Genomic DNA, 57671 nt, shown 5'->3' on the forward strand with positions numbered 1-57671 from the left:
GTCGATAGACACCATATCGCCGGTAAACAACTCCCTCAACTACTCGTTGGCCGTCATGAAGGTGAACAGGGCTGATGAAAGCTCGTCGGACAATGCCAGGGCCTGTTCCAGCTGCAACCCATGATGGTCACCCTATTTGCCCTCGGGGCCTATCACAGGAACTAACTCGTACACCACGCTAAGGGACGCAACCTTTCTAACGGCTGGTTAGGCGGACTGCCCCTCGACTAGAGCAGCCGGGTCAACAATGTCACCGAAGCGCTGAATGAGGACATTCACTTTGTCGACAACCTCCGCCTTGGAGACAGTCGGACCGGTGGCCCTGCCAAACCGGCGCATCGGCGGCAGAATACTGGCAGCGCCCATACCTGCCGACGACACATGACCGACGGCCAGTCCGCGGGCGACAAACCTGTAGGTTTCAGCCGTCTTCAATCGGTAGGCGGCAATTAACTCGTCGACTTCGGTTACAAAGCGCTGGCGCGCTATCTCGAAGAATTCTTCTGCAGTGGAGTGGCCCTGCAGTTGCTCAATGAACTGCTCAATCAGGTCAGACTTAAGGCGCAGGCGAGGCGAGGAGTCCATTTCGCGACGAACACGCTCATGGTCGTCGTCAGATAGTTGACCGCGGGCATCTTTCAGCTCCAGCACCAAGGAGACGATGTAGTCAACATCGACAGCAAACTTACCGACGAGCTGAATATCGAACTCTAAGTCTTCGACAACATCGACCGGCTCTCCACCGATAGATCTCGTCATCTGCTCATGAATGTGCAGGTAAACCGATTGGTAGTCCTGCATATCACGACGTGACAAAGAAGTGTCGTCACCGAACTCTTCGAACATGTCGAGGACATTGATAAGCCGCATGATCTCGGTGAACTGCGTGACGAACTCACGCTGCGCTTTATTCCCAGCAGGGATTTCACCCGGCACAAACCGTTGCTTCATCTCATCAACAGCGGTGCGGTATTTATCCAGGTAGTGGTCATAGGACTTAAGGACAACCACGTTGTAGGCCTCGGAGTCACCAAAACGCTGAACTGCGTCATGAATTTCATCGTCCAAATTGCGGTAGCAAACAATGTTGCCTGCGACTTTCCGCGAGCTGAAAATACGGTTGGTTCGCGAAAACGCCTGAATAAGACCATGCTGACGCAGATTCTTGTCCACGTACAAGGTGTTGAGCGTAACCGCATCGAAGCCGGTGAGGAACATATTGACCACGATGACCAGGTCGACCTCACGGTTTTTAACCCGTTGGGACAAATCACGGTAGTAGTTCTGGAATCCTTGCTGATCCGCAATCGAAAAATTGACCCCAAACTGAGCGTTGTAGTCCTCCACAGCACCAGCCAGGAAATCTTTATCATCACCCACCAACGTCTCAGACGAGAGATCTTCGTCCATAAGGAAGCCCTCAGCGTCGGTAACGTCCGCCTCACCGGAGGGAGTGGAGAAAATGGTCGCGATTTTCAGTCGCTTACCCTCCGGCAGCTCGGCCATCTGTTTAGCAAACTCGTTGTAGTACAGCTTCGCAGCAGTAATCGAACTCGTGGCCAACATAGCGTTAAAGCCTCGGACAGAAGCCACCCGCGTTTCCGTCTCACGCCCCTGCTTATAAGCAGCAGGATCGTAGTCCTGGACCTTGTGGGAAAACACCGATGACCGACTGGTATGCGCCGAATAGTTATCGAGGATATGGGTGACAACCTTGGAGATGCGCTCCTCGGCCAGCAGCGCTTTCTCCCGATCAATAGCCGAGATTTCCTCGTCATTAGCCACGGCGGCCTGCATCGTGTCATAGGTCTGGATGTTAAACGGCAGCACGTTCCCATCACGGATAGCATCAGTGATGATGTACGTATGCAGCTTCGGACCAAACACGTGCTCCGTCGTTTCAACCACGGGAGTGTTTGACCGGCGTTTAGCCTCATCTTCCGGGGTATGGAAAATAGGCGTGCCCGTAAAGCCAAACATCGACGTTTTCTTAAACCGCTTGGCAATGCGCTTGTGCATCGAACCAAACTGCGAGCGGTGGCATTCGTCAAAAATGAACACGACATGCTGGTTATACACGTCCAGCGACTCACTTCCACCAGCGAGGTGATTGAGCTTTTGCAGAGTAGTAACGATAATTTTCACATCATCATCGGCAAGCTGCTGACGCAGAACCTTAGTAGAGTTATTGCCATTGGCCGCGCCTTTGGCAAACTTGTCGTACTCTTTCATCGTCTGATAGTCCAAGTCCTGCCTGTCAACGACGAAAACAACCTTGGCTACCTCGCTAAACTGCGTGGCCAGCTGAGCCGTTTTAAACGAAGTCAGTGTCTTTCCTGACCCGGTGGTATGCCAAATGTAGCCGCCCGCGTCGCGGGTGCCGAGCACTTTGGGATTGTTGATGTTGGACTTGATTTTGTTCAAAATCCGCTCAGTGGCCACCACCTGGTAGGGGCGCATAATCAACAGCGTATCGGTGGTGTCGAGGACACAGAATTTAGTGACGATATTGAACAGGCTGCGCTGGGCGAGGAATGTGCGCGCAAAGTCGATCAGTTCAGTAATCTGCTTGTTTTTCGCATCACTCCACCACATGGTGAATTTAAACGAGTTCGACTTTTTGACCGTGCGCCCCCGCTCCCCCGAAGCCGTCTTCACCTGGAGCATGCGGGTTGTATTGGAGTAATACTTCGTCAACGTACCGTTGGAAATAACGAAGACGTGGACATAGTCGAATAAGCGATAGCCAGACGAAAAGCTATCACGGGTATAACGGTTGATTTGATTGAACGCCTGCTCCAGGCTAACCCCACGCTTCTTCAGCTCAATATGTGCCATCGGCAGGCCGTTGAGCAGGATTGTCACGTCGTAGCGGTTGTTGCGCTTAGCACCCCGCGAAGTGTCAACGGCGTACTGGTTGAGCACTTCGAAAACATTGTGATGCGGGTTGTCAAAATCAATAAGACGAATGTTGTCCAGGCGCCCGTCATCGAACGTGAACGTGTAGACAGTCTTTTCATGTTGGATGCGCCGTGTTTTGTCCAGAACGGAATCTTCCGACTTGGCGATAAACTCCGCAAGCAGACGCTTCCACTCATGGTCTGTAAACTCGCAATCGTTCAACCGCTCCACATGGGCGCGCAGGTTGGCTACCAGACCATCTTCGTCGTTGATGTGGACACGGCGATAGCCTTGGCTGACCAGCGTGGAGATGAGGTGTTCCTCCAGCGCATGCTCCGACTGATAGTCCTTGTCGTCGCGGGGGCCTGGCGTGTATTCAGTCACAACCGTCGCATCATCGGTCGATGCGAGTCGGTAAGAATCGGAAGCAGACGACGTGTAGGGGTTAGTCATTGTCCTCAGACTCCTTAGCGGTGAAATCCAGCAAGCGACTGCGGTAGTACTCAAACTGCCTTCCACGCAGGTCACGCTCGTGTTTAAGGTTGTCAATCAGGGCTTGCATGGTGTCGAGCTTGTCCGCAATATCCTGCTGGACGGACAACGGAGGGAGAGGGATTTCAAAACTCTTAATGATCTTCATGTTGAGATCTCCACGTGCACCACGTCCGAGAGATTTCAGCTCGGAGTAGTTCATTGCCGTCCAATGAAAAACATAACGATAGTCACCAACCGACTCGTCGATGTGCATGCAGCAACAGTGCTGATTCGTTGTAGCTGGAATATCCAGAATTGCGGATTTCCCAGCAGTTGCCCCTGAAATAGCCACAACCACGCTTGGAGCTTTGACCCACTTGATTGCAGTTTCAGCAAGGGCTTTGTCCGTCACGCACAATTCGGTCGCGGCAATCCTATTGAAGTTAATCTCGCTCGTACGCAGCCAGGGAATGGTCCCGTATTCGTAATAGTCTCCGTTACCGGCCTTAGGCGTTGCTCCTGTTTTTATTTCATCTGAAATTCCAGCGAGAGTCGATGCAGGAGAGGTACTGCAAATCTCAGAGAAAATTTGCTCGCGGTAAACGTGAAACTGCTTCTCGCGCTGCTCGACCTCCAGGCCTAGGTTGTCGCCCACAGAGGCGAACACATCCAGAAAATTGACGATCTTGTCCTGAACTTCACGTGGTGGGAGGGGGATCAAATAACTATCCGTGTCCGAAACTTTAAGCTGTGGCAGCTTCACCCCGTTAAGTCGCGCGATCTCCTGAAAATGACCACTGTTCTCCTGCAATACGTAGCAGCCAAACCTAATGTTGAGCTCCTCCCCGCCTGCGCGATAGGACCAAAGCTCGGACTTTGTTGTGAAGGGTTCGTCGTAATAGACAAAATCAACGTAGCCGCGTGCTTTCACCACGATGCTTGGGTCTCGATGGATTGCCTTTTCGGGCAGATTATTGGACATGACCGTAGCCTTAGTGCTGCCTGCTGCAAACACAGTCACGTCGCCCTCAGCACAATCTAATTCCTGCATTTTTCCAGCCGTGATAGCGGTTCCCCTCTGGCGTACCGCGACATCTTTCAACCGAACGTAGTCCACGCCGTCGGGGCAATACTGGTCTAGTAATTGCTTGAGTGTGCTCATGGTTAGGCCACCTCGTCAGCCCTGAGTTCGGCGATAATTTCGTCCACCCGCTGCCGCAGTGCTTCCTGGGCGGTGATCGTCTCGGCAATCTCGGCATTAAGTAGCTCGATATCGATTTCTTCGCGGGTGTCTTCTCTTTCCACGTAGGTGTTTACCGACAAGTTGTAGTCTCTGCTTGCAATATCCTCTGGAGACACCAGCGCAGCCTTGTAGTCCACCTCGGCGTGGTTGAAGTAAAGGTCGATAATGTTCTGCCGGTTTTGCTTGGACAGAGTGTTTTGCCCCCCGTTCTTAACGAACTCGGCAGACGCGTCCACGAACAAAACATCGGTGGTGTCGCGATTCTTTTTGAGCACCAAGATCACGGTGCTAATCGGGGTGCCAAAGAAGAGGTTGGGGGGAAGCTGGATTACCGCGTCAACAAAGTTATTGTCGACAAGATATTTACGGATTTTCATCTCGTCGCTGCCACGGTAAAGGATGCCGGGGAACTCGACAATAGCTGCGACGCCGTCTTCTTCTAGGTGGTGGAGCATGTGCATGGTAAAAGCGAGGTCAGAGTAGCCTTTAGGGGCAACGGCTCCTGCGGGTGCAAAACGCTCGTCGTTGATGTTGGTTACATCGTCCTTACCCGACCAGTCTTGAGAGTATGGCGGGTTGGAGACGATGGCATCAAACGGCTGTACGTCCAGGTGCTTCGGGTTTTCCAGGGTGTCCCCCAGGCGAATGTCGAATTTTTCGAATGGAACCCCGTGGAGCAGCATGTTCATGCGCGACAAGGAATGGTTGGTGGGGTTGATTTCCTGGCCGTAGAGGCCCTCGGTGATGTTGTCGAGGCCCATGACGCGGACAAAGCGGAACAGGAGTGAGCCGGAGCCGGCGCACGGGTCATAGGCGCGGCGGATGGTGGTTCGCTTGTTGGCAGCGATGGTGGCCAGGATGTAGGAAACTTCCTGCGGGGTGAAGTGTTCACCGCCGCTGCGCCCGGCGTTGGAGGCATACATGCGCAGCAGGTACTCGTATGCGTCGCCAAACACGTCAATGTCGGTGTCTCCGAACTCACCAAGGTCGAGTTTGGCGATGGCTTGCATGATAGTGGCCAGCCGTTTGGAGCGTTCGACTGCGGTGCCGCCGAGTTTGTTGGAATCGACAGCGAAGTCTTGGAAGAGTCCTTCGAAATCATCTGCAGATTCGGCTTCGGCGGTGGATTCTTCGACTGCGTTAAATGCGTTTTTCAGGTCGACGTTGAGGTTATCGTTGTCGGCCGCGCCGGTGGCTAGAACGGCAAAAAGCTGGGAGGGAAGGATGTAATAGCCGAGCATTTCAGTGAAGGTGCCGCGCTCGGATTCGGCTTCCTCGTCAGTAAGGGTTGCGTAATCGAAGTCGGGATCTCCAGCTTCCCATTGTTCGGTGTTGATGATGTGGACGAGGTGGTCACACAGGTACCGGTAGAACAGGGTACCTAAGACATAAGTTTTGAAGTCCCAGCCGTCGACTTTGCCTCGGAGTTCGTTGGCAATGTTGCCGAGGGTTTTATGCAGGTTGTCGCGCTGAGACTTTTTTGTTGACGGGGACATTGGTCTCCTAACTGTAGGAAGAACGGGCTATAGAATTGAACGTTTACAGCTTAGTGGCCGGTCCGACACCAAGGACTGACTTGTGGCAGGTTGGTCGTTGTCCCTGATGGCACCGATGGTGTCTTTGGTTTTGAAATAGATTTCGGCGACCGCATCTATGTCGGCCTCGGTGTAGATGCCAGCTGCGTCGAGGTCGTTGGCGACCTCAAACAGGATGGATGGGTCAACGTTGTCCGGCAGGGAGGCTGACTTGTAGTAGAGCTGGAAATCCTCAAGCACTTTGGCGGGGTCGTTGACGAAGTCAAGGAACAAAACCCAGGGCACTTCAAACCCTATCGTTGGCATCAATCTTCACCACCAACGACTCACAACAGGTTGACAAATACCGAAATCGTGAATTCTTGCCCTTCCGTTCATACCCTAGAGCGCCGCCCCCGGGATCGGATCCACATGCTCGTTAGTGAATGCGTGTTAGTCGAGAAGAGCCGCACCACTCCTCGGCAGTTAATCGACTGACTAGCATTTACTAACGAGCATTTGTTATATCGCGCCGAAGGCTTCGCCCAGCTCAGCCGACGCGCCGGCCGAGCGCCCGCTCCGCCCGCCAGTGCAGGAGAACCGCCAGCACTCCCCCAAGAGCCAGCGCCGTGCCCAGGCGCCCCGCCCCCTCCGCCGTCTCGGGCCAGGAGGGCAGCGCGACGATCCACAGTGGAGTCTGCGCCAGGACATCCCCGCCGAGGGTGACAGAGAAGATTGCCAGGACCACCACCGTTGCGACGGCGGCCGCGGCCCCGGTGCGCAGCAGCACCAGAAACGACAGGAGGAGGACCACGTAGCCCACGAGGGCGGCGACGAGGAACCGGCGCGCTTCGTCGACAAGCGTGCCTCCCGCGGCGAGTCCGAACAAGCTGGCGGCGAAGCACACGGCGAGGGCACACAGCAAGCACCACAGCAGCAAGACCCGCGCGCTGCGCGCATACTCCACGCGCATCACGGCCCACGCCCCCTCCACCTGAGGCCACACCAGCACCGGCAGCAGCCCCGCGCCAAGCGGCAGGACCACGAAGGAAAACAAGCCGTGCACGTACGAGGCCGGGTAGATCAGACAGGTCAGGCCCATCGCCATCACCGACAACGCCACGCATCCTGCCAGGGCCGGGGTGAGCCCCGCGCTGGTCATCGCCCGCAACGGGCGCGGCCGCCCCGACCCGCGGCGGGCGACGGCGGGCGCGGGGACAGCGGCGGAAACGGCGCTTTTCGCTTCTCGACGCCCCCGCCCCCGCCCCGTCCATCCGGGGGTGAACACCGCGGCCGCCGCACCGACCGCCGCCAGCGCAATACACAGCCCGAGCGCCAGCCAGGGCTTTTCGGCGGCCAGAGGCGACCCCGGCTCGAGGGGCACCGCGTTCTGGTGCACCCCCAGCACCGGCAGCACCAGCCGGACGGGCCAGGACATGGGCCACACCCACCAGTGCTCGCCCTCCGCGAAGGGTTTCAGCGTCCCCACGATCTGCCACACGAAGAACACCGCGACGGCCACGATGAGGTTGCTCACCCGCGCCAGCGCGGCCCCCAGTCCGGCGAGGCCGATCGCCCCGGCGAAGGCCAGCGCCCCGAGCAGCAGGATTGTCCCGCTCCCGGGTCGGGACACGGTAAGCAGCCACGTGCCGCCGAAGTTGAGCACATGGAACACGGCCAGGCTGAGCAGCACGACCGCCAGGCGCGCGGCACGCTGGCGACGCATACTCACCGGCTGCCACTGCGTCCCCCCGCAGCGGGCCTTCTTTTCCCGCGCCTCGGCCACAGCTCCGAAAAGCGCGGCCAGCGGCGCAGCCATCCCTGTGAGGTAGATGGCCTGCCACATCAGCACGCCCACGGCATCTTCGCGCGGGTCGGTCACGCTGGCGAGGGCGTAGGTGACCAGAACGAGGGGCACCGCCAGCAGCGGCAGCCACTGCAACGCCGACCCGCGCGCCCGGAGCAGCTCCGCAGAAAGGTACCGGCTCATGCTTCCTCCCCCGCGGCAGTGAGGCGGAAGAACTCGGTCTCCAGGTCGCCGGTAGGGGCCAGCTCACCCAGCGGCCCGGAGTAGCGCACGTCGCCTCCCGCCAGGATGGTGGCGTCGTCGGTGAGGTGCACCACCTCGCCGAGCTGGTGCGAGCTGACAAGCACGGTGCTTCCCCGGCGTGCCCAGTCCCGCAGCAGGCCGCGCAGCTCGGTGATGCCCTGGGGGTCGAGCCCGTTCTGCGGTTCGTCCAGCACCAGGATCTCCGGGTCTCCCAGGATGGCTTGAGCGAGGGCCAGGCGCGCTTTCATTCCCGTCGAGAAGCTGCGGGTCTTCTTCGTGCCGGCGTCCGTCAGCCCGACCACGGCGAGTGCGCGGTCCGCTTCGGCGTCCGGCAGTCCAAGCAGGCGCGTGTGCACCAGCAGGTTCCGACGCGCCGAAAGGTGGGCGTAGTAGGCCGGGCCGTTGACGGAGGCGCCGATGTGGCGCAGCGATGCCCGGGTGCGGGGTTTGTCTCTGACGAGCACCTGGCCCGCGTCCTCGGGGATGAGGCCGAGGAGGATCGAGATGAGAGTGGATTTGCCCGCGCCGTTGCGGCCGAGCAGGGCGTGGACGCGGCCCTGCGCCACATCGAAGCTGACCGAGTCGAGAACGCGCTGGGCGCCAAAGCTCTTGGATACTCCGTGGAAGGAAATGCTGTTCATACCTGGGAGTCTTCCACGCGACGGACGCCGGCGGATCCGCCCCGGAGACGAAATCCCACGCCGCGGACTCCTCCCCTAGGAGGAGGCGCCTGCTCGCTGCGCGATGAGCACGAGCGCGACCCGGTCCCGGGCATGCAGCTTGGCCAAAAGCGAGGAGATGTGCGTCTTCACCGTCGTCTCCGCGACGCACAGCTGCTGCGCGATCTCGGCGTTCGTGGCGCCTTCGGCAACGAGCAGCAGCACGTCCATCTCGCGCGGGGTGACCAGGCTCAGCCCCTGGCGTTGCTGCGGGGACAGCTCCCCACCCGAGCTCAGCGCCGCCCGGTAGGCGGCGAGGACGTGCCCGGTGACCCGGCTGGCCAGCACCGACTCTCCCCTGGCGACACTGCGCACGGCGGAGACGAGCACCTCAGGGTCGGCGTCCTTGAGCAGGAACCCGTGCACCCCGGCCGCGAGCGCAGCCTCGACGAGCTCGGGGTCGTCGAAGGTGGTCAGCATGATGACCCGCACATCGGGGTGCGCCGCCATAATCGCCTTCGCCGCGGCGATCCCGTCGATGACGGGCATGCGGATGTCCAGCACGGCTACGTCGACAATGTGGCGCCCGGCTGCCGCGATCGCCTCGGCGCCGTCGGCGGCCCGGGAGACAACCTTGATGCCGGGCGCCGCGTTGAGGATGGTGGAGAGGGCCTCGGCGAGCATGACCTGGTCGTCGGCAAGCAGGACGCGGGTGTTCATCTGTCACTCCTCAAGGGTAGTTCGGCGTGAACGCGGAATAACTCGGGCGTGCCCCCGGCGCTCAGCGTGCCGCCGAGGGAGCGGGCCCGCTCCTCCAGGCCGATCAGCCCGGCTCCCCCGCCCCGCGTCGCCTGCGGTGTTCCCCGGGACGTGATGTCCAGCACCAGGGCCTCGCCGGGCTCGAGCTCCACCACGACGCTACTGCCCGAACCCTGGTGGCGCAGCACGTTCGTCAGGGCCTCCGTCACGATCCGCGCCGCCGCCAGGCCCACCAGCGACGACACCTCGGGCAGCTCGCGCGGCAGCTTCGCCTCGACAGTCAACCCGGCGGCCCGGAAACCCTCCAGGATTCCTGGGATGTCCCAGAGGGTGCGTGAAGGCTGCAGGTCGGCGTCCCCCACCCCGCGCAGCGCGCGCACGATACCGCGGACCTCGGCCAGAGCCCGGTCAGATGTCGAGCGGATGGTCTCGAGCGCCTCCACCGCAGCCCGGGCATCGCCTCTCGACGCCACAATGCCCGCGCTGGCCTGCACCTTCATCAGGGTGAGAGAGTGCGCAAGGACGTCGTGAAGCTCGCGCGCGATGAGCAGCTTCTCCTCCTCCTGCGCCGCGTGCAGGCGACCCAGCTTTTCCGCCTCCTCCGCGCGCCGCCGCAGCATCGCCCCGTGCCCGCGCGCGCCCGCGACGTACATCAGCGCGAGGAGCAGCCAGTGGATCGCCGCCAGGTACGTTGCATCGGCCGCGCCCACGTAGCGCAACTCCAGGTTGTCCAGCAGCCGCCACATCACGGGCGAGGCGAAGGTGCCCGCGAACATGACAGCCGTGATGAACCGCGGAACCCGCCGGTCCTCGCAGTAGCGCGACGTGGCATAGACCGCCATCGGGGCCGCCACGAGCCACGGCGAGATACCCGAGTTCAGCGGCAGCGCCAGAAACCACGTCCCCGCCCACGCGGCCAGGCACGCGGTGAACCCCGCCGCGCTGAGCACCGGGCGGGAGCGCCACACCCAGAAAAACGGCACAAAGCACCACGACACCACCGCTTGCAGCACCGCAACGCTTGTCGACGTCTCCCCCGGCCCCATGGAATACAGCACCGCCAGGATCGCAGCGAAGCCGGCGAGGACGCGGTCACCGGGCAGCGAGGCGCGCCACCAGTTCTTCAGCATGCCTGCAATTGTACGTGGCGCACCCCGCTGCGCTGGGTAGCGTGACGGCCATGAGCCTCCGACGCATCTCCGTTGTCCTCTTCCCCGACGTCGAGCTTCTTGATGTGGCCGGCTCCGTGGAACTCCTCGCTCGAGTCGAGGGACTCGACAATCGTGTGCAGATCTACCAGTGAGCGGGCGAGACGATCCATGCTCTTGACAATGAGCTGGTCGCCCTTTCGCAGATACCGCAGCACTTCCTCCAACTGGGGGCGGTGCCGGGTCGAAACGCTGACCTTCTCCTTGTAAATCTGGGACGCCCCCGGCCGCAAGGAGCTGATCAAGTTGGCGGTCCAAATTCTGCTCCAAGGAGCTCGCCCGGGCGTAACCGACTTTCTGTCCCAGAACCACGTCTTGATGTTCATTGATGTCTAGAGGCAGTGACGGTTCTGTTCTGTTAGACATAATCTAACCCTACCGAACAGGGAGAAGTTGTAATTCAAAAACGTTCACTTAGGGTGCACCCCAAATTGGCATCGAGGTGTGCACACCCTTATAAGATGATCGGTTCTTGGATAAAACGCTCAGAAAAATTTTGGTCTGCTCGTCATCGTCGAGGTCGTGCTGTGGGGGGTCATCGTCGCCGGATGCTGGGCCATCGTCCTAGCCTTCGCCTGTGGAGCCGCATTCTTTGGGGCACTCCTGGTGCTGCCGGTGGACAATAGCTAGGGATACTGCTGTACAAGGTTTTCTTCACGTAGGGTTTTATCTAACTGCCTAGCGGCAGGGAAACCGTATATTGCTTACGGCATGTTCCACTTTGCAGTTAAATAAGTCCGGCTTCGCGCAGAGCTTTCAGATGGCGATTAGCTTGCTGACGGGTGATGCCCAATTCCTGACCTATGGTTCGTCCTGACGGAGTCTTTCCTGTCTGCGTCAAGATGTCCATCGCTGTTGCTAGCACCCGTCCGCGGGTACCTTTTCCACGACTCTGTCGAAGTGCGTTTGCGGCCTGAAGCTTTTTGCGCTCTGAAGTGCCCCAGGTTTTGTTCCGTTTGATGAAACCCGTTTTTGAAACAACGTACGAAGCACAACCCACGCCGATGCCAAGGCTTCCGCAACATCGACTACCCCATCAAACCCACGACAGTGGGATTTGCACCCTCAATCCCCACGCATGCAATCTTCGCACCTCAAAGATTGAAAAATGAAAGAAACCGGAGGTAACATACCCTTTCGAGTTTGTTACTTCCGGTGGTGCAGCTTGTTCAACTGCTCGCTGTGTGATGTTCACGATGGCAGCTCAACACAGCTTTTCAAAAAGCATCTCCCGAGCAGCACTTATGTAATCTCCCGAGAATTAATTCCGCCCACACCCTTACCCTAAGTGGCCCAAATACGGCCCTAGAATCACCGCTCAGCCGGTCGGCGAGAGCGCCTAGCACAAAGAGGCGACATAAAAAATGCCCACCTAGAAAAGGCCAGGTGAGCATTAGAACATACGTTTAAGACTATTTCCCAGACATTTAAGTTCGGGGCGGGACTTTGGCAAGGTCCCGGCCGGTGTCTTCACGCACCATGCGAAGTCGTCGTGTCATGGAGTCTTGACCTGCGGTTTTCCGCTCGAATTGCTCTTGGATCGCAAGGTTAGTCGAGGCCACCCACAAGGCGAGAGTGATGTAGAGCATCGGCTCACGCCGAACACCCCTTTTAAAAGATTCCATGCCGGTGATATGTGGGCTTTTCATGATTGAAAAACGCTGCTCAGTAATAGCGCGGGCGGCCTCGTAATACGTCGCATGCTCCCAAGAGCCGGGGACAAGCCCCCATTGCGCGCGTTTCCACTGGTCAGCGGTAAATGCGTGGGTGATACTCGAGCGCGCGCAGCATTTATAATGATCGGCAGTCCAGCTCGGTGAAATCTCCGGGGCGTCTTCGGATGCGAGTGTCATCGATGCTGGTTTGAGTGGGCATCGCACCCGTCCTTGTACTGCAGGGCAGACCAAATCAATTTTCACGGGCTTTTCAGACTCTTTTTCATCCTTACGAGGGCGACCGCGGCCTTGACGTGCACGATATGGCCGCGAATTCGTCCCCATGATCAGCGGGAATAAGGCTTCGAGACGGGCATCCTGGCGCTCAAAACCATCGTCTTCGGCGAGCAGTTCCATGGTGCGGCGAACGATCTTGCCGGTGCCTGCGATTTCGCGTGCAGCAGGGCAGTAAAACTCCCCTGCGATTTGCAATGGTCCACTGGCAGGTTCATCCCCAGCTGCGGTGTCGGATGCGAAAATTGTTCTCCAGTTTCGGGGATAGCGCACCACGGGTGCATAGCCCGCGGCAAGCAATTCATCATTAAAATGTTGTTTGTTGTTGTAGCCCATGTCACCGGTCAGCAATGGCAGACGCCCGCGTTGAATGCGCTGGTCAAAACCATTTTCTTGATGAAATCGGATAGCCCGCGTCAGTCCCGGCACCGACCCGGAGCTTGGCTTATCGATGGAAATTCCTGTTATCACCGGGGCGACCGAGTACACGGCTCGTGGTGGCCCGACACGACTTACAGCAGTAATGCCGACGGCAACGCCACCTTTGGTACTGCGACGATTACCCAGCTCGGAATGCAGCGAATGATCCTCCCGATCCCTGATGTAGTAGCGACCCGAGTACGCAGCACCACGTCGCTTATTGTCACGACTGCCTAGTCCCGTCGACTGGCCCGCCAAATCAATAATGGTTTCGTCGGCGACGACATCGCCGCGATACCCCTTGGGGGCTTGCTCATGGATTGAGCCTGCTACCAGCGCGTTTATAACCTGATGGAGTCTCTCGGACGCAACCTCAGAAGCCTCCTCTTGCTCGATTGATCGTGCTGCCAGCATTCGGCGATGATCGCCATTTTTCACACGACGCGCAGGAGCTTCCGGCAGTGAATCAAGCGGCTCAAGCCTCCGGGTCAGCCACATGACAAAAGCGCGGTACGTGCCCTCACCACGGCAAAGGTCTAGATCAAGCCGGGCCTGCTGGGCGGGGTCTAGGGTCCATAGGGTGCGCCAGATTTCTGCCATCGAGGGCACACGCCGAATCCCAATCAAAGCCAAACCCACAGTGAGCACGCCCAGCATCGAATACCGCGGGCCGGTGGATTTTCGTCCACCCACGCCACGGTCCTGTCGAAAATAGAAATCGATCATCTTGTGCGCACCAGATTTTTCAATAACCGCAGCACAGTGCTCCACATAATCGGGAGAAATCATGATTCTTGGTTCTTGCATCGCAACGGCCATTAGAGGTACCTCCCCTCAGATCGCAGCAAGGCTCTCGCCTCATCCTCCGGCGTAAACTGCGGCAGGTCCGCCTCCAAATCATGGAGAACCCGCAGGTCAGCAATTCCCGCCAGTTTCATCAGCATCGCAGCCGGCACCCCCGGGTCAGAGGCCAGCCTTACCACCCAACGGTTGCGCAGCGCAGCAGCATTAAATCCAGGAAAACCCTGCTCAACGAGCTCCTCCGACACGTGACAGACGGCGTTTCGAGGCATAGAATCGCCAACAATCGGAAAAACATATCCGCCACCGACGTCGCGTGCTCGCGTCAAAAGCCGGTGACCTCGAACAGGACACACCACGGGCACCACGCGAGAGACAACACCGCGCTTTCGCACCGCGATCTGGACAGCCGTGTGTTCGCGCAGCTCTAGGGGCGAAATGTCGCTGCCGCGCAGTTGACGGATTTCCTGGGACGACAGACCTGCCCCAGTGGTGAGATCCAAAATCGTCAACAACTGCGCCTGCAGCATTGGCCGAAGGTTCGCAGCGACGGCGTACAGCTCAGCCTCCAGCGAAAGCTCCGCCGCCGGGACCGCCTTGCGTCGAGGCCCGCGGTGGCGATGCGGCTCAGGAAATTCGTGAGGATACAATGTCCGACCTGCAGCATAAAGAATCGTGCGGTACGTGCGCTGCGACTTACGGCTAAAAACGTCGTCACGGAAAAGCCACCGATCAACAGCACCACGCGTCAGCGCCCGTTCTTCATCAACAGCGCTATGCACGAGTGCTTCATCGTAGAGATATCGCGCTACAACACGCGCGGCCTTAGCATCAGCGACCTCATCAAGAACGCGGGTATGTGCTTGGACGAGAGCTGCTCGCGCGATGGCTTCACTTCGTAGGGGTCCCGCTGGGCGGTGGATTCCCACCTCGCGTAGCCGCAGATAACGCTGCTCATCCGGCAGCGTACGCCGAGTCAGCCTACGCACCCGCGACGGCGACGCCTGACCTATCACCGAGACAGTCGACACGTCCCTGGGCACAAAGTCCCTGGAAGTGGGCTTTTCCAGAACGGGCGTTGCTGCTGCAAGAGCCGTAAACCTACCCACGAACGCTCACCGCCCCCATACTCAAAACGTTGGATGGGGTGGCACTATTGCTATTTGCTTTTAGGCATGACAAGATAATCACATCTCCGTTTAATTCCCTGGAAGGTTTTGAATGGATATCAGCACGAGGCTCAACGGCCTTCGTGCACTGACAAAGCGCGATCTGGCAGGATCAGCGCTTTGTTTCAGTTTTGACACTGGAAGTTCGAATCTAGTTGTCCTCCTCAAGGCCAAACTTAGCTTCGTCACCAACTAAATGGTCCAGTTCGTCCGTCACCACTCGGGCAATCGACGCGCCCCGAGCGTTGGCCAACATTGTCAGCCGTCTGACCATTGGCGCGGGCAACCGCACCTCCAGCCTGACATACGAATCCTCAGGTACCCAACGAGCACGCCGCCGACCAAAATGCGAGGCAGGAATACAAACTTTTGCCCTTTGGCTTTGCGGAGTCGCTTCAGCGTTCTCCATAACCGTGCCCCTTTCATCTCGATCGTGGTTTCCTCGTCGGCGTCATCAGATTAGCCGGTTGCAACCGGCTAAAAAAGCGTTCACCCCCGCGCTGACCTGCGCAGTTCGTGGATAATTTCAGTTATCCACGAACTGCGCAAGCACGCCAGGTCAGGCACTAAAAATGAACGTGGATATTATGCGTTCGTCTGCAAATTTTGCAATCGGTCGTTGTGCAGTGACCGTCCTCTACCCCCGTTTATCGCCCGATACCTACCCCAATTCTTCCTGTCATCAGTCTCGCCAACGGCTGGTTAGGCAGATTGCCCCTCGACTAGAGCAGCTGGATCGACAATGTCACCGAAACGCTGAATGAGGACATTCACTTTGTCGACATGTAGAGTTCTGTGGGTAGAAATTTCCTCATGCGGCCGACTACCTCGACGGACTACACACCATTGTGTACCCCCGCACACCGTGGGGATTTTCGCCTCCGAAGCACAGCCATGCACCCGACAATAAATGTCGTCGCAAGAACCCGCCTGGGGCTTAGTGAGGTCACTTGGCTGTAGCTTCGTAGAACAGCTGTTGGGTGTTGTAACGGCCGGGGAATCGCTGTTCAATCCATCGGGATACCTCCCTGGCGCTGTAGACGCGTAGCCTGCGGCCGGTGGTGTCATCGAAACCAATCATCGGGGTGGGTGCGCCTGGCACTCGCCGCAGGTGGGTGGCAAGACGGTGCGGTGCCATTCCGATGACCTCCGCCATATCCCGCACGGTCTGTAAATCGTTGTGGTTCGCACGTTCGTACTGGTGGAGGTGATTTTTGTGGAGCCAGGCGGACACTTCGGCTCGGTCAAAGGTTGTATCATGCCCTGACAAACCCAAAGGCTTCGGAAAGTCCGAATACACGCGCATCCACTGATGTATGTCTTCTCGACTCAACCCCACCTCGGCGGCAATCTCCGAGAGGGTCATCGGCTGCGACTGCGGCTCCCACACCGGCACGTCATCCGCGGCACTGTCGTCGTAAATGCTCATGCGTCGTCCTGGCGTTACTGCGCCCCTGCCCTGCCGGTGCTACGGGTAAACGGCAGGCAGGGGCTTGGGCGGGCTACTGGGCGTTGTCGTTGGCCGCGCGGGAAAGCAGTGTTGCCATCACTTTGCGCAGCTTGTCGATAGACACCATATCGCCGGTACACAACTCCCTCAACTGCTCGTTGGCCGTCATGAGGGTGAACAGGGCTGATGAAAGCTCGTCGGACAGTGCCGGGGCCTGTTCCAGCTGCTCGCGGGTGTTTTCGCGCGCCATCTCCTGGAGACTTTCTTCCTGCTGGAGCATTTCGTACAGGTTGAGCACGAATGGACGCATCACAGGCGTGTTGGCGGGAATGCCAGCGGCCTCCAGAATCTGGTTGGCTTCGTCGAACGCAGCGAGGGTTTCCGAACCGGGTTGAGCCGCCCCGCCACCACCAAAGGTGGGCACCTCCAGCCCGACCAGCTCGCCGTGGCCGTCGGTCAACCCGAGGTTCATTGGGTCGGTGGCTGCCCCGACGCGCGCGCCGATAACGTCCACTCCGGCAATGCCGACGATTTCTTCGTCGTTATCGTCGACATGCAGATTGCGGTAGAGGTATTTGGCGACCACTGCACGATTAACCATGGAGGGGTCCTCAAAGTTGACGATTTGGGAAAGAAACTCCCAGCTTGACGTAGGCGCGCAGTTTGGCGCGGAAATCGAGGAGGCGGCAGAAAGCCTAGAGATCTTGCGAGATCACCCACGCGTTGGAGCACTACCCCGGGGTCAGCCCGCAGATATCGCCGGAGCTTTTCTTCGAAGCCCCACCTACCCTTTTTCCTCAGTCTCGTCTTCTCTCGCAGCGACGATCATGCGTGCCAGCGCATCGAGGAACTTGTCCAGGTTATCCGGATCCGCCGTAACCGCCTCATAGACCTCGTTAGACTGGCGGGCAGCAGTGATGATCGCCCCGAACCCCTTCGTCTTGAAGGCGTTCGTTCCAGCCACCTGGGAAGCATCATTCTCCCGAGCCAGAGCCTGCACCGTTTTGTCCTCAACGAGGATGCCGTAACTGGCCCGGATCGCCGACTTCGTCGCCTCATCGGAAGCGTCGATACCCACGGCCGCCAGAATCTGGTTGACCTGGTCAATCGCCTCGGCAAACGCCGCCTGCACCGGGGAGTTGTCCCCGACCGGGCACCCGTCGAACCCAGGTAGCTCCAGCTTGCCGTCGATGTCCTGTGCGGCCAGCTGCAGATCTTGCTCTTGGTCCACCGGCTCCACAGCCACGCCGACGAGTTCGATGCCGACGGTGTAGTCGTCATCATCGTCCTGGCGCTCCATGTTGAGGTTCTTGGCCAGCACCCCGGCGACGATGGCGCGCTTATGCAGCAGCGCGTCCTGGTAGTCAATGATCTGGCTAAGGAACTCCCACGCATGGGCGTACTTAATGAGGTTGGCCCGAAACGCCTTGCCCTCGTCATAGGCCGTCTTGTCCGAGCGAAGCCGGGCGTCGCGCATATGGCTGTTCCATCGGGCCCTCATCGGAGAGACCAGCCCCTGCAGGGTCTCCCCATCCGCGCGCGCGATGTAGGCATCCGCCAGCGCGTCGAGTTCTTCTGGCGTGTAGAACGCGGCCGCATCGAGAAGATCCCCAAGGTCAGCCAAAGCATTGGCAGGGATATCGTCGGCGATGTAGGCGTCTTGGTAGTAGGGCTTAAACGCTTCCAGGATGGCGGCTGGCTCGTTGACGAAATCCACCACCATCGGGTTCGGCTTCTCGGGGAAAACCCTGTTTAGACGCGACAAGGTCTGCACCGCCTGCACCCCGCCAAGGGCCCGGTCGATATACATCGCGCACAGGCGTGGCTCATCGAAACCGGTCTGGAACTTGTTCGCCACAATAAGCACCTTGGCATCATCATTTTCCCGAAAGTGCAGGGCCGTGTCCTTCACCCCGTTCATCGAAGTCTCGCTAACTTCGACAGCGTCGGGGCCATCACCGTAAGTCAGCGAACCGGAGAAGGCCACCAGCGTGGTCATGTCGCTGTATCCGCGCTTGGCGATGTACTCGTTCATCTTGTGCGACCACGTCACCGCCGACAACCGGTCCGGAGCAACCACCATGGCCTTGGCAGTGCCGCCCAGGTAGTGCATGACGTTGCGGCGGAAGTGCTCGACAGTGACCTCGACCTTCTGCGCAATCGATGTCGGGTGCATGCGCACAAACCGCACCATGTCGGAGACCGCCTCCCCGAAGTTGACGGTGTCCTCGCGGCCCAGCTCGTCACGGATGCGGGCGAACATGGCGTAAGTGGTGTAATTAGCCAGCACGTCGAGGATAAACCCCTCCTCGATGGCCTGGCTCATCTGGTAGGTGTCAAACGCCACCAGCCGGTCCGGGTTGTGCGGGTCCTTGACACCGTAGGCACCCAGCGTCTTGTCCTTCGGCGTGGCCGTTAGAGCGATGAAGCTCAAGTTCGGGGAGTTGGCCACTGCCTTATCCACGGCCAGGAGCACGTCATCAGCGCAGACGTCCTCATCGTCGGGCATCTCGACGTCGACGAGGATCTTACGCAGTTGCGCAGCCGCTTCACCGTGCTGGGAGGAATGGGCCTCATCAATGATGACGCAATAGCTGCGCCCGGCCAGGGACGGGGACTTCTCCATCATTTTCGCCAGAGCCGGGAAGGTCTGGATAGTGCACGAAATGATGTGCCCGCCCTGGTCAAGGGCAGCTTCCAAAGTCTTCGACTTCGAGCCGAGCTTGTTGTCGACGTTGACCACCAGCCCCTCGGAGGCACGCAGCAGGTCAAGGCCCTCCCTGATGTTGTCGTCGAGGACAGTGCGGTCGGTGACAACAATGACCGAGTCGAAGACTGGCTGGCCAGAGTCGTTGATAAGGCGGCCTGCTCGGTGGGCCATCCACGCGATCGTCTTTGTCTTGCCCGATCCCGCCGAATGCTGGATCAGGTAGCGCCCGCCCGGGCCTTGCCCGGAGATGTCGGCGATGACCTTCTCCGTAGCACGCAGCTGGTGGTAGCGGGGGAAGATCAGCCGCCCGGAGTTGCCCTTCGACGCTGGCTCCCACAGCGCGTAGTCACGCAGGATCCGCAGGAACAGCTCCGGGGAGAGGACCTCCTGCCACAGGTAGGCGGTGTCTGAGCCGGACGGGTTGGAAGGATTGCCAGCATGGCCGCCGTTGCCCTTATTGAACGGCAGGAAGAACGTGTCCAGACCAGCAAGTGCGGTAGTCATGTAGACCTCCTGGTTGGACACCGCGAAGTGCACCAGAGCCCGGCCAGGCTTGAGCAACGGGCGGTTCTTGCCCGGGGCCCGATCCACCTTGTACTGCTTGACCGCGTCGCGCACTGCCTGAGTGTTGTCGGTCTTCAGCTCCATCGTCGCCACGGGGATGCCGTTGACAGTGAGCACCAAATCCAGCGTGTCCGTGCCCGTGACATCGAAGGGCACCTGGCGCAGCACACGCAGCCGGTTGCTGGCGGCGTCTTCGATGGCGCTGGTGTAAAGCGGGTTCTCCGGGTAGAAAGCCACCATAGATCCGAAGGTGGCCTTCATCTGTCCGCGCTGGGCATGAGAAAACCCGTTCCGGAGGGTGCCAAGCAGACCGTGCTGGACCTTCTTCGTCCGCGCGTTGAGAATAGGTGCCTTGTCGAGCATCTCGACGAGGCGGTCCAGGAGTTTGGCGACGTAGACGTCGCGCTGGACGCCGGTCAGGCCCTCGGGCACGGCCTTGACGAATTCCTCCGGGTACTGGGTCTCAAGCCAGTACAAGACATCAGGAACATATAAAGCCCGAGCCTTATCCCAGCCAGGGTTGCTGCCGGTATCGGTCAACCAGCCAGACTGACTCAAGTGATTAACGATGGCGTCCTCAAACGCCTTCTCCATCGTTGACTGAATACCCACGATTAAACCTGCTTCCTACCAGTAACAACCTCAGTGATCAGGACAGAACGACGCTTCAGAAGAAGATCACGCAGCCTAGTGGAATCAGCAATAAGAGAGTCGATTTCGGCAGTCTCCCTGTTGAGGTAAGCCGAGACCTCCTTCTGTAGATCCAGCGGAATACTGACAAAATCGAGATTGAATATAGTGTCACGCGACAGTTCAATTTGATTAGTGCTTCCTGTGCTGAACTCAACCAACTTAGATTCTTGGCTCAAGATCGTCCAGCCAAGGTAACCGGGGTCTGCTATATCAATATTTGGCCTTACGAGGGTGACATGACTGTCCCAAGTAGTGGGAACAGAAATCTCGCCTACCGTGCAGGAGCGGCCCAGAGTGCCGGTGCCCGTAGAATTGATAAGTGTGTCGCCAGGCTGGATCGTCAAGTCAAGACCGATATTTCTAGCACCTGAGTCATGGAAGCGACAGCTGGCAATATCTAAAAAGCCACCAGTCCGCACACACTTTTGATTGATTACCGGAACTCCCTCGTCCACATAGCTTGGAGAAATTCCCCTCCTCAACAACCGTGTAACGAATCCGACCCTTCCTCGCTGGGAATCACCGATCGACAATCCCGATCCAGGCCCTTTACGGAGCACTAGCGTTTCATGCACCAATGCACGACGCCGTTTCTCCAACAGCTTCACATACTTGTCTAGGTCAGCGACTGCAGCGTCGATCTCGGATGTCTCCCGATCCAAGAAGTCAGCAATACGATGCTGCGACTCAATAGGAGGAGCTGGAACACGAGCCTGCTTTATTAGAGTGGCATTTAGCAATGGAGCGCCATAGATATTGACGCCAGCGTTCTTTAATAAAAAATACGGTAAGGCGTAATAGAAAAAGCGAAGATCGAATTTCTCATTCGGAGGAAATACTGCAATAGCTTCGTTGGTATACATCTTTTCACGGGCAAATGAAACTGCTCCGATGGAAAGCTTGAAAGGAAAAAGCAGATCCCCAGGATTCGCGGGCTTCGCTCCGGCTTGCCTTTCAAGAGCATAATCCGAAATCGTTCTCTCCGTCTCATAGAGATCACGATTTCCTACATCAGAAATGTTCGCCCATTTATGACCTCCACCGTAATACTTGTCATCGCCGGAGGGAGGGGTCCAGCCTGTATGGAATTCTGCGACTAAGCCGAGAGGAACCATATCCCATTTTACGTCATTCATCACTCCTTGACCTCCTGAAAGCGTTCACGGATGGACTCCAGCACCGTCTCGATCTCGGCGTCGAGTTCTTCGAGTGAAGGCATTTCTTCCGGCTTGTAGAACAGCCTCGTCATCGGAATCTCGTAACCCACCTTGGATTCAGTCATGTCCCAAACCAAGTCCGGCGCGAAAGGCAACACCTCACGAGCCATGTGCTCGTCAATATCCTCGATTAGAGGGATGCGTTCAGTGATCTTAGATGCCTTATCGATAACCTTGTTGCCTTTGTGATCGACTGCCTCCGGAGCGCTGTCGTCCTCCGTAGCAACGGCGTTCATGATGTGGCCGAGCAGTCCCGCCCCCATCTTCAAGCCTGCGGCCTTGGCTTCCTTGCGTAGGTGTGTCGGCAGGTCGTTCCAGGCCATACCCTCGCAGGAACGGATGACAGCTTCATGGCCGGTGAGTGCTTGCTTGTGCTCCATCGCGGCAGCTACGGTTTCATCGTTGATGAAGGTGGAGTAATGCATGATCCGGTACATCGGCACATCAGTGAACCCCAGCTCATCAGGGGTGACGACCTTGGAGTACTCCGGGTCAGCGCCCTCGAAGTCGTTATAGAGACCGAGGATGAACTCGCGGTCCTGGTCGGAGAACTCGCGGCGCTTGTTTCCCATGCTCTTGCGCATGGAAGTCCAGATACTCGTAGCGTCGATCAACTGGATTTTACCGTCGCGCTTGGGTTCTTTGTTTTTGTCGAGGATCCACACGTAGGTGGCAATGCCGGTGTTGTAGAACATCTCCGTCGGCAGCGCGATGATAGCGTCGATGAGATTGCTGTTGATCAGCCAATTACGGATCTTATCTGGACCAGACTCCGGACTACCAGTGAACAGCGGAGAGCCGTTAGTAACAACACCGGCACGCCCGCCCTTGGTGGTGTTGTGTTCTTTGTCCTTGAGCTTATGAACGACATGGCTAAGAAACAGCATCTGCCCATCAGATACTGGAGGCAGGCCGTGGCTAAAGCGTGAGCCTTCGATCTTGGCTTCGCGCTCTACCGCGTCCTTGGAGCGCTTCCAGTCAGTACCGTACGGTGGGTTAGAGAGCACATAATCGTAGAGTTCGCCCTCGTAGCGGTCATTGGCCAAGGTATCGCCATCACGGATGGCGTCCGGGGAGATGCCGGAGACGATGAGGTCTGATTTGCCCAGAGCCAGGGACTCGGCCATCATTTCCTGGCCGTGCACAGAGACCTCGATATTTGGGTTGAGTTCTTCCATGGCTCGCTTGGCGACCAGCAGCATGCCGCCGGTACCAGCCGCTGGGTCGTAGACGGTACGGGCTGGGGCTTGGCCGTAGAGGCCGTCGTCATCGCTGGCCAGTAGGACGTCGACCATCATGCGGATGGCATCACGTGGGGTGTAGAACTCACCGGCGACCTGACCATTTTCGCTGAAGGATCGGTACATGAGGTTTTCGAAAAGGTTGCCCATAGCGTTCTCGCCGAGGGCTTCATCCGAGAGATCGATGCCAGCGAAGTGCTTGACCACGCCCCACAGGACGTTATTTTCCTCGAGCTTGGTCAACAGTTCGGGGAATTTGAAGGCGGTCCACACTTCGCGCACGTTGTCGGAGAAGGCATCAAGGTAGGTGAGCATGCCTTTTTTAACGTGGTCGTCGCTGCCGCCGATGACTCCCAGAGCTAGTTCCGAGGTGTTGTAGAACGACAGTCCATGGTCGGACTGGATCAGCGGTCCCCACATGGATTCGGGAAACTTAGTGTGTTTGATGGTTTGCAGCACCGCGTCCTTCGTGGGCTCCAGTAGACACTCCAGCCTGCGCAGAACCGTGAAGGGGAGGATGTAATCGCCGTAGGACTGGCGGGGGACAACACCTCGCAAATAGGTGTCCGCAGTCTGCCAGACTGCCTGGTAGAGCGAAGTAGATGAAGACATGTGTGTCCTGATTTCCGTTCTGTTTAAATGATAAAGACTGTTACTTGACTTAATTATGCCGTATGCCTACGACAAACCAGTCGTCAGCTCGAAAAGATGTGCGAGAAAAAGAGAGCTTCGACGATCTCTTTAGCCACAAAGGAGAGCGAGAGTTGTGATGAAAAGCGTCAGATGGACGTCTGCCTACAGCTCATTCCGGCGAGATATAGACAAGTACCGTTCCTCAATCGCGATACGCGATCAACTGATATTTCTAATATGAAAGTAGATATCCCATGCCTCTGGTTAAGATCAAAACTGAAAAATTCCCTTCCTATTGGCCAACGCCAAACGGCACCTTGTCTATCGATGTCTCATCCGATGAGGTCTGCGAGGCCGCCGCAGAAGTCGGGGCAACCTCGGCAGTTTTTGGAACTCCGTCGCGCACGTGGCGTGAGTTTTTATGGCGCGTAAACATGATCCTGTCGAGCTTGGACCCAACTTCAGGTGTCTGGGAGCAAAGTTTTTCATATAAGCGCCTCGACCCCAGTGAGAAAGGTGGAGTGAGCTACTACCTGGGTATGGTTCTGCCGGCCATTATTGCCAAGAAGCTGTGGAACACACCCCATCTGGTGCACGTCGATGCGGTACTGAAAATTAGCGGACAGAAAATAGGAAACGTCCAACGACCCGACCTCGTGGGCTACATGCAAGGCGCGACAGCGAACAATCTAGGGAGATTGCTCCTAGAGGCGAAAGGGCGAACAAATGGATTCGCCCAACCTCCCGTCAAAACGGCGAAAAAACAGTTGCGTAAAGCGCCACCCGAAGTACTACAACTCGTCGGTGGCACTGCCCCAAGGATTGCTTCCCTATCTTATTTCGAAAATAACCACTGGAGTGGATATATGGTCGACCCTCCCGGGGCTCCTGTGAAGTCTCTATATTCCGACGATGAATTTCAAACGCTCGTAGACACCGCATACTGCTGGCCGTTTATGGAGATCATCAAAGCTTGCCCTGGTGATCGAAGTCCAACCCCAGAAAGGCACACGGTCTGGATGCCAGAAGTGAACATGAAAATCTCTATGCCCTCCCCCATTTTTGAACGGCTCGAAGAATTGAGCCCATTAGCGGAATCGGACTCTTGGCAGGAACTGTGGGCGAATATCAGTCGCAATCCCCCTTTTGCCTCTGTTACTGCGGGAGGGGAGAAACGAGATCTTGTGCAGATAGACGCGTTGTAACGGTGAGTTGATGCGCCAGCACTGGCCACCACATAAACGGGCCCGAACCCCGGAAAGTGGACACGGGGATTTAATCAAGATGCGATAGTAAGTGTAGCTGATCCGTCGGCTTCGAAGGCGTTCGGCGAGCGGTAGCCGCACCACGAGTGCAAGCGCCTGGTGTTGTAGTGCGTGCACCACCGGAACACGTCCCGACGACATACGAGCTGACTTGGGAAAACGGACTCGTCCTGGAGGACTTCCCGTTTCAGCGTGGCGTTGAACGACTCCGCCAACGAGTTGTCCGCGCTCGTCCCGATCGCTCCCATCGACTGGGTGACACCGAATCGTTCACACAGCTTCCGGTATTGTCCAGAGGTATAGACGCTGCCATGATCGGAGTGGAAAATCGCCCCGTCAAGGTTGCCTCGGACCCCGTGGGCCATCGTGAGAGCTTCTTCGACCAACTCCGTGCGCATGTGGTCGGCGATCGCGAAACCGGTCAACTGCCGCGAATAGCAGTCGATGACGGTGGCCAGGTACATATTCGACCCGTCCGCAATCGGCAGGTACGTGATATCGCCGACGTAGATGGTGTTCGGTTTCTCCGCGGTGAACCGGCGTTTCAGCAGGTCGGGCACCTTCGGAGCCCGTTTCGCAGACACGGTGGTCTTCACCCGGCGTTTTTTGGTGTAGCCGAACAGGCCCATCTGGCGCATCAACCTGGCGGTGCGCTTGTGATTGAAAAGGTCGTCGTTGGCTGGATCGGAATTGATGGCCGCCGTCACGCGTTTCGCCCCGTAACAACCGTTCTCGGCCGTGAACACGGCCTTGATCCTCGCTCCCAGCACCGCGTCGTCAAGGACGCGTCGCCGACGGGCAGAAGCAGCTGATTTCCATTTGTAATACGAGGACCGGTTGATCTTCAAAACCTCACATAACCGCTTGACCTCGTAGAGGCCTCGGTTGTCATCAACGAACCGGAAGCGGTTCACCAGTTCGTCTCTTCCGCGAAATATTTGGCCGCCTTGCGGAGGATCTCTCGTTCCTCCCGGAGCTTGGCGTTTTCGCGTTCCAGCACGCGGATGCGTTCGGCGTCGGAGAGTCCTTCAGCAGGCGTGCGTGCGCTGTTGGCTGCGGCAATGGGGCTGGCGACTTTTTCACCGTTGGCGTTGGTCTTGGTGCCGGTGCCGAAGGCGTCGAGCCAGGTGCGCAGGGAGTTGCGGTTGACCCCGAGATCGGAGGCGATCGCGTTGAGCGTTGCTCCGGGGGTCGACTCGTACAACGAGACTGCGTCGCGCTTGAACTGCTCGGTGTAGGTCTTGCGTGGCATGGTGGAAAGGTACCTCACTTCCCCAGCGAGATGCTGGTTTCAAGGTGTCCACCATCTGGGGGTCAGGTCCGAAGCCGAATTGAAGCCCGTCTGGGTCAGATACCAGCATGTTGGCATCGCCGCAGATTACTGAGGGAGGGTTGATTTGAGCAGTCCAGTATTTGCGGGTTTCACTAACGTGGCGAGGAATAGCTACATAATCTGTGGCAGGTTGGCGTATCTCGCCGAACAAGTGTGGCGTATCAGCAAGCTTCTTTGCCGCCGCGCGAGTGCTCCTATTTCTATGCTGTTGGACTGCTGTGACGGCTTCTTTGAGGGTCACTGATTTGGATATGTCGCAAGGGGAAAAGTCGTCCCCCGCCATCCAAAAACACCAACGGTTTGCTTTCCGGATTAACTCTTGAGCGCCTATAAAACGACGCACGTATTTCATAGCAATAGGATCATTGTCTGGGCGCGCTGTCCCTGCTTTGGGGACGAGATACCCCCCATCATTCGGCATGCTTCCAAAACAGCGGACGCGAGACTAGGTGACAATACCGCGTTTCGGGTTTCGACTAGGACATTTGCCCCGTCCACTAGATAAGCGTTAATCCGGCTCTTCCGGTTTTAGGGTGCATTGATTAGTTCGCCGGGGGTTCGGGCGTGGCACAAGATATTGGGGTCCTTGGCTTTGTAGGAATAAGGGTGTCTAATCCATCCGTACAAACCAAGGACCTACTGTGCAGCCTAACGGAAATGTCATCGTGAAGTGCCCCAGGTTTTGTTCCGTTTGATGAAACCCGTTTTTGAAACAACGTACGGAGTACAACCCACGCCGATGCTAAGGCTTCCGCAACATCGACTACCCCATCAAACCCACGACAGTGGGATTCACACCCTAAATCCTCACACGTGCAATCTTCGCACCTCAAAGATTGAAAAACGAAAGAAACCGGAGGTAACATACCCTTTCGAGTTTGTTACTTCCGGTGGTGCAGTTTGTTCAACTGCTCGCTGTGCCCGGGGCGGGACTTGAACCCGCACGTCCTATAAGGACACTGGCACCTGAAGCCAGCGCGTCTGCCAATTCCGCCACCCGGGCTGGGTATTGTCTGTCTTGGCGACTAGATAAAGATAGCACGGCATACCCACATACTTACAAATCCGCAGCTAGTGCACGGGAAAATGAGTGAGATCTACGCATCAATTGTGGGAACTTTTCGGGCTCCGGCTACGTTTTAGTGCTATACGCGGCCTATAATGGTTGAGGTTTATTACCAGAGCCGAATACATCCACGTTCGAAGGAGGACCGCAGCATGGCACTCATGGAAAAGCTTGCCAAGTTTGACTCTGCCCTGCAGCGCGGACTGGACAACGGGATGGCCTTCGTCTTCGGCGGCCGCGTTGTGCCCGCCGAGATTGAAGAGCTGCTCAAGCAGGAGGCCCAAGACAACCTCACGCGCGGCGAGGACGACAACCTCTACAGCCCCAATGTGGTGCTCGTGGGGGTCAGTTCCAAGGACCTGGAAAACCTCTCGCAGGATCCGCACATCCCGCAGAACCTGGCCGACCAGCTGTCGCGGTTCATCCGCAACAGCGGCTGGGGTCTGGCGGGACCCGTCATCGTTCGCATCGCCGAAGAATCCGGACTCCGCACCGGCCAGTTGCGGGTTTCTTCGTTCATTGACCACGAGCCCGAGGAAGAAACCGGGTTCGACGCCATTTTCCACGAAACCGAAACCCAGGAGGACCAGATGAACAGTAATTCTGCTGACGAGGCCGCCACGACGACCTTTATCCGCCCCGAGCCCGAGGACGCGGAACCCGCTGCCAGCGGTCCGAGCGTGAATCTTCTCCTCCAGGACGGCTCTTCGCGGACCTACCACATCCACGAGGGATCCAATATCATTGGACGTTCCAACGATGCCGACTTGCGCCTGCCGGACACCGGGGTCTCCCGCCAGCACGCCGAGATCACCTGGAACGGCCAGGACGCAGTCTTGGTGGACCTCCAGTCCACCAACGGCACCACGGTCAATGACACGCCCATCGAGAACTGGCTGCTGGCCGACGGCGACGTCATCACCCTGGGGCATTCGCACATCGAGGTGCGAATCACCGGGCTGGACAATTAAACCCCAATAATTTTTAGGAGGTCACCGATGGATTCATTCGTGCTACTCGCGCTGCGAATCGGCCTGTTGGTCTTACTGTGGCTGTTTATCCTGGTGGCCTTGAATGCCATGCGGCTGGATGCCAACAAGGCGGCCCGCACCGGCGGAAGTAGCGTCGGCCCCGTCGCCGCGGTGCGCCGGAAGGACCGCAAAGAAAAGCCGCGCCACATCACCGTGGCCGAAGGCCCGCTGCAGGGCTCCCACATGGCGCTGGGCACCCTGGAGGACATCACGCTGGGGCGCGCGCAGGACTGCGACTTCGTCCTAGGCGACGACTTCGCCTCCTCCCACCACGCGCGCCTATTCCGTCGCGGTTCCCAGTGGTTCGTGGAAGACCTCGAGTCCCGCAACGGCACCTTCGTCGCGGGAACGCGCATCGACCAGGCAGAACGCATCGAAGTGGGAACGGATATTAAGATGGGTCGCACTATCGTAAGGCTGGTTGCCTAATGCTGAAACTACATTTCACCGCCGCTTCGGACCGCGGCTTGGTCCGCAAGAACAACGAAGACTCGGCCTACGCCGGGCCTTATCTTTTAGTCCTGGCGGACGGGATGGGTGGTCACGCCGCCGGCGAGGTCGCCTCCCAGCTCATGGTCGAGCACCTGGAGCACCTCAACCGCGACCCAGAAGACAATGACATGCTGGCGCTTTTGGGCGGCGCCGCTAACGACGCCAACGCGTCGATCGCCAACCACATCAAGGACCACCCCGAGACCGAGGGCATGGGCACCACCCTGACGGCCATGATGTTCAACGGCACCCAGTTCGGCGTCTGCCACGTGGGCGACTCGCGCGGCTACCGCCTGCGCGACGGGAAGCTGACCCAGATCACCAAGGACGACACCTTCGTGCAGTCCCTAGTGGACGAGGGCAAGCTCGATCCGAGCGACGTGTCCTCCCACCCGCAGAAGTCGCTCATCCTCAAGGCATATACCGGCCGCGCGGTGGAACCGACGCTGTTCATGCTGGACGCGCAGCCCGGCGACCGGCTACTGCTGTGCTCCGACGGGCTCTCGGATCCCGTCACGGCCTCCACCATCGAGGACGCCCTCAAGCAGGGCGCCGTGGAAGAAGCTGCCCAGCGGCTAATCGAACTCGCGCTGCGCTCCGGCGGGCCGGACAACGTCACCATGGTCATCGCCGAGGTCGTCGAAAGCGACGAGCCGCCGGCCGAGCCGGTGGCGGTGGGTGCTTTGGCCGGCGATACCCCGGAGCCGACCCACCCGGATTCGGCGGCTAGCCGCGCGGCGGCCCTGAAGCGTCGCCCCCAGGTCATCGAGCCGCACACGAACAAGGCCGCCGGCCAGCCACGCGAGACCTCCGCGCCGGTCCGCCTGGTCACCGAGGAAGAAGCCGCAGACGAGGAGCCCGATCGCCGCCGCAAAAGCTCCCGCGGCACCTGGATCGCCACCACGGTCGTCCTGGCCGTGCTGATCGCCGCCATCGCCGGCGTCGGCATCTGGGGCAAAAACTACCTGGACAACAACTACTACGTCACCACCGCCGGGGCGAACGAGGAGATCCAGCTCGAGCGCGGCGCCGACTTCTCGGTCTTCGGGAAGGACCTGCACGAGACCTACCAGGTCGCCTGCCTCGGCAAGGACGGCGCGCTGCGCCTGAGCAACGGCTCCTGCGACGCCGGGTTCAACCCGCTCAAGGTCGAAGACCTGCCGGCCACCGAGCGCGGCGTGGTCCACAACCTGGATTCCGGCAGCTACGACGAGGTCCAAGGCCAGCTGACCCGGCTGGCCGATAACGCGCTGCCGGTCTGCCGCGATAAGGCGGACAACCAAGATGACAAGAAGGACAATGGTTTCCGGCGCGAGCCGGGCGTGAACTGCCGGGAGGTGAACTAGATGCTGAAGCAATTTGTCGGGCGCACCACTGAGCTGTGGCTGCTGGTAGCGGCCACGGTGGTCTTCGCGATCACGCTGGTGAGCCTCGAGCTGTCCCAGGGCAATATCTTGTCCGTGGACGTGCTCTACCTCATCGGCGGCTTCATCGGGGTCTTCGCCGTCGCCCACTGGGCGCTGTGCCTGCTGGCCCCGCACTCCGACCAGATCATGCTGCCGGTCACGGCGGTGCTCAACGGCATCGGCCTCATCATGATCCAGCGCCTGGATCTGGCCTTGGGCCGCGACCTGGCCGTGCGGCAGGTGATGTGGACCATCGCCGGCCTCATTTTGTTCATCGCCGTGCTGGCCATCGTGCGCGATCACCGCTCGCTGACCCGCTTTTCCTACCTGCTGGGTCTGGTCGGCCTCGTCCTGCTGGCGCTGCCGTTGGTCTGGCCGCAGCCGGCGCAGGCCGACGCGCGCATCTGGATGAAGATCGGGCCGTTTTCCATCCAGCCGGGTGAGTTTTCCAAGATTCTCCTGCTGCTCTTCTTTGCGATGCTGCTGGTCCAGAAGCGCTCGCTGTTCACGGTGGCGGGCTACCGCTTCCTGGGCCTGTCGCTGCCGCGCCTGCGCGACCTCGCGCCCATCCTGGTGGTCTGGGGCATCGCGATCGTCATCATGGGCGTGTCGAACGACTTCGGCCCGGCCCTGCTGCTGTTCTCCACGGTGCTGGGCATGCTCTACATGGCCACCGGGCGCGTGTCCTGGCTGGCCATCGGCGTGGTGCTCGTGGCCATCGGCGGCTTCGGGATCGCGCAGATTTCCACCAAGATCCAGGATCGCTTCTCCAACTTCCTGGACCCGCTGGGCAACTACGACAGCAACGGCTTCCAGCTGTCCCAGGCGCTGTTCGGCATGTCCTCCGGCGGGATCACCGGCTCCGGCCTCGGCCAGGGCCACCCGGACATCATTCCGGTGGTCTTTTCCGACTTCATCATGGCCGGCATCGGCGAGGAATTCGGCCTGATCGGCCTCGCCGGGATCCTGATCCTGTTCGCGCTGCTGGCCTCCCGCGGTTTTCGCACCGCTATCAGCGTCAAGGACTCCTACGGCAAGCTGGTCGCAGCGGGCCTGTCGCTGACCCTGGTCATCCAGGTCTTCGTCGTGGTCGGCGGCATCTCCGCGCTGCTGCCGATGACCGGCCTGACCACGCCGTTCATCGCGGCCGGCGGTTCCTCGCTGATGGCAAACTACATCCTGCTGGCGCTGCTGCTGCGGATCTCGAATTCCGCCAACCGCCCGGCCGAGGAGGCCCAGGCCGGCGCCGGCACGTCCTTGTTCCCCGCCGTCCAGGAGGCTCAGCGATGAATAAGACCATTCGCTTAACCGCTATCTTCTCCCTGATCTTGACCGCCATCCTGCTGGTCAACCTCACGGTGGTACAGGCCTTCAGCGAGGACAAGTACGCCAAGAACCCGAAGAATATGCGGGAGTTCTACCAGCTGCAGACCATCGCCCGCGGGCAGATCTACGCCGGCAACACCGTGCTGGCGCAGTCCGTCCCAGACGGCAACGGCGACGGCGGGGAGGACGAGACCTACTCGCGCATCTACCCGACCCAGTCCCCCGCCTTCGGCCCGGTGACCGGGTACCTGTCCTCCCAGTTCGGCGCGTCCCAGCTGGAGTCCTCGCAGAACGAGATCCTCAACGGCACCGATGATTCGCTGCTGAAGCAGAACTGGCTGGACAAGCTGACCGGCGAGCAGCCGGACGGCGCCAACGTCGAGGTCACCATCGATCCGCAGCTCCAGCAGCTGGCCTACGATCAGCTGGTGGCCCCGGGCTACCAAGGCTCGGCGGTCGCGCTGCAGCCGTCCACCGGGCGCGTGCTGGCGATGTCCTCCTCGCCGAGCTTCGACGCGAACTCCGTGGTCGGAGATCCCAACGCGGAGGAGAACTGGGCCGCGCTGCAGGAGGCCGACGGCGCTCCCCTGCTCAACCACGCCACACAGGAGACGCTGCCGCCAGGCTCCATCTTCAAGATCATCACGACCGCCGCCGGTCTCAACAACGGCTTCACGCCGTCGTCGACTCTGACCGGCGCGGCCTCGATCACGCTGCCAAACACCACGACCCAGCTGACCAACTACGACAAACAGGCCTGCGGCGGCGCGGACTCGGTGACGCTGCAGACGGCTTTCGCCCTGTCTTGCAACACGGCCTTCGTCGAGATGAGCGAGGGCATCGGCGCCGACGAGCTGCGCAAATACGCCGAGGCCTTCGGCGTGGGCGAAAACTATGACCTCGGGGTGGACACCTCCCCGGGCAACCTGGGCGAGCTGCCGGATGCGGCCGCCACCGCCCAGTCGGTCATCGGCCAGCGCGACGTGACCATGTCCGCCCTGCAGGCCGCCATCATGGCCGGCACCGTAGCCAACGAGGGCAAGCGCATGGAGCCGCGCCTCATCAAGCGGATCACGGATTCGCAGATGCAGGAGGTCCGCGAGATCAAGCCGAAGGAGGCCACCGAGGCGATTACCCCGGAGACGGCCGCGATCTTGCGGGATCTGATGTTCGCCTCCGAGCGAGCCACGTCCGGCTACGACGGCAATTCCTTTGCTTCCAAGACCGGTACCGCTGAGCATGGCGATGGATTGCCCCCGCATACGTGGTATGTTGCATTCGATCCGGACCGCGATATTGCCGTGGCCGTGGTGGTCAAGGACGGCGGCAACCTGGGCCAGTCCGCCACGGGCGGCCAGGTGGCCGCACCGATCGGGCGCGCCATGCTTCAGGCCTACGGAGGGGAGCAGTAATGAACCACGCCGATAACCAAGAACGCTTCCAGGCGCTCATCGGTGATGATTACCGCCTGCAGTGGGTCATCGGGCACGGCGGCATGTCCACCGTGTGGCTGGCGGACGACGTCCGCAACGACCGCGAGGTCGCCATCAAGATCCTGCGCCCGGAGTTCTCCGACAACAACGAGTTCCTCTCCCGCTTCCGCAACGAGGCCGAAGCGGCCGAGTCCATCGATTCCGCCAACGTCGTGGCCACCTACGACTACCGCGAGATCGATGATCCGGTGGGCACGACCTTCTGCTTCATCGCCATGGAATACGTCCGCGGCGAGTCCCTGGCCGACATGCTGGCCCGCGAGGGTTCCCTGCCGGAGGAGATGGCGCTCGACGTGATGGAGCAGGCCGCCCACGGTCTATCCATTATTCACCGCATGGGCCTGGTGCACCGCGACATCAAGCCCGGCAACCTGCTGATCACCCAGAACGGCCGGGTCAAGATCACCGACTTCGGCATCGCCAAGGCCGCTGCGGCGGTCCCGCTGACCCGCACCGGCATGGTGGTGGGCACCGCGCAGTACGTCTCCCCCGAGCAGGCGCAGGGCCGCGAGGTCTCCCCCGCCTCCGACGTCTACTCGCTGGGCGTGGTCGGCTACGAGATGCTGGCGGGCCACCGCCCGTTCACCGGGGATTCCTCGGTCTCCGTGGCGTTGGCGCACATCAGCCAGGCACCGGAGCCGCTGTCGACGAATATTTCCGCTCCGGTGCGCGAGCTGGTGGGCATCGCCCTGCGCAAGGACCAGCACACCCGCTACGCCGACGGCAACGAGCTGGCCAACGCCGTCTCCGCCGTGCGGCTGGGCAAGCGCCCGCCGCAGCCGCAATCCGCGGCCGTGGCCCCGATTGCCACCGAGCCTTCGCCGACGGCCTCGACCCAGATGCTGGGCGATACCGCCAACCCGACCACGGTGCGGCCGGCCCCGGCCCCGGTCGCGGACACGCGCGACAAGCACTTGGCCCAGGAGAAGGCCCGCGAAAGCAAGCGGGCCAAGAAGGACAAGAAGAAGGGCTCGGCGGGTGCGAACTTCGGCATCGGCCTGCTCATCGCCCTGATCGTCGTCGCGCTGGTCGGCGGCGGATTCCTGCTGGCCCAGCAGCTGGCCGGCAACCGCGGTTCCAGCGAACCCACCAGCACGCCGCCATCGGTCGTGACCGAATGGGTGGAGCCGTCCACGGAGGAAGCCGAGACCGTCACCGAGACGGAGGTCGAGGAGCCCGAAACCTCCCGGACCGAGGAGCCGGAGCCGGAGACCCGCGAGCGCACGGAAACGCCCACGCCGCGTCCGACCACGCACCGCGAGCAGCCGACCACGCAGCAGGGCACCCCGACGCCCGAGCTGTCGGAGATGACGGAGGCCCCGTCGCTGCCGACGGAGGAGCTGGAAGAAAACATCGAGGACCTATTCAATAACTCGCCGCAGGCGTCTGATTACACCAAACAAGGGGGTGGAACCACCAATGCTGGGTGATCGTTACGAACGCGGTGAACTCATCGGTTCCGGTGGTATGTCCGAGGTCTACGCGGCCCAGGACACCATGCTGGGCCGCGAGGTGGCCATCAAGATGCTGCGCCCGGAGATGGCGCACGACACCAATTTCCGCGAGCGCTTCCGCCGTGAGGCGCAGAATTCGGGCCGTCTCAACCACCCGAATATCGTCGCCGTCTTCGACACCGGCGAGGTCGAGGACAACGCCCTGACCATCCCGTACATCGTCATGGAGCTGGTCCACGGGCGCACCCTGCGCGACATCTTCCGCGCGGACGGGCCCATGGCCCCGGAGCAGGCCGCGGAGATCCTGACCCCGGTCGCGGATGCCCTGCAGGCCTCCCACGAGGCCGGCATCATCCACCGCGACGTGAAGCCCGCGAACATCATGCTGACCAACACCGGTCAGGTGAAGGTGATGGACTTCGGCATCGCCCGCGCGCTGGACGACTCCACCTCCGCCATGACGCAAACCTCCGCGGTGATCGGCACCGCGCAGTACCTTTCGCCCGAGCAGGCGCGTGGCAAGGCTGCCGATGCCCGCTCCGACGTCTACGCCCTGGGCTGCGTCATGTACGAGGCCGTCACCGGCCGCACCCCGTTCGAGGGCGAGACCCCGTTTTCCGTGGCCTACCAGCACGTGCAGGAAGATCCCATTCCGCCGTCGGAATACCTGGATGATTCCATCACGCCGACCGGGCGCGTGAATGTGGACGCGGTCATCCTCACCGCGATGGCCAAGCACCCGGCGGATCGCTACCAGTCGGCCCACGAGATGGCCGAGGACCTGCGCCGCCTGGCCCACGGCAACGTCACCCAGGCGGCCCGCGCGCACGTCGAGCCCGAGGCCGAAGCGCCGGCCGCCTCCCACCGCGCGCCGGTGGCCGATACCCGGCCGGCTTCCCACGCCGCGGAGGAAGAGGAGGGCACCAGCGCCTGGATCAAGTGGCTCACGGCTCTGCTGGCGCTGCTGCTTATCGGCGCTATTGGCTATTTCGCCTGGGACTACCTGAAGCCTTCGGAGGCCCCGGACGAGCCCGCGCAGACCGCGGAGATGGTCGAGGTGCCGGAGGTGGAAAACCGTCCGCGCGCCGAGGTCGTCCAGGAGCTCGAAGAGCTGGGCCTGCAGGTCTCGGTCAACGAGGAAGCCCATCCGGAGATTGAGCGCGACCACGTCATCCGCGTGAACCCGGGCCCCGGTTCCCAGTTGCAGAAGAACGCGACCGTGACGCTGACGGTCTCCTCCGGTAAGGAGATCACCGACGTCCCGGACGTGACCGGCTTGGATCTGGAGTCGGCCTCCCGCGCGCTCGACGAGGCCGGTTTGACCCTGTCCGATGACATCACCGAGGAAGACTCCGACGACGTCCCGGCGGGCCAGATCATCTCGCAGTCGCCGGCCCCCGGTTCCCAGCTGTCCAAGGGCTCGAAGGTCAAGGTAACCGTCTCCCAGGGGGTCAAGCAGGTGCGCATCCCGCGCCTGACCGGCATGGACTGGGGCGACGCCCGCCAGACCCTGGACTCCCTGGACGTCGAGCCGCAGCTCGAGCTGGTCGACTCCGAGGAACCGGAAAACCGCGTCCTCGAGGTCCAGAGCGAGGGCCGGGAGGTCGACGCCGGCAGCACCGTGGTGGTGCGCGTGTCCAACGGCATGCTCATGACCGCGCCGGAGCTGACCCGCAAGACCGAGGACGAGGCCGTCGAAGCCCTGCGCGAGGCCGGCTGGGAAGGCAACGCCCAGGACCTGCGCGTCGGCCCGCCGATCGGCACTGGGGCCGCCGTGGACTCCGGCAAGATCGGCTGGGCCTCCGTTTCCGCCGGGGACACCATCCGCAAGGACACCAAGGTAGAAGTCCGTTATTGGGAGTTCAACCTGGAAACCCTCGTCACGGGCCGCTAGCCGTAGCGCTGCTAGACTGTGGCGCAACACTAGCCCGGCCCGAATCCGCCCCGCCCGCACACCAAAGTTAGGAAAGAACATGCCAAAGGCCAAAATTTCGAAGAACGCCCCGATCAGCTCGACCGCCAGCTCGTCGGCGAACCGCACCCCGGTCAAGATCAACTCGGAGGGCACCTCCAAGTGGTACATCGTGCTGATGCTCGGCCTGATGCTCATCGGGCTGGCCTGGATCGTGGTCAACTACCTGGCCGGCCAGCACATCCCGCTCATGCAGGAGCTCGGCCCGTGGAACTACCTCATCGGCTTCGGCCTGGCCATCATTGGTCTCCTGATGACCATGGGATGGCGCTAAGCTTTTGCCCCGAAGGCGGCCTTTGGCCGCCTTTTTTCATGCCTTTTTCACGTAGTCTTTTGCGCATGAGCACTAACCGCGAATATCAGATGGACTACGACTGGCTGTGGGACAATCCCCCGCACAACGACGGCACCCCGGCGACGGTCCGGCTCGTCGTCACCGACGGCGAGCGCGATAGCGCCCAGGCCGCGCTGGCCGCCTTCCTGGACAGCCTGGAGCGCACCGAGGACGGCGCGTACGTCTCCGGCGGGTGGGTGGCCGCTGTCCGCTCCCAGGAGCCGCTGACCGTGGACATCACCTCCGGCGGCGAGGACGTCGCCGACGGCATCCAGGACGGCACGGAGCGCGCGTACGAGTACTTCGGCCGCGGCACGGATCTCGGCCTGCGCTGGACGCAGCTGCCCCGCCTCTGAGATTCTCCACCGCAAAGTTCTCCACAGTGTCCCCAAGTTTTCCACCGGGGCACTCACCTGCGCTTTTGTAAATTACAATAGTGTAAGCAGGGCTTTTACTGACACCGTTGGGTAAAAAGTTATCCACAGGCTGGGGATAAAAGTGTGAAAATCCGTAATTCACAGAATTTACCACAGCCTGTGGATAACTTTTCTCCCCGTTTCCACACCGGTTTAAAATTTCGAAAAATGATCGCTACGCTGGGATTTGTCATTCGAAAAACACACAAGCGTTCGGAAATTACAAAAATGTAGTTATCCACAATGTGGACAACCGGTGTGAAATCTTTTCGAACACTTGCGCGCGTGGATAACACGCCGCACCTATCCCCAAAGGCCTGCTCGCGCCACCAATAACACGAATGCCGCCGCCGTAGTCGCTGCGACACCCCAGCCGGAGACTTTGGGGTTCCGGGCCGCCACGCACAGGGCCAGCACCACGCCCACCGCGACGCCGCCCAGGTGGCCCCACAGGGACACGCCCGTGGCCAGGAAGGTGTAGGCGATGTTGACCACCACGAGCACGATGGGCGCGCGCAGATCGGTGCGCCTTTGGTAGTTCACGGCCACCAGGACCACCATGAGGGCGAAAAGAGCGCCGGAGGCACCGGCGGTCGGCTGAGTGAAGGCCATCCACACGATGCTGGCCGAGGCCCCCAGTACCGCCGCCAGGTAGACCAGGGCGTAGCGCGCCGAGCCCAGGTAGGTCTCGATCTCCCTCCCGATAAGCACCAGCAGGAACATGTTCACCGCCAGGTGGCCTAGCCCCAGGTGCATGAAGGCGCTGGTGACCGCCTGCCAGTAGTGCCCGGCGGCGAATTCGGGGCCCCAGAGGCTCCAGCTCATCGCCAGCGTGGAGTGGTAGTAGCTGTCGGTCACAGACCGGGACTGGACGGCGGTGGCCAGCCACAGAGCGCAGTTTGCGGCCACGATCCAGGCGGTGACCGGGGCGGTGCGGTAATAGGAACGCAGGTGCTGTTCGAAAGTCATGGGTAAAACGAGGGCTTTCTGTGAAACCAAGGGGCGAAAACGCGAAAGGCTAGGACGGGGAAGGCTAGGAGGAAGGAGATAGCAAAAAGCCCGCCCGGCCGGCTGATGCGGCGGGGCGGGCGGGAGCCTAAGGCTTAGGCCTCGGCGATCTCCACGGATTCGATGACCACGTCTTCCTTCGGGCGGTCCATGCGGTCGGTGTCGACCTTGGCGATCTTGGACACGACGTCCTGGGACTGGGCGTCGGTGACCTCACCGAAGATGGTGTGGTGGTTGTTCAGGTGCGGGGTGGCAGCCACGGTGATGAAGAACTGGGAACCGTTGGTGCCCGGGCCAGCGTTGGCCATGGCCAGCAGGAACGGGCGATCGAACTGCAGCTCCGGGTGGAACTCATCCTGGAACTGGTAGCCGGGGCCGCCGCGGCCGGTGCCGGTCGGGTCGCCGCCCTGGATCATGAAGTTGTCGATGATGCGGTGGAAGATGGCCCCGTCGTAGAACGGGCCGGACTGCTCGCCCTTGGCGTTCTGGGTGGCGTATTCCTTGTCACCCTTGGCCAGGCCGATGAAGTTTTCTACGGTAACCGGCGCATGGTTACCGAACAAGTCAATAACAATGTCACCCAAGTTGGTGTGCAGAGTTGCTGTAGCGGTCTTCTGAGTCATGCCCGCCATTATAGATAATGAAGCAAGGGCGCGCCGCGTGCGGCGGCACGCCCTCAGCGATCGCGGGCTAGACCACGGCGTCGCGCGCGCGGACCATGTTGCGCAGGGAGGCGGTCGTCTCCTCGTAGCCGCGGGTCTTCAGACCGCAGTCGGGGTTAATCCACAGGCGCTCCGCCGGCACGTTCTTCAGCGCCGCGCGGATGAGATCCGCCATCTCCTCTACCGACGGCACGCGCGGCGAGTGGATGTCGTAGATGCCCGGCCCGATTTCGGAGTGGAACTTCTCGTCCAGGTCCTCGAGCAGCTCCATGCGGGAGCGGGCCGCCTCAATGGAGGTGACGTCGGCATCGAGCGCCGCCACGGCGTCGATGATCTGGCCGAACTCGGAGTAGCACAGGTGGGTGTGAATCTGCGTGGTGGGCTGGGCTTCAAGCGCCACCAGGCGGAAGGCGCGCACCGCCCAGTCCAGGTACTCGGCGCGGTCCTCCGCGCGCAGCGGGAGCAGCTCGCGCAGGGCCGGCTCGTCGATCTGGATGATCCCCACCCCGGCGTCCTCCAGGTCCCGGACCTCGTCGGCCAAGGCCACGCCCAGCTGGTCCGCGGAGACCGATTGCGGGACGTCGTCGCGCACGAAGGACCAGGCCAGGATGGTCACCGGGCCGGTGAGCATCCCCTTGACGGGGCGCTCGGTCAGCGACTGCGCGTACGAGGTCCACTCCACGGTCATGGGCGCCGGGCGGGAGATGTCCCCGACGACTATCGGCGGGCGGGTGCAGCGGGAGCCGTAGGACTGCACCCAGCCGTTTTCGGTGACCACGAAGCCGTCGAGCAGCTCCGCGAAGTACTGGACCATGTCGTTGCGCTCGGCCTCGCCGTGGACCAACACGTCCAGGCCCAGTTCCTCCTGCAGGGCTACCACGCTGGCGATTTCCTGCTTGAGGGCGTCCGTGTAGGCCGCGTCGCTGAGCTCGCCGGCCTTGTGCTTCGCGCGGGCCGCCCGGATCTCCGGCGTCTGCGGGAAGGAGCCGATGGTGGTGGTGGGCAGCTTTGGCAGCTTGAGCAGTTCCTTCTGGGCGCGGTTGCGCTCGGCGAAGGCGGGCTGCCGGCTGACGGCCCCTTCCGGCAGGGCCGCGGTGCGGGCCTGCACGTCCGCGTTGTGGGTGCGGGTGGATTCGGCGCGGGTGCGCACGGCGCGGTCGGCCTTGGCAAAGGCCTGCGGGGCCGCCTCCGGCCCGGCGGCGAGTGCGACGACCTCGGCGATCTTCTCATCCGCGAAGGAGAACCAGCCGACCACGTCCACGGGCAGGTTCTTTTCGGCCTCCACGGTGTGCGGCACGTGCTGCAGGGAGACCGAGGTGGACACCGATACCCCGGGCAGGCGCTCGAACTTCTCCCGCAGGTCGTGCAGGTTGGCCGCCCAGACATTGCGCCCGTCCACCAGACCGGCGACCAGGTGGGTCTTGGCCGCCAGCTTTGCCACCCGGTCGAGGTAGCCCGGCTCCTGGACGAGCGTGCCCACGCTGAGATCCACCTGCACGGCCTCCGGGGCCAAATCCTCCAAGACGTCGAGGCTCGCGCGGGCCGCGCCGTACGGGGTGGTCAGGTAGACGTTCGGGCGGGTCTGCGTGCCCAGGATGGCGCGGTAGGCCGCGGCGAGGTGGGCGGCTAGTTCGGCGTCGCTGGCCACCGCCAGATCCGCCACCACGGCCGGTTCGGCCAGCTGGACCCATTCCACGCCTTTGACGTGCAGGGCGGCCAGCAGCTCCTGGTAGACGGCGACCAGCTCCGGCAGGCGCTCCAGGGGCTGCTTAGTCGCGCCCTCGGCCGGCTTAGACAGGGCCAGCAGCGTGACCGGGCCGACGAGGTAGGGGCGGACGGTGTGGCCGGCCTGGCGGGCCTCGTCCACCAGCTTGAGCAGGCGGTCCGGGTGGGCGCTAAAGCCCTGGTCGTCGGCGATCTCCGGGACGATGTAGTGGTAGTTGGTATCAAACCACTTGGTCATCTCCAGCGGGGCCTTGTCGGTGTTGCCGCGGGCGAGGGTGAACTCATCGTCCAGCGTCAGCCCCGGCACCGCGCCGACGGTCAGGGCGGTTTCCAGCACTTGGTCGTAATAAGCCACGTCCGCCGGGATGGCGTAGTCCTCGTTGAGGCCCAGGTCCTTCAGGCGCGCGTAGGTGTCCAGGCGCAGCGAATGGGCGGCGGATTCGAAGCTGGCCTCGTCGATGCGCCCGGCCCAGTAGGCCTCGAGGGCCTTCTTGAGCTCGCGGTTCGCACCGACGCGGGGATAGCCCTCGATGGTCGCGGCGGGGAATTTCTTCGGTGAAGTCATGGTGGTGTTCTCCTTAAGTTTTCGTTCTGATTACGGTTTAAGCGGCGGCGATGCCCACCCGGTCCAGCAGGTCCTGGGTCACGGCGGCGTTGTTGTGGGTATAGACGTGCAACCCACCCGCGCCCCCGGCCAAGACCTCGCGGGCCAGCTGGGCGGTCAGCTCCAGGCCGATCTCGTGCTCCTCGGCCGGATCCCGCGCCTGGGCCAGGCGGTTAACGACGGACGCCGGAACGGGCAGGCCGGTGAGCTCGCCCATGCGCGCCAGACGCTTGGCGCTGGTCATGGGCATGATGCCCGGGATAAGCGGGATGTTCACCCCGGCCAGGTGGGCGCGCTCGGCGAAGCGGTGGTAATCGTCCGCGTCGAAGAAGAGCTGGGTGATGGCGAAGTCGGCGCCGCAGCGCTGCTTGGTCAGCAGGACGTCGATGTCCTCGTCGGCGTTGCGGGATTCGGCGTGCCCCTGCGGGTAGCAGGCCACGCCCACGGCCAGGCGCCCGGCGGCGAAGCGGGCGGCCTGGGACTGCTCCCACTCGCGGACCAGCCGCACCAGGTCGTCGGCGTGCGGCAGGTAGCCCGCCGGCAGGCTCGTCTGCCCCGGGGCGAGGTCGCCGCGCAGGGCCAGCAGCCCGCGCACGCCGGCATCGACAAGCGTGTCGATCCAGTCGATGAGCTCCGCGCGGGTGCCGGCGGTGCAGGCCAGGTGCGCGAGCGGGCGCATCTGGGTGCGTTGGGCGATGCGCTCGATGAAGGCGGCGGTGCCGCGCAGCCACCCGGAGCGCTGGGAACTGGTGACCGCGATGTAGTCGGGGCGGTAGGAGCTCAAGACTTCGAGCAGGCCGTTGACCTTGGCGGCATCCGCGTCGTGGCGGGGCGGGATGACTTCGAAGGAGAGCGCGGTGCGCTGGGGCGCCGGCGCCGGGTAGACCTGCAGTTCGTTTTGGTCTAGTGGCGCGGAAGCGGATATCCGGGGTACCACGGCGACCTCCTCTGCTGGTAGTGGGCGTTTGCTTAGCGAGAAATGTACCAAGCTGTTCATTTTTCGCACCAGCCCTTTTCAAACGTAATACCTTTAAAACCGCACTACCTGTAGCAATTTCCGATTTTCAGGTGAATAAAACGGGGCCCGAAATGAACCAAGCGGTCTACCTCCGGCTGTGGTCTCGCCCCCTCCTATTGCCGCCCCACCCAAAAGTTAACTACGCTGGACTAGGCTGGAATAAGAACGATTAATAAACCTTTACCTAGGAGAAACCATGAATCTTGGCAGCTTGAACGTGGCCTACCGAGTCGGTTCGTCCCTGTGGAACCAGTTCGCTGAATTCCGGGACGAAAAGGCCCGCCAGGCTTACGACGCTCTGGAGGAGGCCGCGGACAAGGTGGACAACCACACCCAGGACTGGTTCCCCGAGTCCCGCAAGGAAGCCGGCCGCGTGACCCAGGCCGCCCACGCCCGCCTGGAGCGCGCCCTCGAGGACATTAAGTCCCAGGCGAACGACGCCCAGGATAAGGCCAAGGATAAGACCGAGACCGCCACCGCCAACCTGCGCAAGTCCGCCACCGAGGCCCGCAAGAAGTCCCAGAAGAAGGCCGACCAGCTGGAGCGCCGCGCCCAGGACTCCCGCAAGAAGGCCACCAAGGCCGCCAAGAAGGCCCGCAAGCAGGCCGCCAAGAAGCAGAAGAAGCAGCAGCGCTCCGCGTTCTGGCCGATCGCGGCGGTCGTGGCCGCGGTGGCCGCTATCGGCGGCGGCGTCTACTACTGGCTGCGCCGCAACGACACCCCGTCGGAGCAGCCGCCGCGCGTCGAGGAATTCGGCGGCAACGAGAAGACCGCCGGCTCCACGCTGGTCTACACCTCGACCACGGAGAAGCCGGTGTCCACCCAGGTGGAAGAAGGCGTGGTGGACCGCGACGAGGAGCTACTCGGCTCCCTGGACGCCCAGCTGGCTAACCACCAGGCAGAGACCGCTGAGCTCCCGGAAAAGGACACCGCCCGCCTGACCGACGACTCGGATAACGAGGGCAAGCACCGCCTACGTGAGGACGAGGACTAGTCCTTCCCTCACCCCGCGGCTTCCGCCACCCCCGCGAAGTGGAGTACATGGTTGTACTTACTTTCGGGGGTGGCCTCTTTATTGCATAGATCTCATTCGGACCTTCTAATTAGATTCTTTAGCGTCCCGGACAGTAATTTATGGGGAACAACGTAGTGCACTTCGATCGGTCGGGAGCAAGGAGCTTCAACTACATGAGTATTGAATCTTTGACGGTAAAGCTTACTAACGGGGAGACTTTTTATTTTACCGCGGGGCCGATAGTCGGGGATCCGTCTAACCGGGTGGAAAACCTGCGTTTCGCGATCGAGAACGACACCGTGTTCCGCTCCGTGGACGAGTCCGGGGTGGCCCGCGAATTCGCTGGACACGAGGTGGCCAACTACCACCTGGCCTAGCGCGGCCTACAATGGCGCGCATGGACTCTCAGACACAGGATGACAAGCTAAACCAGAACTCTGACCAGCTGCAGATCGAGCTGCGTGCGACCCAGGAATCGGATCGCACCTACATCGCGCGCCTGAATTTCCTGACCGACACTTTCGGGGACGAATTCGGCGAGATCTCTGAGCATTTCGATAAGGATTACGAGTACTACGTAGCGGCGTGGAACCCGAACGAGGGCGGGTTCATCGCCTGGGACGCCTGTGTCCCGGCCGGGGGTGTCTGGCTGATGTGGGGCACGGAGGAGAGCCACGGCTTCGGCCACGCCGAGGAGGGCATCCCGGAGCTCGCGCTCGCGGTGGAGGGCCGCTACAAGGGCCAAGGAATTGGCACCTCGCTCATCCAAGCCGCCACCGAGCTGGCCCGCAAACTTGGCACTCCCGGCATCTCCCTGGCGGTGGATCCGGACAACCCCCGCGCCCACCGGCTCTACCAGTACCTGGGCTTTGAGCACGAGGGCGAGCGCAACGGCCACCTGGTTCTCGTCAAACGCTTTACAGATTAAGTATTCGTGGGCTAGACTTACTTTACGCTTTAAGTAAAGGAGAGTCCCCATGCCCACCCTCGCCGAAGAATTCAACCCCGCCCGGCCGGCCGGCGCCATCTACGATCTGCGCGAACGCGCCCTCCCCGAGACCCACCTGCACCGCCGGTGGGAGCCGGCCGACGGCCCCCTTCCTGCCCTGTTCATTAGCCACGGCGCCCCGCCGGCGCTGGGCAACCACGGCTGGATGAACGACCTCTACGACTGGTCGCGCTCCCTGCCGAAGCCGCGGGCCATCGTGGTGGTCTCCGCGCACTGGGAAAACGCGCCAGTGGCCATCAACGCCACGGCGGCCGACGCCCCGCTCTTCTACGACTTCTCCGGCTTCGACCCGGAGTACTTCACCCTGCGCTACCCCACCCCGGACGCCGGCGAGCTCGCCCAGCGCGTCGCGGGCCTGCTGGGTTACCAGCCCGTCCACCAGTTCGCCGATCGCGGCTTGGACCACGGCGCCTTTATCCCGCTGATGGCCATGTACCCGGCCGGCGACGTGCCCGTCGTCCAAGTCTCCATGCCCAGCCTAAACCCGCAGGACCTGCTGGACCTGGGCGAGAAGCTGCGCCCGCTGCGCGCGGAGGGCATCCTGGTCATCGGCAGCGGCTACATGACCCACTCCTTCGCGGTCTTCCGCAACCCCGAGCTCTCCGGCCACCTCGACGCCTTCGACGAGTGGGCCGCGGCCAACATCCACTCCGGCAACGTGGACGCCCTGACCGACTACCTGCACCAGGGCCCGGGCGCGCGGATTGCCCACCCCACCGCCGACCACTACGTCCCGCTGCTGCTGGCGATGGGCGCGGCCAACGACCCCACCAGCACCCGCACGGTCTTTACCCGCAAGGGCCTGGGCAACCACATCCGCTCGATCGAGGTCTACTAGCCGCTATTAGTCTGGGGCCATGATTGATTTTTCCGCCCCCGCCGACGTGGTCGCCCCGCAGCTTCTGGGCTGTATCTTTCACTTCGGCGGCGTGGCGGTCCGGCTCACCGAGGTCGAGGCCTACCTGGGCACCGAGGACCCCGCAGCGCACACCTTTCGCGGCAAGACCCCGCGGAACGCGACCATGTTCGGCCCGCCGGGCAGGCTGTACGTCTACGCCTCCTACGGCATCCACCGCAACGGCAACATCGTCTGCGCACCGGAAGGCACCGGCCAGGGTTGCCTGCTGCGCGCCGGCGAGGTGGTCGCCGGCACAGAACTGGCCTATTCCCGCCGCGGCGAGACCGATTTCTATAACCTCGCGCGCGGTCCGGGCAACCTCGGCCAGGCCCTGGGCTTCACGCTCGCGGACAACTCCTCCCCCGTCGAGCTGGAGCCCCGCGCGGCCGAGCCCGAATGGGTGGCCGGGCCGCGGATTGGAATTTCGAAGAACCAGCAGGCGCCGTTCCGCTTCTGGATCCCGTGGGATAAAAGCGTGTCCCGCCGGCGCGGCTACCCGGCCTAGAAGCGCCCGCCGAAGCGGGGGTCTTCCTCGATGGCCTTAATAATGCGGTTGTTAACCTGCGTCATGGTGCGGATCTGGGAGCGGGTGAGCTTGTCCGCGACCACCGTCCGGGCCTGGCGGGCGTGCCCCGGGGCGCTGGCGACGACCTTGTCCCAGCCGGGATCGGTGAGCTTGGCAAAGGTGGTGCGCCCGTCGTTGGGATCCGGGAAACGCTCGACCCAGCCCTTCTTCTCCAGCCGGGTGACCACCTGGCTCAGGCGCGACAGGGAGCCGTTGGCCGTGATCGCCAGCTCCCGCATGCGCATGCGGCGCTCGGGGGCCTCCGACAGCCGCGACATCACCGTGTAATCGAAGAAGCTCAGTCCCGCGTCCTCCCGCAGCTGGGCGTCGAGGACAGCAGTCAGCCGGATGTTGACGGCCATGAGGGACATGAAGGCTTCCAGCTCTTCCTCGTCGAGCCACTGCGGTTCTTCGTTCATGCACCGTATTGTAGTCGGGAAACACAACGCTTAAAAGCTGAAGCGAATATATTTGTCAGCGCCGCCACCCGAAGCGCCCCAAACAGGTGGGAGGCGAGGACAAAAATAAGGACCTGACCCCCGGAAAACAACGTTTCCGGTGCCAGGTCCTGCGCGGTAGTGGAGCTAAGGGGAATCGAACCCCTGACCTTCGCATTGCGAACGCGACGCTCTACCAACTGAGCTATAGCCCCGTTATGTCTTTAAAGCGTACTCCGGTGGGGCCGGTGCCTAAAAATCGGGGCGCCCAGCTGCGGCTTTAGGCGAATTCGGGAATCGGCTTCAAGCGCATGTGGGTGACCTTGACGTCTTCGCCGTAGCCCATCTCATCGATGTGGTTGGCGGCGTCCTGGAGAGTGCGCATGACTAGTTCGCGGGCGGCGTCGTAATCGTCGAAGGTATCCAGGATCTCCAGATCCTGGTCGCTGCGCTGGGAGACCACCACATAACGGGAGCCGGCGGGCGCTTCCACCCGCAGCTTGGTCTCGCCAAACGGGTGGTTGAAATAGAACTCGGCCATAATTATTTTTCCTGCACTCTCTGCCGCGCACGGCATAAGGTTTTCATTAATCGGTGAACACCAGACTAGTACGATCCTCGGGACCGGGCAGGGAAAGAAAAAACGCCAGGCGGATTCGCCTGGCGTTTGTGGTGATTGTGGAGCATAGGAGAATCGAACTCCTGACCTCCTGCTTGCAAAGCAGGTGCTCTACCAATTGAGCTAATGCCCCATGTTCCGTGGTGGGCCTAGCTGGAATCGAACCAGCGACCTCATCGTTATCAGCGATGCGCTCTAACCGACTGAGCTATAGGCCCCTGTGTGGAACGACTATGAACTTTACATACCCCCTTCAACCTTTAGCAAATCGCCAGGTCAAAGAGGGTATTCACGGAAAGTTTACCTAGTCATCGAAGTCGCAAGTAAACCCACCGAAAAGCTCCGCGATGGCGTTGTAGATAATCGCTATCACCGGAACGAAAATGGCTACCAAGATAGCCATGATGGCGCCCACGAGGGCGCTGGCGGAAAAGACTACGCCGAAGGTGACATGAAAATCACCGCCCACGTCACCGACCAGCGCGTTGACCGAGTCCCAGATGCCGGCGGCAGCCATGCCGAAGTAGAGCAGGGTCACGGCCAGCAACCAGGCGATGAGCCCGACCAGGGCCATCGCCATGCCAACCTTGAAGGCGGAGACCGGTACGATGCGCGAAAGCGTTACTTCCCGTCGTGCCATGTATTACTCCTCGTCCTTGGCGGAATCGTTCGCCTTGAGCTGTTCGGCCTGCACGTCTTCCACGGTCTTTTCGCCCTTAGCTACTGCTTTGGCTTCTTCTTCGCCGCTTTCTTCGACGTTGCGGTCGATGGCCAAAAGCTCCACGCCGTCGGCCAGGTTGACCAGGCGCACGCCCATAGTAGCGCGCGAGGACGGGCGAATCTGGTTGACCTCGGTACGGACCACGCCGCCGGCGGAGGTGATGGCGAAGATCTCGTCTTCCTCATCCACCGAGATGGCGGCGATGAGCTTGCCGCGCTTCGGGTTGTACTTGAAGGTCATCACGCCCATGCCGCCGCGGCCCTGCGGGGTGTATTCCTCGATGGCGGTGCGCTTGCCGTAGCCGCCGGAGGTGGCCACCAGCAGGAACTCGCCGTCGTGGACGACGGACATGGACAGCAGCTGGTCGTCGCCCTTGAAGCGCATGCCCTTCACACCGGCGGTCGCGCGACCCATCGGGCGCAGCTGGTCGTCGTCGGCGGTAAAGCGAATTGCCTGGCCCTGCTCCGAGGTGAGCAGGATGTCGTCGCCTTCGCCCACCAGGGACGCGCCGATCAGCGCGTCGCCCTCGTTCAGGTTGATGGCGATAAGACCGGCCGAGCGCGCCGACTCGTAGTCGGTCAGGCGGGACTTCTTAACCCGGCCCTGCTGGGTGGCCAGCACCAGGTACGGGGCGTCCTCGTAGGACTGGATTTGGATGATCTGGGCGATCTTTTCCTCCGGCTGGAACTCCAGCAGGTTGGCCACGTGCTGGCCGCGGGCGGCGCGGCCGGCCTCCGGCAGCTCGTAGGCCTTGAGGCGGTAGACCCGGCCGAAGTTGGTGAAGAACAGGATCCAGTCGTGGGTGGAGCAGATGAAGAAGTTCTTGACGATGTCGTCCTGCTTCAGCTCCGCGCCGCGCACGCCCTTGCCGCCGCGCTTCTGGGCCTTGTAGGAATCCACCTTGGTGCGCTTGGCGTAGCCGGTGCCGGTGATGGTGACCACGACGTTTTCGCGGGCGATGAGGTCTTCGTCCGTGACGTCGCCGGTCGCGGCAACGATCTGAGTGCGGCGATCGTCGCCATACTTTTCCACGATCTCGGCGAGCTCGTCGTGCACGATCTGGCGCTGGCGGGTCTCGTTGGCCAGGATGTCCTTCAGGTCGGCGATGACTTCTTCGATCTCGGCCAATTCGTCGACGATCTTCTGGCGCTCCAGGGCGGCCAGGCGGCGCAGCTGCATGGCCAGGATGGCGTCCGCCTGGACGTCGTCCACGTCCAGCAGGGACTTCAGGCCCTCGCGGGCCTCGTCCACGGTGGGACTGCGGCGGATGAGGGCGATGACCTCGTCCAGCATGTCGAGGGCCTTGACCAGGCCGCGCAGGATGTGGGCGCGCTTCTCGGCCTCGTCCAGGCGGAACTGGGTACGCCGGACGATGACCTCGATCTGGTGGGCCACGTAGTAGGACAGCATTTGATCCAGGCGCAGGGTGCGCGGCACGCCGTCGACGATGGAGAGCATGTTGGCGCCGAAGGAGGTCTGCAGCTGGGAGTGCTTGTAGAGGTTGTTGAGGACCACGCGAGCCACGGCGTCGCGCTTGAGGGTGACGACAATGCGCATGCCCACGCGGTCGGAGGACTCGTCCTCAATCTTGGAGATGCCGGCGATCTTGCCGTTGGCCACGGACTCCGCGACGTTGGAGATGAGGTTATCCGGGTTGACCTGGTAGGGCAGCTCGGTAATAACGATGGTCTGGCGGGAGCCGTGCTCCTCGATGCTGGTCACGCCGCGCATGCGGATGGAACCGCGGCCGGTGGTGTAGGCGTCCTTGATGCCGTTGTCGCCCACAATCAGGCCGGCGGTCGGGAAATCCGGGCCCTTCACGCGTTCCATGCAGGCGGCCAGGGCTTCTTCCTCGCTGGCGTTCGGGTTGTCCAGCAGCCAGTAGATGGCCTCGGCCAGCTCATTAAGGTTGTGCGGCGGGATGTTGGTGGCCATGCCGACGGCGATACCGCCGGAGCCGTTCATCAGCAGGTTCGGCACGCGGGACGGCAAAACGTCCGGCTCCGAGGTCTTACCGTCGTAGTTCGGGGAGAAGTCGACGGTGTTTTCGCGGATATCGCGGACCATCTCCATGGCCAGCGGCGTCATCTTACACTCGGTGTAACGCATGGCGGCCGGGCCGTCGTTGCCGCGGGAACCGAAGTTGCCCTGGCCGTCAACCAGCGGGTAGCGCATGTTCCAGGACTGCGCCAGGCGGACCAAGGTGTCGTAAATGGCGGAGTCGCCGTGGGGGTGGAACTGGCCCATGGTGTCAGAGACCGGGCGGGCGGACTTCACGTAGCCGCGCTCCGGGCGGTAGCCGGAGTCGAACATCGCGTAGAGGATGCGGCGGTGCACCGGCTTCAGGCCGTCGCGGACCTCCGGGAGGGCACGGCCGACGATGACGGACATGGCGTAGTCGATATAACTCGACTCCATCTCCTGGTTAATATCAATCGGAAAAATCCGATCGAAATCTTCTTTATTGTTGTCACTCATAACCACCTATTGTACTGGGACAAAGGCGCAGACGGGCATTCACGGGCCCAGAATATCCCGAAAAGGTCATATCTGGTATCACGGTGATACCATTTCGGGCATGGCCATGACCTTGCGACTATCCCCCGATCTAGACCACGCGCTGACCCTGCTGGCGTCCGCGTGGGGCACCTCCAAACACGAGGCCGTCGTCCGCGCCGTGACTTTGGCGGCCGCCCGCACGCTTAACGATGCCGCCATCCAAGACCTCGCCCGCTCGTTGCTGCCCGGCCGCGCCCAGCTGGAATCCGAAATCCGGTCCGCCCGATGAGCCCGGAACAGCTGCTGCTCGTGGCCCGCGAATACCAGCGTCTGCACTCGGCGGCTCGCGTGAGCAATTTCGCGGCACTGGCCGCGGCCTCAGCGGCCGCCCACGCCCACATCGACGGCATCGCCGTGCACGCCTCTGACCTGACCGCCGCCCGGGCCTTGCGCACCTGCCTGCGCGCCTTCCCGGCGCTGAGCACCGGCAACGAGGATTTCGCTGAGCTCAGCGCGCGCGTCTTCCTGCGCGCTCGGGAGCAACCGGTAGATTGATCTTCTATGACCGCAACCAATCTCTCTCCCCTGCTCAAAGAACCCCGCCGGAACTCCACCGTCTCCGACCTGGAAAAGCTGGCGGACAAGATCATCGATAGCCAGACCGGCATAAGCGGCTTCGCCTTGAAGGCCGCCCTCAAGGCGGCCACGAAGGTCCGCCCCAACGTCTTGGCCCAGGCCATCGACCGGCTGCTGCCCGACGTGCTGGGCGAGCTGGAGGGCTACTGGCAGGAGTTTTCCGGTAGCAACTCCGACGACTTCGGCGTCTTCCTGGCCCCGCGCAGCCAGCAAGTCACCGACAGCCTGCTGGCCGTGGCCGACCAACACGCCGAGAAGGTCAACAACGCCACCCTCGCCAAGGCCTACCAGAGCCTGCGAGGCAAGGCCGCCGGCCTGCTGGAGCCCTACGTCACCGACATGGGACAGATCCTGCAGCGCAACCTGGGTTAGACGCAAAAAGACGGCAGTGGGAGTGAGTACTCCTGCTGCCGTCTCTTCTATGACCTAGCGTCTCCAGTCAAAGGCCCGGTCGCGTCTTTAGACGTCGAGGAAACGGACGTCCTTGGCGCGGCGGGTGATAAACGAACGGCGGGCCGAAACGTCGTCGCCCATGAGGATGGAGAACAGCTCGTCGGCGCGCTGGGCGTCTTCCAGATCCACGCGGCGCAGGATGCGGGTCGTCGGATCCAGGGTGGTCTCCCACAGCTCCTTGGCGTTCATCTCGCCCAGGCCCTTGTAGCGCTGGATGCCGTCGTCCTTGTTGATCTTGCGGCCGGCGTTCAGGCCCTCCTGAAGCTGCTCGTCGCGCTCGTCGTCGGAGAAGGCGTAACCCGGGGTGCCCTTGGACCACTTCAGCTTGTAGAGCGGCGGGTTAGCCAGGTAGACGTGGCCTTCCTCAACCAGCTGCGGCATGAAGCGGAACAGCAGGGTCAGCAGCAGCGTGGCGATGTGCTGGCCGTCGACGTCGGCGTCGGCCATCAGCACGATCTTGTGGTACCGCAGCTTGGAGATATCGAATTCCTCGTGGATACCCGTGCCCAGCGCGGTGATGATGGCCTGGACCTCGGCGTTTTTGAGCACCTTGTCCATGCGGGCCTTCTCCACGTTCAGGATCTTGCCGCGCAGCGGCAGGATCGCCTGGTAGAGGGAATCACGGCCGGCCTTAGCGGAACCACCTGCGGAGTCGCCCTCCACGATGTAGAGCTCCGAAATCTTCGGGTCCTTGGAACGGCAATCCGCCAGCTTGCCGGGCAGGCCGCCTAGGTCGGTGGCGGACTTGCGGCGGACCATCTCGCGGGCCTTGCGGGCGGCCTGGCGCGCGTGGGCCGAGGAGACGGCCTTGTTGATGATGGCCTTGGCCTCCGCCGGGTTGGCGTCGAACCAGTCGTTGACGTGCTCGTTGACCGCGCGCTGCACGAAGCCCTTGATCTCGGAGTTACCCAGCTTGGTCTTGGTCTGGCCCTCGAACTGCGGGTCGCCGACCTTGACGGAGATGACCGCGGCCAGGCCCTCACGGCAGTCTTCGCCGGAGAGGTTGCCGTCCTTTTCCTTGAGCAGCTTGTGCTCCTTGGCGTAACGGTTCATCAGGGAGGTCAGCGCCGCGCGGAAGCCCTCCTCGTGAGTACCGCCCTCGTAGGTGTTAATCGTGTTCGCGAAGGTGTGGACGGACTCCTTGTAGCCCTGGTTCCACTGCAGCGCGACCTCGACCTCGTGATCCTCACCCATGGCGTCGAAGCTGACGATGGTCGGGTGGATCGCAGTCTTGGTCTTGTTGAGGAACTTCACGTAGTCCACCAGCCCCTCGGGGTAGTAGAACGTGGCCTTCTTCTGCAGCTTCTTCTTCGGCTTGTCCTCCGCCTGCTCCTCGGCGGATTCCGGGTCGGCCGGATCCTCGTTGATGTCGGCGTCGTCGAAGGAGGCGGCATCCAGCTGCGACTCCCCGGACTCGGCCTCGGCGATGGCCTCGAGCTCGAGCTGCTCCTGGGTCACGCGCTCGTCCACCAGCTCGATGGTCAGGCCCTTGTTCAGGAAGGCCATCTCCTGCAGGCGACGCGCGATCGTGTCGTAGTCGTAGTCGGTGGTTTCGAAGATCTCCGGATCCGCCCAGAAGCGGACGGTGGTGCCGGTCCCGCGGGCGTTGCCGCCCTCGACCAGGTCCTCCGGGATGGCGTTGACGAAGTTCTGGTACCAGTGCTTCCCGTCGCGCTTGATCTCCGCCTCCACGCGTGTGGACAGCGCGTTGACCACGGAGATACCCACGCCGTGCAGGCCGCCGGAAACCGCGTAGGAATCCGAGTCGAACTTGCCGCCCGCGTGCAGCTGGGTCATGACCACCTGCACGGTGGGCGCGCCGGAAGCGTGCATGGAAACCGGGATACCGCGGCCATCATCGATGACCTCCACCCCGCCGTCCTTGAGCAGGCGCACGGTTACCTTGGTGGCGTAACCTGCCATCGCCTCATCGACCGAGTTGTCCACGACCTCCCAGATCAGGTGGTGCAGGCCGCGTATGCCGGTGGAACCGATGTACATGCCCGGGCGTTTGCGAACTGCCTCGAGACCTTCCAGGATCGTAATTGATCCGGCATCATATGCTGGTTGTTCAGCCACGGAACTACGTTCTCCTTTTGGCTATAGCTAGTTTTAAGACCTTCATCATTCTACACTGTGGTCCCCTACCGAAGGCCAGCTACCACGCCTTAAAACCGCCTTTTAAGGGCTAATTTAGCCGTAGGTGTCTTGGGAGCCTTGAGGTTTGACCCACATCCGGCCCTGGTAGTTGCGGTGTTGCTTGGGGCCTACGATCTTCAGCTCGGTGACGACGTCGGGGCCGATGGTCTCGGCGATTCGCTTGATGATCTGATGCTGCAGGTAGCGCAGCTCCGTGGCCCAGTTGGAGTTATCGGTCTGGATATAGACCGTCTGCCCATCAATCTTCTCCGGCCGGGTGTGCGCGGCGATGCGCTCTCCGACCAGCAGGGCCCAGTGCCCCATGATCCAGCCATGGGCCAGGTCCTGCTGCCACCCGCGCTCGATGATCTCGCGGCCCAGCGCCATGCCGAGGCTGGGGACGCCGATGGAGCGTGCCACCCGGCGGCCGTCGGCGCCGCTGGGGCGGCCCTCCTGATAGCCCTGGTAATTGTCTATCTCGGTATACCGCTTGAGCGAGGAAATCGAGTGAATATCCCGCTCGTCGCCGGTGTCCTGGGTCTCCTCATCCGCGTCGCATTGTTCACGCTTCTTTGAGTTTCCCAACAGCTTGCCGGCGATGCCGGGTACCGAAAGGTCCTCGCGGCCGGGTTCCATCCGCAGCTTGCGGGCCCGGCGAGCCAGCTTGGGCGGGTTCTTGGCCGTCAGGCGAATGCGGTGGAAGAACTCACTGACCGGGTCATCGGGATCAAATTCTTCGCGTTCTACCCAGCGCGCCACTACTGCTCCTCCGGGGCGTCCGCGGAATCATCTTCCGCAGAGATTTCCGAGATTCGGCCCTCGTCGGTATCGCGCACAGTGACCTCGTAGCGGTGGATGGTCTCGAGGTTGTCCGGCAGGTCCTCGTCCACCGCGGCGGTGATGAGTACCTGTTCGGCGTCGCTGGCTAGGTGCACGAGCTTCTGGCGCCGCTTCGCATCCAGCTCGGCAAAGACATCGTCCAGGATCAGCACCGGGTCGCTTCCCTCCTGGCGCAGCAGGTTGAACTCCGCCAAGCGCAGGGCGATGGTGTACGACCAGGTCTCGCCGTGGCTGGCGAAGCCCTTGGCCGGCTGCGGTCCCAGGTTCAGGACGAGATCGTCGCGGTGCGGCCCGACCAGGGAAATCCCGCGTTCAATCTCCCGGTTGCGAGCGTTGCCCAGCTCCGCCAGCAGCACGGCTTCTAAGACCTCGCGGTCGCTGGTGTCGATCGTGGACTTGTAGCTAATCTCCGCCGGGCGCGACTCGGGAGCCAGCCCCGCGTAAGCGGCGGGGATGAGCTCGGAGAGGGCATCGACAAGCTCGAGACGGGCGGCAATCACCTGGGCGCCCAGGTGCGCCAACTGCCCGTCCCACACGTCCAAGGTGGAAAGCGCCGAGGCTCCTTCGTCGTCCTGGTAGCCGCGGCGCAGGGCCGGCGATGCCGACTTCAGCAACGCGTTGCGTTGCTTGAGCACCTTGTCGTAATCCGCCTTGACCCCGGCTAACCGCGGGGTGCGCGAGGCGATGATGGTGTCCAAGTAGGCCCGGCGCTCGGCCGGCTCGCCGCGGACCAAGGCCAGGTCCTCCGGGCAAAAGAGCACGGTCTTGACCACGCCCAACAGCTCGCGGGGCGAGTTCAGGCGGGTGCGGTTGATCTGGGCCTGGTTCGCGGCATGGGGCTTGAGCAGCAGGTGCGTGGTAAGCTCCCGGCCCTGGTTGACCGCGGTGATAGAGATGCGCGAATTCTGGGTGCCCTGGCGGATGAGCGGGGCGTCGTGGTTGACGCGGTGCGAGGACAGGTGGGCGGTATAGCCCACCGCCTCGACGATATTCGTCTTGCCGAAACCGTTGCGGCCCACGAACAGGGTGATCCCCGGCTCGAGCTGTAAGTGCAGGTTGGGCCAGGAACGGTAGTCCCGCAAATCCAGATCGCGAATATACATGCGTTAGACGCACCCCGCTTTCTGTTTAACCGGGCAGGCGAACCGGCATAAGCAGGTAGGTGAAGTCGGTCTCCGGGGTCGGGAAATTACCGTCTGCGTCTGCCTCCGGCATGTTTTCGGGTTCCGGGATCATGATGGCCGGCCGGGACGGCTCGGTGAAGCCGAAAACCACGCGGTCGGTGTGCACCACGCCCAGGCCGTCCTTCAGGTAGCTCGGGTTGAACGCGATGATGAGTTCCGGAACGCCGGAGAAGGCACACGGCAGGGTTTCCTCTGCGGTACCGGAATCCGAACCGCCGGCGGACAGGATCACCTGGCCGGAGGTGAACTGCATGCGGATCTGCGCGTTGCGCTCCGTCAGCAGGGACACGCGCCGGATGGCTTCTTGCAGCGGACCAATCTCGATGGAGGCCATCGCCGTGTGGGTCTTGGGCAGCAGCGGGGCGACGTTCGGGAAGTCCGCGTCCAGCATGCGCGTGGTGGTCTCCCGGCTGTCGGCGTGCAGGCCGAATAGGCCGTCGCCGCCGATGTTCTCGCCGGTACCCACGGCGATCTCGACGGGGGTGTTCAGGCTGGTATCCAGCGTGCGGGCATTGTCCTGGAGGGTCTTCGCGGGGACCAAAAGCTTGGCCTCGATGCTGTCATCCTGCGGCTCCCATTCCACCGTGCGCATGGCCAGGCGGAAACGGTCCGTGGCGGTGAGGTGGATGGTCTTGCCCTGGATGTCCATGTGCACGCCCGTGAGCATGGGCAGGGTGTCATCCTTACCGGCAGCGGAGGCGACCTGGAAGATCGCGTCCACGAAGAGCTGCGGGTTGATGGTGCCGGTGACCTCCGGCAGCGTCGGCAGCTGCGGGTAGTCATCCAGGGGGATTAGCGGCAGCTCGAAGCGGGAGGAGCTACAGGTCAGCAAAACCTTGTTGCCATCCAGGCGCAGATCCACCGGCTGGTTGGGCAGGTTAGCCACAATCTCAGCGATCAGCTTGCCGGCAACGGCAATTCGGCCGGGGTTTTCCACTTCCGCCGGGATCCGCACGCGCGTGGATACCTCGTAATCAAAGCCGGTAAGTTCCAGTCCCTGCTCGTCAGCGGTGATCAGCATAGCGCGCAGGACAGGCTGCGTGACCTTGGTCGGCAGGTTGCGAGCAACCCAGGCGACTGCGCTGGACAGGTCGTCCTTGGCCACGCGGAATGACACGGAAGAGGAATCATCCATGGTGGGTCTAGCTCCTAGAAATTCGCGAATTATGTAAGTGCTTCCAACTTACCCGATCACTACCCGCGCTCGATCCGCGGGTTGAACGACATTTTGTCATTCTAGTCCGGGCCGTCTCGGCGGGCGAGGCGAGCCAGGGCCGGACTTTTTCACACACCCTAGTTTTGTTGGATCTCTAGAAATTTAAAGTAGCAGTAGTAGTAACCGCTGTGGGATCTGTGGATAGCGCCCTAAATGACAAGTTCGGAGCGCAGATCCGGGCTGTGGGTTCGGCTGTGATCATTCTGTGATCAAATTGACCGTTCTGTGATCAAACTCGGATTCTTGTCATTTGATCACAGGGGCGCGCGGTTTGATCACCGGAATTACACAAATTCCCTCACAGATCGGGCCGGGAGGCGTTTGCCCTGTGTAATTCATTTTTGTGAGGCGGATCTATGAATTACAAGTCTGTAATTACACAGGTGTGGATAACCGTTGTGGATAAACTTCTTTCCCCGTTGCGAGCTGGTTCGATGCCCAGTATGGGGCGGAGCCGGGAGGGCTCGTGTCGGGCCGTTAGATGTGTAATTCCAAGAATCGTGGACTCTGTGTCCGAGTTACCGAGTTTCCGAGTTATCGGGAGGACTAGGCCGGAGGAGTAGGGATGCAGAAAGGCCCGCCGTCCCTCGGGGAGATGGCGGGCCTTGGTTTTTGTGTTCTTTGTCGCGGTTAGCTGCGTCCGCGGGCCTTGATCCGTTGGGTCAGGGTTTGAATCTCGTCGTAGGTGGCGCGCTTTTCCGTCATTTCCTTGCGGATCTTGCGATCGGCGTACATGACGGTGGTGTGGTCCTTACCGCCGAAGTGATCGCCGATCTTGGGCAGGGAAAGCTCGGTGAGCTCGCGGCACAGGTACATGGCCAGCTGGCGCGCGTGGGCGACGGTGCGCTTCTTGCCGGCGCCGGTCAGCGTGGAGACCTCGATGTCGAAGTACTCCGCGGTCACGTCCATGATGGTGGCCGGGGTGATCTGGGCATCGGCGGCATCCGGGGCCAGGTCCCGCAGGGCGATCTCGGCCATCTCGACGTTGATGGGTTCGTTGACCAGCGAAGAATAGGCCGAGACGCGGATGAGCGCGCCCTCCAGCTCGCGGATCGAGGACTCGAAGCGGGAGGCGATGAGCTCCAGGACCGCGCGGTCGACGGTGGTGCCGTCGGCGGCCGCCTTCTTCATCAGGATGGCAATGCGCGTTTCCAGGTCCGGCGGCTGAATATCCGTGATG

50 protein-coding genes, 4 tRNA genes and 1 pseudogene (1 of these 55 running past the window's edge) are annotated in these 57671 nt (G+C 61.5%); 18 read left to right on the forward strand and 37 right to left on the reverse strand.

The genetic code is table 11. The features are described 5' to 3' along the window. Positions 1 to 207 precede the first annotated feature (207 nt). The 18 genes from VVR85_RS09170 to VVR85_RS09255 all read right to left on the reverse strand — a co-directional run bounded on the left by VVR85_RS09170 (position 208) and on the right by VVR85_RS09255 (position 23634). Positions 208 to 3354, reverse strand: coding sequence for a type I restriction endonuclease subunit R (locus VVR85_RS09170; protein WP_368520600.1), 3147 nt, complete (start codon positions 3352 to 3354; stop codon positions 208 to 210). Beyond that, on the reverse strand, positions 3347 to 4537 hold the full coding sequence (locus VVR85_RS09175; protein WP_368520601.1) for a restriction endonuclease subunit S: 1191 nt from the start codon (positions 4535 to 4537) through the stop codon (positions 3347 to 3349). Before VVR85_RS09175 ends, VVR85_RS09170 begins: the two co-directional genes overlap by 8 nt. Positions 4538 to 4539: 2 nt before the next feature. After that, positions 4540 to 6114 carry a type I restriction-modification system subunit M gene (locus tag VVR85_RS09180; protein ID WP_368520602.1) on the reverse strand — a complete coding sequence of 525 codons (1575 nt, stop codon included), beginning with the start codon at positions 6112 to 6114 and terminating at the stop codon, positions 4540 to 4542. Positions 6115 to 6141: 27 nt separating this feature from the next. Then, entirely contained in the window at positions 6142 to 6438 is a 297-nt protein-coding gene (locus VVR85_RS09185) for a hypothetical protein (protein WP_368520603.1), read from the reverse strand. Between the two features lie 244 nt (positions 6439 to 6682). Further along, a complete protein-coding gene (locus VVR85_RS09190) occupies positions 6683 to 8122 on the reverse strand; it encodes a hypothetical protein (RefSeq protein ID WP_368520604.1) in 1440 nt (479 codons plus the stop codon). Beyond that, entirely contained in the window at positions 8119 to 8823 is a 705-nt protein-coding gene (locus VVR85_RS09195; RefSeq protein ID WP_368520605.1) for an ATP-binding cassette domain-containing protein, read from the reverse strand. The genes VVR85_RS09190 and VVR85_RS09195 overlap by 4 nt, the downstream gene beginning before the upstream one ends. A 75-nt stretch (positions 8824 to 8898) precedes the next feature. Continuing rightward, on the reverse strand, positions 8899 to 9561 hold the full coding sequence (locus VVR85_RS09200) for a response regulator transcription factor (protein ID WP_066492843.1): 663 nt from the start codon (positions 9559 to 9561) through the stop codon (positions 8899 to 8901). Then, positions 9558 to 10730 (reverse strand): sensor histidine kinase, encoded by a 1173-nt coding sequence (locus VVR85_RS09205; RefSeq protein WP_368520606.1) that lies wholly within the window; start codon positions 10728 to 10730, stop codon positions 9558 to 9560. The genes VVR85_RS09200 and VVR85_RS09205 overlap by 4 nt, the downstream gene beginning before the upstream one ends. Next, on the reverse strand, positions 10724 to 11134 hold the full coding sequence (locus VVR85_RS09210; RefSeq protein ID WP_368520607.1) for a recombinase family protein: 411 nt from the start codon (positions 11132 to 11134) through the stop codon (positions 10724 to 10726). The genes VVR85_RS09205 and VVR85_RS09210 overlap by 7 nt, the downstream gene beginning before the upstream one ends. 401 nt (positions 11135 to 11535) lie before the next feature. Continuing rightward, positions 11536 to 11808 carry a helix-turn-helix domain-containing protein gene (locus tag VVR85_RS09215; RefSeq protein WP_368520608.1) on the reverse strand — a complete coding sequence of 91 codons (273 nt, stop codon included), beginning with the start codon at positions 11806 to 11808 and terminating at the stop codon, positions 11536 to 11538. Between the two features lie 427 nt (positions 11809 to 12235). Beyond that, positions 12236 to 13996, reverse strand: a complete 1761-nt coding sequence (locus VVR85_RS09220) for a hypothetical protein (protein ID WP_368520609.1) — start codon at positions 13994 to 13996, stop codon at positions 12236 to 12238. Next, the gene (locus VVR85_RS09225) at positions 13996 to 14760 is read right to left on the reverse strand and encodes a hypothetical protein (RefSeq protein WP_368520610.1); all 765 of its coding nucleotides are present in this window, start codon (positions 14758 to 14760) and stop codon (positions 13996 to 13998) included. The genes VVR85_RS09220 and VVR85_RS09225 overlap by 1 nt, the downstream gene beginning before the upstream one ends. A 538-nt stretch (positions 14761 to 15298) precedes the next feature. Beyond that, positions 15299 to 15556, reverse strand: a complete 258-nt coding sequence (locus VVR85_RS09230) for a hypothetical protein (protein WP_368520611.1) — start codon at positions 15554 to 15556, stop codon at positions 15299 to 15301. Positions 15557 to 16093: 537 nt separating this feature from the next. Further along, positions 16094 to 16576 (reverse strand): helix-turn-helix transcriptional regulator, encoded by a 483-nt coding sequence (locus tag VVR85_RS09235; RefSeq protein WP_368520612.1) that lies wholly within the window; start codon positions 16574 to 16576, stop codon positions 16094 to 16096. Positions 16577 to 16649: 73 nt separating this feature from the next. After that, positions 16650 to 17198, reverse strand: coding sequence for a hypothetical protein (locus VVR85_RS09240; protein WP_368520613.1), 549 nt, complete (start codon positions 17196 to 17198; stop codon positions 16650 to 16652). Positions 17199 to 17381: 183 nt separating this feature from the next. Beyond that, positions 17382 to 20465: a type I restriction endonuclease subunit R gene (locus tag VVR85_RS09245; protein WP_409338207.1), complete on the reverse strand. Its 3084-nt coding sequence runs from the start codon at positions 20463 to 20465 to the stop codon at positions 17382 to 17384. Positions 20466 to 20485: 20 nt separating this feature from the next. Further along, the gene (locus VVR85_RS09250; RefSeq protein WP_368520615.1) at positions 20486 to 21700 is read right to left on the reverse strand and encodes a restriction endonuclease subunit S; all 1215 of its coding nucleotides are present in this window, start codon (positions 21698 to 21700) and stop codon (positions 20486 to 20488) included. After that, entirely contained in the window at positions 21700 to 23634 is a 1935-nt protein-coding gene (locus VVR85_RS09255; protein ID WP_368520616.1) for an N-6 DNA methylase, read from the reverse strand. The genes VVR85_RS09250 and VVR85_RS09255 overlap by 1 nt, the downstream gene beginning before the upstream one ends. A 275-nt stretch (positions 23635 to 23909) precedes the next feature. Between VVR85_RS09255 and VVR85_RS09260 the strand changes: the two genes are divergently transcribed. Then, positions 23910 to 24860: a hypothetical protein gene (locus VVR85_RS09260; protein WP_368520617.1), complete on the forward strand. Its 951-nt coding sequence runs from the start codon at positions 23910 to 23912 to the stop codon at positions 24858 to 24860. Positions 24861 to 24934: 74 nt separating this feature from the next. On the opposite strand, the gene VVR85_RS09265 is transcribed toward VVR85_RS09260, so the two are convergent. The 3 genes and pseudogenes from VVR85_RS09265 to VVR85_RS09275 form a co-directional block, all read right to left on the reverse strand. After that, positions 24935 to 26172 (reverse strand): IS3 family transposase gene (locus VVR85_RS09265; protein WP_368520618.1). Its coding sequence is split into 2 segments (ribosomal slippage): positions 24935 to 25845 and positions 25845 to 26172, totalling 1239 coding nucleotides; the frame shifts between segments, so codons are not numbered across the junction. Positions 26173 to 26257: 85 nt separating this feature from the next. Beyond that, positions 26258 to 26674: pseudogene (locus VVR85_RS09270) on the reverse strand (type IIL restriction-modification enzyme MmeI); the annotation flags it as partial. Between the two features lie 497 nt (positions 26675 to 27171). Beyond that, positions 27172 to 27256: transfer RNA gene (locus VVR85_RS09275), tRNA-Leu, on the reverse strand. A gap of 215 nt (positions 27257 to 27471) precedes the next feature. Here VVR85_RS09275 and VVR85_RS09280 point away from each other — a divergent pair. The 9 genes from VVR85_RS09280 (at position 27472) to VVR85_RS09320 (ending at position 37183) form a co-directional block, all read left to right on the forward strand. Continuing rightward, positions 27472 to 28290 (forward strand): DUF3662 and FHA domain-containing protein, encoded by an 819-nt coding sequence (locus VVR85_RS09280; RefSeq protein ID WP_368520619.1) that lies wholly within the window; start codon positions 27472 to 27474, stop codon positions 28288 to 28290. Between the two features lie 27 nt (positions 28291 to 28317). After that, the gene (locus tag VVR85_RS09285) at positions 28318 to 28779 is read left to right on the forward strand and encodes an FHA domain-containing protein (protein WP_290223960.1); all 462 of its coding nucleotides are present in this window, start codon (positions 28318 to 28320) and stop codon (positions 28777 to 28779) included. Then, a complete protein-coding gene (locus VVR85_RS09290) occupies positions 28779 to 30188 on the forward strand; it encodes a PP2C family serine/threonine-protein phosphatase (protein ID WP_368520620.1) in 1410 nt (469 codons plus the stop codon). The genes VVR85_RS09285 and VVR85_RS09290 overlap by 1 nt, the downstream gene beginning before the upstream one ends. Beyond that, positions 30189 to 31538, forward strand: a complete 1350-nt coding sequence (locus VVR85_RS09295) for an FtsW/RodA/SpoVE family cell cycle protein (protein ID WP_368520621.1) — start codon at positions 30189 to 30191, stop codon at positions 31536 to 31538. Beyond that, positions 31535 to 32986: a penicillin-binding transpeptidase domain-containing protein gene (locus tag VVR85_RS09300; RefSeq protein WP_368520622.1), complete on the forward strand. Its 1452-nt coding sequence runs from the start codon at positions 31535 to 31537 to the stop codon at positions 32984 to 32986. Before VVR85_RS09295 ends, VVR85_RS09300 begins: the two co-directional genes overlap by 4 nt. Next, on the forward strand, positions 32986 to 34497 hold the full coding sequence (locus VVR85_RS09305) for a serine/threonine-protein kinase (RefSeq protein ID WP_368520623.1): 1512 nt from the start codon (positions 32986 to 32988) through the stop codon (positions 34495 to 34497). The genes VVR85_RS09300 and VVR85_RS09305 overlap by 1 nt, the downstream gene beginning before the upstream one ends. After that, a complete protein-coding gene (gene pknB / locus VVR85_RS09310; protein ID WP_368520624.1) occupies positions 34487 to 36415 on the forward strand; it encodes a Stk1 family PASTA domain-containing Ser/Thr kinase in 1929 nt (642 codons plus the stop codon). The genes VVR85_RS09305 and pknB overlap by 11 nt, the downstream gene beginning before the upstream one ends. A gap of 79 nt (positions 36416 to 36494) precedes the next feature. Next, a complete protein-coding gene (gene crgA, locus VVR85_RS09315) occupies positions 36495 to 36767 on the forward strand; it encodes a cell division protein CrgA (protein ID WP_368520625.1) in 273 nt (90 codons plus the stop codon). 65 nt (positions 36768 to 36832) lie between these two features. Next, complete coding sequence (locus VVR85_RS09320) at positions 36833 to 37183, forward strand: hypothetical protein (protein ID WP_368520626.1); 351 nt, start codon at positions 36833 to 36835, stop codon at positions 37181 to 37183. Between the two features lie 363 nt (positions 37184 to 37546). Here the strand turns inward: VVR85_RS09320 and VVR85_RS09325 are convergent, their stop codons facing one another. The 4 genes from VVR85_RS09325 to VVR85_RS09340 all read right to left on the reverse strand — a co-directional run bounded on the left by VVR85_RS09325 (position 37547) and on the right by VVR85_RS09340 (position 42179). Further along, entirely contained in the window at positions 37547 to 38212 is a 666-nt protein-coding gene (locus VVR85_RS09325) for a rhomboid family intramembrane serine protease (RefSeq protein ID WP_368520627.1), read from the reverse strand. Between the two features lie 134 nt (positions 38213 to 38346). After that, positions 38347 to 38883: a peptidylprolyl isomerase gene (locus tag VVR85_RS09330; RefSeq protein WP_368520628.1), complete on the reverse strand. Its 537-nt coding sequence runs from the start codon at positions 38881 to 38883 to the stop codon at positions 38347 to 38349. A gap of 58 nt (positions 38884 to 38941) precedes the next feature. Continuing rightward, on the reverse strand, positions 38942 to 41203 hold the full coding sequence (gene metE / locus VVR85_RS09335) for a 5-methyltetrahydropteroyltriglutamate--homocysteine S-methyltransferase (RefSeq protein ID WP_368520629.1): 2262 nt from the start codon (positions 41201 to 41203) through the stop codon (positions 38942 to 38944). 37 nt (positions 41204 to 41240) lie between these two features. Beyond that, the gene (locus VVR85_RS09340; RefSeq protein WP_368520630.1) at positions 41241 to 42179 is read right to left on the reverse strand and encodes a methylenetetrahydrofolate reductase; all 939 of its coding nucleotides are present in this window, start codon (positions 42177 to 42179) and stop codon (positions 41241 to 41243) included. A gap of 277 nt (positions 42180 to 42456) precedes the next feature. Between VVR85_RS09340 and VVR85_RS09345 the strand changes: the two genes are divergently transcribed. The 5 genes from VVR85_RS09345 to VVR85_RS09365 all read left to right on the forward strand — a co-directional run bounded on the left by VVR85_RS09345 (position 42457) and on the right by VVR85_RS09365 (position 45687). Beyond that, complete coding sequence (locus tag VVR85_RS09345) at positions 42457 to 43254, forward strand: hypothetical protein (RefSeq protein ID WP_368520631.1); 798 nt, start codon at positions 42457 to 42459, stop codon at positions 43252 to 43254. Positions 43255 to 43448: 194 nt separating this feature from the next. Then, complete coding sequence (locus VVR85_RS09350) at positions 43449 to 43652, forward strand: hypothetical protein (protein ID WP_070767849.1); 204 nt, start codon at positions 43449 to 43451, stop codon at positions 43650 to 43652. 20 nt (positions 43653 to 43672) lie between these two features. Beyond that, positions 43673 to 44203, forward strand: a complete 531-nt coding sequence (locus VVR85_RS09355; protein ID WP_368520632.1) for a GNAT family N-acetyltransferase — start codon at positions 43673 to 43675, stop codon at positions 44201 to 44203. A gap of 49 nt (positions 44204 to 44252) precedes the next feature. Continuing rightward, entirely contained in the window at positions 44253 to 45122 is an 870-nt protein-coding gene (locus VVR85_RS09360) for a class III extradiol ring-cleavage dioxygenase (RefSeq protein ID WP_368520633.1), read from the forward strand. 19 nt (positions 45123 to 45141) lie between these two features. Beyond that, the gene (locus VVR85_RS09365; RefSeq protein WP_368520634.1) at positions 45142 to 45687 is read left to right on the forward strand and encodes a DNA-3-methyladenine glycosylase; all 546 of its coding nucleotides are present in this window, start codon (positions 45142 to 45144) and stop codon (positions 45685 to 45687) included. On the opposite strand, the gene VVR85_RS09370 is transcribed toward VVR85_RS09365, so the two are convergent. The 7 genes from VVR85_RS09370 to gyrA all read right to left on the reverse strand — a co-directional run bounded on the left by VVR85_RS09370 (position 45684) and on the right by gyrA (position 50002). Beyond that, the gene (locus tag VVR85_RS09370) at positions 45684 to 46166 is read right to left on the reverse strand and encodes a MarR family winged helix-turn-helix transcriptional regulator (protein ID WP_368520635.1); all 483 of its coding nucleotides are present in this window, start codon (positions 46164 to 46166) and stop codon (positions 45684 to 45686) included. The genes VVR85_RS09365 and VVR85_RS09370 overlap by 4 nt on opposite strands. 160 nt (positions 46167 to 46326) lie before the next feature. Next, positions 46327 to 46399: transfer RNA gene (locus tag VVR85_RS09375), tRNA-Ala, on the reverse strand. A gap of 65 nt (positions 46400 to 46464) precedes the next feature. Continuing rightward, positions 46465 to 46725, reverse strand: coding sequence for a hypothetical protein (locus VVR85_RS09380; RefSeq protein WP_368520636.1), 261 nt, complete (start codon positions 46723 to 46725; stop codon positions 46465 to 46467). Positions 46726 to 46863: 138 nt separating this feature from the next. Continuing rightward, positions 46864 to 46936 (reverse strand) — tRNA-Ala (locus tag VVR85_RS09385). 8 nt (positions 46937 to 46944) lie between these two features. Continuing rightward, positions 46945 to 47021, reverse strand: a tRNA-Ile gene (locus tag VVR85_RS09390). Between the two features lie 86 nt (positions 47022 to 47107). Continuing rightward, entirely contained in the window at positions 47108 to 47443 is a 336-nt protein-coding gene (locus tag VVR85_RS09395) for a DUF3566 domain-containing protein (RefSeq protein ID WP_368520637.1), read from the reverse strand. A 3-nt stretch (positions 47444 to 47446) separates the two neighbouring features. Then, positions 47447 to 50002, reverse strand: a complete 2556-nt coding sequence (gyrA, locus tag VVR85_RS09400) for a DNA gyrase subunit A (RefSeq protein WP_368520638.1) — start codon at positions 50000 to 50002, stop codon at positions 47447 to 47449. Between the two features lie 100 nt (positions 50003 to 50102). Here gyrA and VVR85_RS09405 point away from each other — a divergent pair, with 100 nt between their 5' ends. From VVR85_RS09405 to VVR85_RS09415, 3 genes are read left to right on the forward strand one after another with little or no spacing between them, the layout of a single operon-like run. Continuing rightward, complete coding sequence (locus tag VVR85_RS09405; RefSeq protein WP_368520639.1) at positions 50103 to 50312, forward strand: CopG family transcriptional regulator; 210 nt, start codon at positions 50103 to 50105, stop codon at positions 50310 to 50312. Continuing rightward, complete coding sequence (locus tag VVR85_RS09410; protein WP_368520640.1) at positions 50309 to 50578, forward strand: cell filamentation protein Fic; 270 nt, start codon at positions 50309 to 50311, stop codon at positions 50576 to 50578. Before VVR85_RS09405 ends, VVR85_RS09410 begins: the two co-directional genes overlap by 4 nt. A gap of 6 nt (positions 50579 to 50584) precedes the next feature. Beyond that, positions 50585 to 51031, forward strand: coding sequence for a DUF6918 family protein (locus tag VVR85_RS09415; RefSeq protein WP_368520641.1), 447 nt, complete (start codon positions 50585 to 50587; stop codon positions 51029 to 51031). An 87-nt stretch (positions 51032 to 51118) separates the two neighbouring features. On the opposite strand, the gene gyrB is transcribed toward VVR85_RS09415, so the two are convergent. From gyrB to dnaA, 5 genes are all read right to left on the reverse strand, one after another. Then, positions 51119 to 53191: a DNA topoisomerase (ATP-hydrolyzing) subunit B gene (gyrB, locus tag VVR85_RS09420; protein WP_368520642.1), complete on the reverse strand. Its 2073-nt coding sequence runs from the start codon at positions 53189 to 53191 to the stop codon at positions 51119 to 51121. Between the two features lie 114 nt (positions 53192 to 53305). Continuing rightward, the gene (locus tag VVR85_RS09425) at positions 53306 to 54010 is read right to left on the reverse strand and encodes a DciA family protein (protein ID WP_368520643.1); all 705 of its coding nucleotides are present in this window, start codon (positions 54008 to 54010) and stop codon (positions 53306 to 53308) included. Continuing rightward, positions 54010 to 55194 carry a DNA replication/repair protein RecF gene (gene recF, locus VVR85_RS09430; RefSeq protein WP_368520644.1) on the reverse strand — a complete coding sequence of 395 codons (1185 nt, stop codon included), beginning with the start codon at positions 55192 to 55194 and terminating at the stop codon, positions 54010 to 54012. Before recF ends, VVR85_RS09425 begins: the two co-directional genes overlap by 1 nt. 25 nt (positions 55195 to 55219) lie before the next feature. Further along, positions 55220 to 56410 (reverse strand): DNA polymerase III subunit beta, encoded by a 1191-nt coding sequence (dnaN, locus tag VVR85_RS09435; RefSeq protein WP_368520645.1) that lies wholly within the window; start codon positions 56408 to 56410, stop codon positions 55220 to 55222. 711 nt (positions 56411 to 57121) lie between these two features. After that, on the reverse strand, positions 57122 to 57671 hold the 3' portion of the coding sequence (dnaA, locus tag VVR85_RS09440) for a chromosomal replication initiator protein DnaA (RefSeq protein WP_368520646.1). 1118 nt of this gene lie beyond the right edge of the window; the window shows 550 of its 1668 coding nt (coding positions 1119-1668); the start codon falls outside the window, past its right edge; it ends in the stop codon at positions 57122 to 57124.

This window comes from Corynebacterium sp. LK2590 (genome assembly GCF_040946105.1).
Lineage (GTDB): Bacteria > Actinomycetota > Actinomycetes > Mycobacteriales > Mycobacteriaceae > Corynebacterium.

Bases quoted from the DNA above. Each gene is read 5' to 3' on its own strand.
- VVR85_RS09295 (WP_368520621.1), top strand. From the start codon at position 30,189: ATGCTGAAGCAATTTGTCGGGCGCACCACTGAGCTGTGGCTGCTGGTA.
- pknB (WP_368520624.1), top strand. From the start codon at position 34,487: ATGCTGGGTGATCGTTACGAACGCGGTGAACTCATCGGTTCCGGTGGT.
- VVR85_RS09290 (WP_368520620.1), top strand. From the start codon at position 28,779: ATGCTGAAACTACATTTCACCGCCGCTTCGGACCGCGGCTTGGTCCGC.
- VVR85_RS09280 (WP_368520619.1), top strand. From the start codon at position 27,472: ATGGCACTCATGGAAAAGCTTGCCAAGTTTGACTCTGCCCTGCAGCGC.
- VVR85_RS09240 (WP_368520613.1), bottom strand. From the start codon at position 17,198: ATGGTTAATCGTGCAGTGGTCGCCAAATACCTCTACCGCAATCTGCAT.
- VVR85_RS09255 (WP_368520616.1), bottom strand. From the start codon at position 23,634: ATGTCTTCATCTACTTCGCTCTACCAGGCAGTCTGGCAGACTGCGGAC.
- VVR85_RS09205 (WP_368520606.1), bottom strand. From the start codon at position 10,730: ATGCTGAAGAACTGGTGGCGCGCCTCGCTGCCCGGTGACCGCGTCCTC.
- VVR85_RS09350 (WP_070767849.1), top strand. From the start codon at position 43,449: ATGAGTATTGAATCTTTGACGGTAAAGCTTACTAACGGGGAGACTTTT.
- VVR85_RS09370 (WP_368520635.1), bottom strand. From the start codon at position 46,166: ATGAACGAAGAACCGCAGTGGCTCGACGAGGAAGAGCTGGAAGCCTTC.
- VVR85_RS09415 (WP_368520641.1), top strand. From the start codon at position 50,585: ATGACCGCAACCAATCTCTCTCCCCTGCTCAAAGAACCCCGCCGGAAC.
- VVR85_RS09320 (WP_368520626.1), top strand. From the start codon at position 36,833: ATGAGCACTAACCGCGAATATCAGATGGACTACGACTGGCTGTGGGAC.
- VVR85_RS09230 (WP_368520611.1), bottom strand. From the start codon at position 15,556: ATGGAGAACGCTGAAGCGACTCCGCAAAGCCAAAGGGCAAAAGTTTGT.
- VVR85_RS09200 (WP_066492843.1), bottom strand. From the start codon at position 9,561: ATGAACACCCGCGTCCTGCTTGCCGACGACCAGGTCATGCTCGCCGAG.
- dnaN (WP_368520645.1), bottom strand. From the start codon at position 56,410: ATGGATGATTCCTCTTCCGTGTCATTCCGCGTGGCCAAGGACGACCTG.
- VVR85_RS09305 (WP_368520623.1), top strand. From the start codon at position 32,986: ATGAACCACGCCGATAACCAAGAACGCTTCCAGGCGCTCATCGGTGAT.
- recF (WP_368520644.1), bottom strand. From the start codon at position 55,194: ATGTATATTCGCGATCTGGATTTGCGGGACTACCGTTCCTGGCCCAAC.
- VVR85_RS09345 (WP_368520631.1), top strand. From the start codon at position 42,457: ATGAATCTTGGCAGCTTGAACGTGGCCTACCGAGTCGGTTCGTCCCTG.
- VVR85_RS09380 (WP_368520636.1), bottom strand. From the start codon at position 46,725: ATGGCCGAGTTCTATTTCAACCACCCGTTTGGCGAGACCAAGCTGCGG.
- VVR85_RS09250 (WP_368520615.1), bottom strand. From the start codon at position 21,700: ATGAATGACGTAAAATGGGATATGGTTCCTCTCGGCTTAGTCGCAGAA.
- VVR85_RS09405 (WP_368520639.1), top strand. From the start codon at position 50,103: ATGGCCATGACCTTGCGACTATCCCCCGATCTAGACCACGCGCTGACC.
- VVR85_RS09410 (WP_368520640.1), top strand. From the start codon at position 50,309: ATGAGCCCGGAACAGCTGCTGCTCGTGGCCCGCGAATACCAGCGTCTG.
- VVR85_RS09260 (WP_368520617.1), top strand. From the start codon at position 23,910: ATGCCTCTGGTTAAGATCAAAACTGAAAAATTCCCTTCCTATTGGCCA.
- crgA (WP_368520625.1), top strand. From the start codon at position 36,495: ATGCCAAAGGCCAAAATTTCGAAGAACGCCCCGATCAGCTCGACCGCC.
- VVR85_RS09210 (WP_368520607.1), bottom strand. From the start codon at position 11,134: ATGAACATCAAGACGTGGTTCTGGGACAGAAAGTCGGTTACGCCCGGG.
- metE (WP_368520629.1), bottom strand. From the start codon at position 41,203: ATGACTTCACCGAAGAAATTCCCCGCCGCGACCATCGAGGGCTATCCC.
- VVR85_RS09395 (WP_368520637.1), bottom strand. From the start codon at position 47,443: ATGGCACGACGGGAAGTAACGCTTTCGCGCATCGTACCGGTCTCCGCC.
- VVR85_RS09245 (WP_409338207.1), bottom strand. From the start codon at position 20,465: ATGGAGAAGGCGTTTGAGGACGCCATCGTTAATCACTTGAGTCAGTCT.
- VVR85_RS09175 (WP_368520601.1), bottom strand. From the start codon at position 4,537: ATGAGCACACTCAAGCAATTACTAGACCAGTATTGCCCCGACGGCGTG.
- VVR85_RS09220 (WP_368520609.1), bottom strand. From the start codon at position 13,996: ATGGCCGTTGCGATGCAAGAACCAAGAATCATGATTTCTCCCGATTAT.
- VVR85_RS09180 (WP_368520602.1), bottom strand. From the start codon at position 6,114: ATGTCCCCGTCAACAAAAAAGTCTCAGCGCGACAACCTGCATAAAACC.
- VVR85_RS09300 (WP_368520622.1), top strand. From the start codon at position 31,535: ATGAATAAGACCATTCGCTTAACCGCTATCTTCTCCCTGATCTTGACC.
- VVR85_RS09365 (WP_368520634.1), top strand. From the start codon at position 45,142: ATGATTGATTTTTCCGCCCCCGCCGACGTGGTCGCCCCGCAGCTTCTG.
- VVR85_RS09285 (WP_290223960.1), top strand. From the start codon at position 28,318: ATGGATTCATTCGTGCTACTCGCGCTGCGAATCGGCCTGTTGGTCTTA.
- gyrA (WP_368520638.1), bottom strand. From the start codon at position 50,002: ATGAGTGACAACAATAAAGAAGATTTCGATCGGATTTTTCCGATTGAT.
- VVR85_RS09355 (WP_368520632.1), top strand. From the start codon at position 43,673: ATGGACTCTCAGACACAGGATGACAAGCTAAACCAGAACTCTGACCAG.
- VVR85_RS09195 (WP_368520605.1), bottom strand. From the start codon at position 8,823: ATGAACAGCATTTCCTTCCACGGAGTATCCAAGAGCTTTGGCGCCCAG.
- VVR85_RS09235 (WP_368520612.1), bottom strand. From the start codon at position 16,576: ATGAGCATTTACGACGACAGTGCCGCGGATGACGTGCCGGTGTGGGAG.
- VVR85_RS09325 (WP_368520627.1), bottom strand. From the start codon at position 38,212: ATGACTTTCGAACAGCACCTGCGTTCCTATTACCGCACCGCCCCGGTC.
- VVR85_RS09330 (WP_368520628.1), bottom strand. From the start codon at position 38,883: ATGGCGGGCATGACTCAGAAGACCGCTACAGCAACTCTGCACACCAAC.
- VVR85_RS09360 (WP_368520633.1), top strand. From the start codon at position 44,253: ATGCCCACCCTCGCCGAAGAATTCAACCCCGCCCGGCCGGCCGGCGCC.
- VVR85_RS09170 (WP_368520600.1), bottom strand. From the start codon at position 3,354: ATGACTAACCCCTACACGTCGTCTGCTTCCGATTCTTACCGACTCGCA.
- VVR85_RS09190 (WP_368520604.1), bottom strand. From the start codon at position 8,122: ATGAGCCGGTACCTTTCTGCGGAGCTGCTCCGGGCGCGCGGGTCGGCG.